Annotated in this window: 57 protein-coding genes and 1 pseudogene (2 of these 58 cut by a window edge); 28 read left to right on the top strand and 30 right to left on the bottom strand. The window is 62.9% G+C overall.

The features are described from left to right. Window positions 1-364: the 5' portion of a DUF5928 domain-containing protein gene (locus BLT50_RS13690; protein WP_090029274.1), read on the bottom strand. The gene continues 1214 nt to the left of window position 1, outside the view; only the first 364 of its 1578 coding nucleotides appear in the window; the start codon lies at window positions 362-364; its stop codon lies off the left edge, out of view. A gap of 147 nt (window positions 365-511) precedes the next feature. Here BLT50_RS13690 and BLT50_RS13685 point away from each other — a divergent pair, with 147 nt between their 5' ends. Then, window positions 512-1333 carry a sulfotransferase family protein gene (locus BLT50_RS13685; RefSeq protein WP_090029273.1) on the top strand — a complete coding sequence of 274 codons (822 nt, stop codon included), beginning with the start codon at window positions 512-514 and terminating at the stop codon, window positions 1331-1333. Window positions 1334-1377: 44 nt separating this feature from the next. Here BLT50_RS13685 and BLT50_RS13680 read toward each other — a convergent pair whose 3' ends face one another. From BLT50_RS13680 to BLT50_RS13670, 3 genes are all read right to left on the bottom strand, one after another. After that, window positions 1378-2952, bottom strand: a complete 1575-nt coding sequence (locus BLT50_RS13680; protein WP_090029272.1) for a gamma-glutamyltransferase family protein — start codon at window positions 2950-2952, stop codon at window positions 1378-1380. 235 nt (window positions 2953-3187) lie between these two features. After that, window positions 3188-3640, bottom strand: coding sequence for an ATP-binding protein (locus tag BLT50_RS13675; RefSeq protein ID WP_175491478.1), 453 nt, complete (start codon window positions 3638-3640; stop codon window positions 3188-3190). Window positions 3641-3653: 13 nt separating this feature from the next. After that, a complete protein-coding gene (locus BLT50_RS13670) occupies window positions 3654-3992 on the bottom strand; it encodes an STAS domain-containing protein (RefSeq protein ID WP_090029270.1) in 339 nt (112 codons plus the stop codon). 103 nt (window positions 3993-4095) lie between these two features. On the opposite strand from BLT50_RS13670, the gene BLT50_RS13665 reads away from it, so the two are divergent. Both BLT50_RS13665 and BLT50_RS13660 read left to right on the top strand, forming a co-directional pair. After that, a complete protein-coding gene (locus BLT50_RS13665) occupies window positions 4096-5268 on the top strand; it encodes a thiolase family protein (protein WP_090029269.1) in 1173 nt (390 codons plus the stop codon). Beyond that, window positions 5268-6305: an alpha/beta hydrolase gene (locus tag BLT50_RS13660; protein ID WP_090029268.1), complete on the top strand. Its 1038-nt coding sequence runs from the start codon at window positions 5268-5270 to the stop codon at window positions 6303-6305. The genes BLT50_RS13665 and BLT50_RS13660 overlap by 1 nt, the downstream gene beginning before the upstream one ends. Window positions 6306-6370: 65 nt before the next feature. On the opposite strand, the gene rpsU is transcribed toward BLT50_RS13660, so the two are convergent. Next, window positions 6371-6577, bottom strand: coding sequence for a 30S ribosomal protein S21 (gene rpsU / locus BLT50_RS13655; protein WP_090029267.1), 207 nt, complete (start codon window positions 6575-6577; stop codon window positions 6371-6373). 113 nt (window positions 6578-6690) lie between these two features. Here rpsU and BLT50_RS13650 point away from each other — a divergent pair, with 113 nt between their 5' ends. From BLT50_RS13650 to BLT50_RS13640, 3 genes are all read left to right on the top strand, one after another. Then, window positions 6691-7377 carry a COQ9 family protein gene (locus tag BLT50_RS13650; RefSeq protein WP_090029266.1) on the top strand — a complete coding sequence of 229 codons (687 nt, stop codon included), beginning with the start codon at window positions 6691-6693 and terminating at the stop codon, window positions 7375-7377. Between the two features lie 10 nt (window positions 7378-7387). After that, window positions 7388-8371 (top strand): NAD(P)H-quinone oxidoreductase, encoded by a 984-nt coding sequence (locus tag BLT50_RS13645; protein WP_090029265.1) that lies wholly within the window; start codon window positions 7388-7390, stop codon window positions 8369-8371. 193 nt (window positions 8372-8564) lie between these two features. Then, window positions 8565-8876 (top strand): H-NS histone family protein, encoded by a 312-nt coding sequence (locus BLT50_RS13640; protein ID WP_090029264.1) that lies wholly within the window; start codon window positions 8565-8567, stop codon window positions 8874-8876. Window positions 8877-8954: 78 nt separating this feature from the next. Here the strand turns inward: BLT50_RS13640 and BLT50_RS13635 are convergent, their stop codons facing one another. After that, complete coding sequence (locus BLT50_RS13635; RefSeq protein WP_090029263.1) at window positions 8955-9593, bottom strand: ribonuclease T2 family protein; 639 nt, start codon at window positions 9591-9593, stop codon at window positions 8955-8957. A gap of 124 nt (window positions 9594-9717) precedes the next feature. On the opposite strand from BLT50_RS13635, the gene BLT50_RS13630 reads away from it, so the two are divergent. After that, window positions 9718-10461 carry a DUF1013 domain-containing protein gene (locus BLT50_RS13630; RefSeq protein ID WP_090029262.1) on the top strand — a complete coding sequence of 248 codons (744 nt, stop codon included), beginning with the start codon at window positions 9718-9720 and terminating at the stop codon, window positions 10459-10461. Window positions 10462-10520: 59 nt separating this feature from the next. Here BLT50_RS13630 and BLT50_RS13625 read toward each other — a convergent pair whose 3' ends face one another. Beyond that, window positions 10521-11129, bottom strand: coding sequence for a DUF4386 domain-containing protein (locus tag BLT50_RS13625; protein ID WP_090029261.1), 609 nt, complete (start codon window positions 11127-11129; stop codon window positions 10521-10523). Between the two features lie 118 nt (window positions 11130-11247). Here BLT50_RS13625 and BLT50_RS13620 point away from each other — a divergent pair, with 118 nt between their 5' ends. Next, complete coding sequence (locus BLT50_RS13620; RefSeq protein WP_090029260.1) at window positions 11248-11826, top strand: LysE family translocator; 579 nt, start codon at window positions 11248-11250, stop codon at window positions 11824-11826. Window positions 11827-11834: 8 nt separating this feature from the next. Here the strand turns inward: BLT50_RS13620 and recR are convergent, their stop codons facing one another. From recR to BLT50_RS13600, 4 genes and pseudogenes are all read right to left on the bottom strand, one after another. Further along, on the bottom strand, window positions 11835-12428 hold the full coding sequence (gene recR / locus BLT50_RS13615; protein ID WP_090029259.1) for a recombination mediator RecR: 594 nt from the start codon (window positions 12426-12428) through the stop codon (window positions 11835-11837). Between the two features lie 74 nt (window positions 12429-12502). Next, window positions 12503-12847 carry a YbaB/EbfC family nucleoid-associated protein gene (locus BLT50_RS13610; RefSeq protein ID WP_090029258.1) on the bottom strand — a complete coding sequence of 115 codons (345 nt, stop codon included), beginning with the start codon at window positions 12845-12847 and terminating at the stop codon, window positions 12503-12505. A gap of 138 nt (window positions 12848-12985) precedes the next feature. Then, window positions 12986-14767: pseudogene (locus tag BLT50_RS13605) on the bottom strand (DNA polymerase III subunit gamma/tau); the annotation flags it as partial. Between the two features lie 63 nt (window positions 14768-14830). Further along, entirely contained in the window at window positions 14831-15745 is a 915-nt protein-coding gene (locus tag BLT50_RS13600) for an MBL fold metallo-hydrolase (protein WP_175491477.1), read from the bottom strand. A gap of 124 nt (window positions 15746-15869) precedes the next feature. On the opposite strand from BLT50_RS13600, the gene ypfJ reads away from it, so the two are divergent. The 4 genes from ypfJ to msrA all read left to right on the top strand — a co-directional run bounded on the left by ypfJ (window position 15870) and on the right by msrA (window position 18268). Next, window positions 15870-16709, top strand: coding sequence for a KPN_02809 family neutral zinc metallopeptidase (gene ypfJ, locus BLT50_RS13595; RefSeq protein WP_090029255.1), 840 nt, complete (start codon window positions 15870-15872; stop codon window positions 16707-16709). Between the two features lie 10 nt (window positions 16710-16719). Beyond that, window positions 16720-17226: a protein-tyrosine phosphatase family protein gene (locus tag BLT50_RS13590; RefSeq protein WP_090029254.1), complete on the top strand. Its 507-nt coding sequence runs from the start codon at window positions 16720-16722 to the stop codon at window positions 17224-17226. A gap of 86 nt (window positions 17227-17312) precedes the next feature. Further along, the gene (msrB, locus tag BLT50_RS13585) at window positions 17313-17759 is read left to right on the top strand and encodes a peptide-methionine (R)-S-oxide reductase MsrB (protein WP_090029253.1); all 447 of its coding nucleotides are present in this window, start codon (window positions 17313-17315) and stop codon (window positions 17757-17759) included. Further along, the gene (gene msrA / locus BLT50_RS13580; RefSeq protein WP_090029252.1) at window positions 17759-18268 is read left to right on the top strand and encodes a peptide-methionine (S)-S-oxide reductase MsrA; all 510 of its coding nucleotides are present in this window, start codon (window positions 17759-17761) and stop codon (window positions 18266-18268) included. Before msrB ends, msrA begins: the two co-directional genes overlap by 1 nt. 55 nt (window positions 18269-18323) lie before the next feature. Here the strand turns inward: msrA and BLT50_RS13575 are convergent, their stop codons facing one another. Then, entirely contained in the window at window positions 18324-18938 is a 615-nt protein-coding gene (locus tag BLT50_RS13575) for a response regulator transcription factor (RefSeq protein WP_090029251.1), read from the bottom strand. A gap of 418 nt (window positions 18939-19356) precedes the next feature. Here BLT50_RS13575 and BLT50_RS13570 point away from each other — a divergent pair, with 418 nt between their 5' ends. Together BLT50_RS13570 and aroQ are read left to right on the top strand one after the other, a co-directional pair. Continuing rightward, entirely contained in the window at window positions 19357-21942 is a 2586-nt protein-coding gene (locus BLT50_RS13570; protein WP_090029250.1) for a PAS domain-containing hybrid sensor histidine kinase/response regulator, read from the top strand. Between the two features lie 81 nt (window positions 21943-22023). Beyond that, on the top strand, window positions 22024-22461 hold the full coding sequence (aroQ, locus tag BLT50_RS13565; RefSeq protein WP_090029249.1) for a type II 3-dehydroquinate dehydratase: 438 nt from the start codon (window positions 22024-22026) through the stop codon (window positions 22459-22461). 10 nt (window positions 22462-22471) lie between these two features. Here the strand turns inward: aroQ and BLT50_RS13560 are convergent, their stop codons facing one another. The 3 genes from BLT50_RS13560 to pncA all read right to left on the bottom strand — a co-directional run bounded on the left by BLT50_RS13560 (window position 22472) and on the right by pncA (window position 26101). Beyond that, window positions 22472-24046, bottom strand: a complete 1575-nt coding sequence (locus BLT50_RS13560; protein ID WP_090029248.1) for a class I adenylate-forming enzyme family protein — start codon at window positions 24044-24046, stop codon at window positions 22472-22474. Window positions 24047-24136: 90 nt separating this feature from the next. Next, the gene (gene pncB, locus BLT50_RS13555) at window positions 24137-25429 is read right to left on the bottom strand and encodes a nicotinate phosphoribosyltransferase (protein ID WP_090029247.1); all 1293 of its coding nucleotides are present in this window, start codon (window positions 25427-25429) and stop codon (window positions 24137-24139) included. A gap of 72 nt (window positions 25430-25501) precedes the next feature. Beyond that, on the bottom strand, window positions 25502-26101 hold the full coding sequence (gene pncA / locus BLT50_RS13550) for a bifunctional nicotinamidase/pyrazinamidase (RefSeq protein ID WP_090029246.1): 600 nt from the start codon (window positions 26099-26101) through the stop codon (window positions 25502-25504). Between the two features lie 100 nt (window positions 26102-26201). Between pncA and trhO the strand changes: the two genes are divergently transcribed. The 8 genes from trhO (at window position 26202) to BLT50_RS13510 (ending at window position 34429) form a co-directional block, all read left to right on the top strand. After that, window positions 26202-27116, top strand: a complete 915-nt coding sequence (trhO, locus tag BLT50_RS13545) for an oxygen-dependent tRNA uridine(34) hydroxylase TrhO (RefSeq protein WP_090029245.1) — start codon at window positions 26202-26204, stop codon at window positions 27114-27116. A 145-nt stretch (window positions 27117-27261) separates the two neighbouring features. Next, window positions 27262-29124 (top strand): polysaccharide biosynthesis protein, encoded by a 1863-nt coding sequence (locus tag BLT50_RS13540; protein WP_090029244.1) that lies wholly within the window; start codon window positions 27262-27264, stop codon window positions 29122-29124. A 126-nt stretch (window positions 29125-29250) separates the two neighbouring features. Next, entirely contained in the window at window positions 29251-30576 is a 1326-nt protein-coding gene (locus BLT50_RS13535; protein WP_090029243.1) for a UDP-glucose dehydrogenase family protein, read from the top strand. Between the two features lie 67 nt (window positions 30577-30643). Further along, complete coding sequence (gene truB, locus BLT50_RS13530) at window positions 30644-31549, top strand: tRNA pseudouridine(55) synthase TruB (RefSeq protein ID WP_090029242.1); 906 nt, start codon at window positions 30644-30646, stop codon at window positions 31547-31549. 39 nt (window positions 31550-31588) lie between these two features. After that, complete coding sequence (locus BLT50_RS13525; RefSeq protein ID WP_090029241.1) at window positions 31589-32125, top strand: DUF1643 domain-containing protein; 537 nt, start codon at window positions 31589-31591, stop codon at window positions 32123-32125. After that, entirely contained in the window at window positions 32118-32393 is a 276-nt protein-coding gene (locus tag BLT50_RS13520) for a DUF5665 domain-containing protein (RefSeq protein WP_090029240.1), read from the top strand. The genes BLT50_RS13525 and BLT50_RS13520 overlap by 8 nt, the downstream gene beginning before the upstream one ends. Before the next feature lie 89 nt (window positions 32394-32482). Next, the gene (locus tag BLT50_RS13515) at window positions 32483-33415 is read left to right on the top strand and encodes a calcium-binding protein (protein WP_245723392.1); all 933 of its coding nucleotides are present in this window, start codon (window positions 32483-32485) and stop codon (window positions 33413-33415) included. 36 nt (window positions 33416-33451) lie between these two features. Continuing rightward, window positions 33452-34429: a 4Fe-4S dicluster domain-containing protein gene (locus BLT50_RS13510; RefSeq protein WP_090029238.1), complete on the top strand. Its 978-nt coding sequence runs from the start codon at window positions 33452-33454 to the stop codon at window positions 34427-34429. On the opposite strand, the gene BLT50_RS13505 is transcribed toward BLT50_RS13510, so the two are convergent. The 4 genes from BLT50_RS13505 to BLT50_RS13490 form a co-directional block, all read right to left on the bottom strand. Further along, a complete protein-coding gene (locus BLT50_RS13505) occupies window positions 34426-35031 on the bottom strand; it encodes a LolA family protein (RefSeq protein WP_090029237.1) in 606 nt (201 codons plus the stop codon). The two genes, BLT50_RS13510 and BLT50_RS13505, sit on opposite strands and share 4 nt — an antisense overlap. Window positions 35032-35111: 80 nt before the next feature. After that, a complete protein-coding gene (locus BLT50_RS13500) occupies window positions 35112-38012 on the bottom strand; it encodes a DNA translocase FtsK (protein WP_090029236.1) in 2901 nt (966 codons plus the stop codon). 27 nt (window positions 38013-38039) lie between these two features. Continuing rightward, complete coding sequence (locus tag BLT50_RS13495; RefSeq protein ID WP_090029235.1) at window positions 38040-39218, bottom strand: aminotransferase class I/II-fold pyridoxal phosphate-dependent enzyme; 1179 nt, start codon at window positions 39216-39218, stop codon at window positions 38040-38042. A 194-nt stretch (window positions 39219-39412) separates the two neighbouring features. Beyond that, window positions 39413-39940 (bottom strand): invasion associated locus B family protein, encoded by a 528-nt coding sequence (locus BLT50_RS13490; protein WP_090029234.1) that lies wholly within the window; start codon window positions 39938-39940, stop codon window positions 39413-39415. A 166-nt stretch (window positions 39941-40106) separates the two neighbouring features. On the opposite strand from BLT50_RS13490, the gene BLT50_RS13485 reads away from it, so the two are divergent. Then, window positions 40107-41105 carry an asparaginase gene (locus BLT50_RS13485; protein WP_090029233.1) on the top strand — a complete coding sequence of 333 codons (999 nt, stop codon included), beginning with the start codon at window positions 40107-40109 and terminating at the stop codon, window positions 41103-41105. A 13-nt stretch (window positions 41106-41118) separates the two neighbouring features. Here the strand turns inward: BLT50_RS13485 and serB are convergent, their stop codons facing one another. Then, complete coding sequence (serB, locus tag BLT50_RS13480) at window positions 41119-41991, bottom strand: phosphoserine phosphatase SerB (RefSeq protein WP_090029232.1); 873 nt, start codon at window positions 41989-41991, stop codon at window positions 41119-41121. Between the two features lie 231 nt (window positions 41992-42222). Between serB and BLT50_RS13475 the strand changes: the two genes are divergently transcribed. The 3 genes from BLT50_RS13475 to BLT50_RS13465 all read left to right on the top strand — a co-directional run bounded on the left by BLT50_RS13475 (window position 42223) and on the right by BLT50_RS13465 (window position 45892). Then, window positions 42223-43365: a phosphoserine transaminase gene (locus BLT50_RS13475; RefSeq protein WP_090029231.1), complete on the top strand. Its 1143-nt coding sequence runs from the start codon at window positions 42223-42225 to the stop codon at window positions 43363-43365. 88 nt (window positions 43366-43453) lie between these two features. Continuing rightward, window positions 43454-45052 (top strand): phosphoglycerate dehydrogenase, encoded by a 1599-nt coding sequence (gene serA / locus BLT50_RS13470; RefSeq protein WP_090029230.1) that lies wholly within the window; start codon window positions 43454-43456, stop codon window positions 45050-45052. 114 nt (window positions 45053-45166) lie between these two features. Further along, window positions 45167-45892, top strand: coding sequence for a metallophosphoesterase family protein (locus tag BLT50_RS13465; RefSeq protein ID WP_090029229.1), 726 nt, complete (start codon window positions 45167-45169; stop codon window positions 45890-45892). A gap of 15 nt (window positions 45893-45907) precedes the next feature. On the opposite strand, the gene BLT50_RS13460 is transcribed toward BLT50_RS13465, so the two are convergent. From BLT50_RS13460 to paaA, 5 genes are all read right to left on the bottom strand, one after another. Further along, window positions 45908-46948 carry a 2Fe-2S iron-sulfur cluster-binding protein gene (locus BLT50_RS13460; RefSeq protein ID WP_217629236.1) on the bottom strand — a complete coding sequence of 347 codons (1041 nt, stop codon included), beginning with the start codon at window positions 46946-46948 and terminating at the stop codon, window positions 45908-45910. An 11-nt stretch (window positions 46949-46959) separates the two neighbouring features. Next, window positions 46960-47451: a 1,2-phenylacetyl-CoA epoxidase subunit PaaD gene (gene paaD, locus BLT50_RS13455; RefSeq protein WP_245723391.1), complete on the bottom strand. Its 492-nt coding sequence runs from the start codon at window positions 47449-47451 to the stop codon at window positions 46960-46962. Then, on the bottom strand, window positions 47448-48197 hold the full coding sequence (gene paaC, locus BLT50_RS13450; RefSeq protein ID WP_090029226.1) for a 1,2-phenylacetyl-CoA epoxidase subunit PaaC: 750 nt from the start codon (window positions 48195-48197) through the stop codon (window positions 47448-47450). The genes paaD and paaC overlap by 4 nt, the downstream gene beginning before the upstream one ends. Beyond that, a complete protein-coding gene (gene paaB / locus BLT50_RS13445; protein ID WP_090029225.1) occupies window positions 48197-48481 on the bottom strand; it encodes a 1,2-phenylacetyl-CoA epoxidase subunit PaaB in 285 nt (94 codons plus the stop codon). The genes paaC and paaB overlap by 1 nt, the downstream gene beginning before the upstream one ends. Window positions 48482-48604: 123 nt before the next feature. Then, window positions 48605-49588 carry a 1,2-phenylacetyl-CoA epoxidase subunit PaaA gene (gene paaA / locus BLT50_RS13440; protein WP_090029224.1) on the bottom strand — a complete coding sequence of 328 codons (984 nt, stop codon included), beginning with the start codon at window positions 49586-49588 and terminating at the stop codon, window positions 48605-48607. A 108-nt stretch (window positions 49589-49696) separates the two neighbouring features. On the opposite strand from paaA, the gene BLT50_RS13435 reads away from it, so the two are divergent. Both BLT50_RS13435 and BLT50_RS13430 read left to right on the top strand, forming a co-directional pair. Continuing rightward, complete coding sequence (locus tag BLT50_RS13435) at window positions 49697-50551, top strand: SDR family oxidoreductase (protein ID WP_090029223.1); 855 nt, start codon at window positions 49697-49699, stop codon at window positions 50549-50551. Continuing rightward, a complete protein-coding gene (locus BLT50_RS13430) occupies window positions 50551-51144 on the top strand; it encodes an exopolysaccharide biosynthesis protein (protein ID WP_090029222.1) in 594 nt (197 codons plus the stop codon). The genes BLT50_RS13435 and BLT50_RS13430 overlap by 1 nt, the downstream gene beginning before the upstream one ends. A gap of 7 nt (window positions 51145-51151) precedes the next feature. On the opposite strand, the gene dxs is transcribed toward BLT50_RS13430, so the two are convergent. From dxs to BLT50_RS13405, 5 genes are all read right to left on the bottom strand, one after another. Beyond that, window positions 51152-53077, bottom strand: coding sequence for a 1-deoxy-D-xylulose-5-phosphate synthase (gene dxs / locus BLT50_RS13425; protein ID WP_090029221.1), 1926 nt, complete (start codon window positions 53075-53077; stop codon window positions 51152-51154). A gap of 25 nt (window positions 53078-53102) precedes the next feature. Then, window positions 53103-53969, bottom strand: coding sequence for a polyprenyl synthetase family protein (locus tag BLT50_RS13420; protein WP_425433964.1), 867 nt, complete (start codon window positions 53967-53969; stop codon window positions 53103-53105). 3 nt (window positions 53970-53972) lie between these two features. Continuing rightward, window positions 53973-54215 (bottom strand): exodeoxyribonuclease VII small subunit, encoded by a 243-nt coding sequence (locus tag BLT50_RS13415; protein ID WP_090029220.1) that lies wholly within the window; start codon window positions 54213-54215, stop codon window positions 53973-53975. Then, window positions 54212-55141, bottom strand: coding sequence for a histone deacetylase family protein (locus BLT50_RS13410; RefSeq protein WP_090029219.1), 930 nt, complete (start codon window positions 55139-55141; stop codon window positions 54212-54214). The genes BLT50_RS13415 and BLT50_RS13410 overlap by 4 nt, the downstream gene beginning before the upstream one ends. An 80-nt stretch (window positions 55142-55221) precedes the next feature. After that, a protein-coding gene (locus tag BLT50_RS13405) for a response regulator (RefSeq protein WP_090029218.1) crosses the window boundary here: on the bottom strand, window positions 55222-55751 show its 3' portion. The gene runs 184 nt beyond the window's last position; 530 of the gene's 714 nt are visible here — the last part of the coding sequence; the start codon falls outside the window, past its right edge; the stop codon is at window positions 55222-55224.

The following is a 55751-nucleotide window of genomic DNA, read 5'->3' as shown; positions in this document are numbered from 1 at the left end:
TATAGTCGCAATCTTCGCGATCAAGGAATTCATGGGTGTATTCGGCTGACTTGATCGCCATGCAGTCGCCGGAAAGCATGTAGAAATGCGTGGCGCGCGGGAACGCATCGACGGCCGTTTCCACCGCGTTCAACGTGGCCTGAACAAGGCTCCATTCGCCCCAGCCGCATTTGACCCGTTTGCGGGCGAACACGACGTTCGGGTTGTCCTTGAGCGCCGTGCGGATCTGATCGAAATATTCGGGCTTTGCGCTGGCGTCGAAATGGATCGCCATGTAGTCGCCCGCAGCCGTCAAACGCTCGGCCTGCTGAATGATCGCCTCGGGATCCTTGTGACACAACAATATGAAGGCGATCCGGGCCATGAGCGAGTTTGAAAGCCTCTGTTTACTGGGTCACAGTATCTAGATAAAGATGAATTGGCATTGAATAAACAGGCGAATTGGTATTTTTCAAATTGCAAGAACGCGTCATGGAAAAATGACGCAGTGCAAGGAGGCGCGTTAGGCAAGATGGGTTTTCCCGGTACATGGATGACGGAAAGCGAAAGCGTCGTCTATCGCGTGGTTCCCAAATGCGCCTGTTCGACCATCGGACAGATCATGTATTATTCGGATCATGGCGAATTCTTCGATGGTGACATTCACGATGCGACCAGCGGCATGCACAAGTGGGCGATCGAGCGCAGCCAGCCGCTGATCGAAACGAATGTGAAGGCGCACAAGTCCTATGCCTTCACATGCGTGCGAAACCCCTACACCCGCATCCTGAGTTCGTTCTTTGACAAGATCTGCGGCATTCAAAGGAACGGGAAACGCTATCGCGGGAACCTGGTGCCGCTTCTGATCCAGAAATACGGTATCGAAGTGGGCGACCCCGAGTCCGGGTTCGAGTTCGACCAGATCAAATCGTTCCGCCGTTTTCTGCTGTTTGCCCGCGATACGATCCGCTGGCGCAAACCGATGGAGCCCGACATTCACTGGTCGGCCATGTCCGGCCATGTCAGCACCTTCATCCTGAATGGCGGCACCTACGACAAGATTTTCTGGACCGAGAATTTCAACGAAGGGATGCAAGACGTTCTCAAGGCGATCAAGACGCCCAAGAAGGTCGATCTGAAAAAGATCCCGCGGTTCAACGAATCCGAAGGGCATGGCCCAAAACGCGCACATCCTGTCGAAGACTATTTCGACGACCTTTCAATGCACCTGGTGAAGGAAATCTATCACCGGGATTTCGAACTGTTCAAATACGATTTCGACGACCCTTCGAACAAGATGCCCATCGGCGAAATCGACCTGGACGAGGTGCATGCCAAACTGGGTGATGCCTGACGGACATTCAAAAGGCCCGCCGGATCGGCGGGCCTTTCCTATCGTCAGTAGCCCAAAGCGATGCCGTCCTTGCGCGGATCCGACCCACCTTCGAGAACGCCGTCTTCACGGATCAGGATGGCCTGGCCACCACCGATGGGGCCGTCCGGGATTTCAACCTTGTGACCCAAATCAGCAAGCGCGGCGCGCACGGCATTGCTGTAGCCGCGTTCCACCTTCATCGTTCCAGCATCGGAGAACGCGCGGGGCGCGTCGATGGCGGCCTGCGGATCCATCCCGAAATCGACCATGTTGGACACCACGCGCGCGTGACCGTTGGGCTGGTATGCACCGCCCATCACGCCGAACGGCATCAGTGTGCGACCCTGCCGCAACATCGCCGGGATGATCGTATGCATGGGCCGCTTGCCACCCGCCATTTCGTTGGGGTGACATTCTTGCAGCGTGAAACCGGCGCCGCGGTTCTGCAGCAGGATTCCGAACTTGTCCGACGCGATACCCGATCCGAACCCATGGAAGATCGAATAGATCAGGCTGACCGCCATGCGATCCCGGTCGACCACGGTGATGTAGATCGTGTCCTTGTGCACCGCTTCTGTCAGAGGCGCGGCCGCCGCCATCGCCTTTTTCGGATCGATCAGCGCGGCGAGCCTGGCCGCGGTTTCCGGTGCCAGCATGTAGTCCAGGCGCGTCGTGTAATCGGGATCGGCAAGGAACCGGTTGCGCGCGTCATAGGCCAGTTTGGCAGCCTCGGCCTCGAGATGCGCGCGCTCCGCCCCCATCGGATCGAGCGAGGCGATATCGAAATGCGACAGGATGTTCAGCATCAGGATCGCCGTTGCGCCCTGTCCGTTCGGCGGATGCTCGACCAGTTCGGCGCGCTTGTAGGCACCGCTGACCGGGGTGCTTTCGATCGGGGCGGCGGCGGCGAAATCCGAAAGCTCATGAACCCCGCCCAGCGCCTTTAGCGCGGCGACCATGTCTTCGGCCACTTCGCCTTCGTAGAACGCCTTTATGCCATCGCGGGCGACGCGGCGCAGCACTTCGGCCTGGCCGGGCGCACGAAAGATCTGGCCGGCCTTCGGAACCTTGCCATCGATCAGGTAGTGATCGCGCGCGCCGGGATGCAGGCATTTCGCGGCCTCCGGCCAGTCGAATGCCACGCGCGGGGCGACCGGGATACCTTCGTCGGCATAGCGGATGGTTGGCGCAAGAAGCGCGTCAAGGCCAAGCTTGCCCTCGGTTTCGGACAGATGGGCAAAGGCCGCCATCGCGGTGGGGATCGTGACCGCTTCGGGTCCGGTCAGGGGCACCGATGTCAGGCCCCGCGCCCGCAGGTCAGCGGCGCTGGCAGCGGCCGGCGCACGCCCCGAACCATTAAGCGCGCGCACGGCGTCGTCGCCCGGGCGAGTGTAAAGAACGAAACAATCGCCGCCGATACCGGTCATCTGCGGCTCGGCGATACCCAACAGAACTGCACCGGCAATCGCGGCATCCATGGCGTTGCCGCCATTGTTCAGAATGTCGATGGCAACCTTTGCCGCCAGCGGGTGCGACGTGGCACAGATACCGTTCGTGGCCAGTACCGGCGACCGGCCCGGGCTATGAAAATCGCGCATGATTGGCTGTCTCCTGTCCGTTGTGCCGTGGACACTAGGCCGGGCAGATGGGAAAGCCAATCGCGACATTTCGGATTTTTGGGAGATTTAAGAACCTCGACGCCGCGCACTGGGTGGGGGCTGTGAACGCGCGACGCCGAGGGAAGCTTATTGCAGCTACGAGAATCGTTATGCCGTTTGATTTTGTCGCCATTCCGATGGCATTGGGGCGATTTGGTGGCACGGCCCCAGGCGTTCAAGTCAACGCGAAAACGACTTTCAGCTCGTTCCACCGGGCCAGGCGGTTGTGATCCAACCCACTGGCAAGACTGCGGATCAAGTGCCAGCCAAACCCACCTTCAGGAAGGTCGCTGGGGTCGAAACCGTCCTTCCCGTCCCAAAGGATCAGGCTGGGAGGAAGCGGTACGCCCCGATCGCGAACGATGACGGAAAGCTGCGCGTTCTCGACGATTGCCCGCAGATATATGGGGCCACCATCGCCGTCGGGATACGCGTGTTCGGTGACGTTGTTCAGCACCTCGGCCAGGACAAGCTGGATCGTGTCGATCCGATCCTGTGGAAGCCCGAGCGGGGCGAGATAGTCCAGCAGCATGGACAGGGCTTCGCGCACCTTGATCGCGCTGGCGCGGAAATTGACAATCAGCGCGCCACCGCCATCGGCGGGCTGCGGGTTCGTCTGGCGGGTCATGACCATGTTGGTATCACCCTTCATGGCCGTTCAGCGCGGCCTCCGGCGCCGGGTGGATGGTGAAAACGCTGTCCATCCTTGTCAGGCGGAAAACCTGTTCGACCGCGGGAGACAGGCAAGCCAGGTGCAACCGCCTGTCCGACCCCAGGCTTTTCATGACGGCGACGATGGCGCCAAGCCCGCTGGAATCGATGAATTTCACTGCCTCAAGGTTCAGGATGACGTCCGCGGACGATTTCGCGCCGATATCACGCACAGCGTCCTTGAACGCGATGGCGATCGCCGCATCTATCCGCTGCTCTGAAATATCGACCACCAGGTATGGTCCGAGTTGTCTTGCCGAAAGCTCCATCCGCCGCGATCCGTTCGTTGGTAGAAATACTGCTCTTTCACGCAAGGCTAGACGGCATTCCTTACCATTCGGTATGCAGGAGCAAAGGATAAGGGAGTGAGCCATGAAAAACGTTGTGATCGCAGGGGCGTCACGTACGCCGATGGGTGGGTTCCAGGGTGTATTCGACGGTGTTTCAGCCGCTGATCTGGGTGGTGCGGCCATTCGCGCCGCGCTGACCGACGCCAGTGCAAAGACGGTGGACGAGGTTCTCATGGGCTGCGTCCTGCCCGCGGGCCAGGGCCAGGCGCCCGCCCGGCAGGCCGGTTTTGCCGGGGGCCTTGGCGAAGAGGTGCCCGCCACCACCCTGAACAAGATGTGCGGCTCGGGCATGAAGGCTGCCATGATGGCGTTCGACCAGATCGCCCTGGGCCATGCGGACACGATGATCGCGGGCGGGATGGAGTCCATGTCGAACGCCCCGTACATACTGCCCAAGATGCGGGGCGGCGCACGGATCGGTCACCAGGAGGTCAAGGACCACATGTTCCTGGACGGGCTGGAAGACGCCTATGACAAGGGCCGACTGATGGGCACATTCGCGGAAGATTGCGCCGAGGCGTTCCAGTTCACCCGCGAAGACCAGGATCAATACGCCATCGCATCGCTGGAAAACGCCCTGGACGCCGAACGCTCGGGCGCGTTTGACGGGGAAATCACGCCCTTCACCATCCACGCCCGCACGGGCGAGGAGATCATCACCAAGGACGAACAGCCCGCCAAGGCGCGCCCCGAAAAGATCCCGATGCTGAAACCCGCCTTCCGCAAGGACGGCACCGTGACGGCGGCGAACTCGTCCTCGATTTCCGATGGGGCGGCGGCACTTGTGCTGGCCAGCCAGGAAGCGGCCGACGCGCAGGGCCTGAACGTGCGCGCCCGCATCCTGGGCCATGCCAGTCACGCGCATGCCCCCAAGGATTTCCCGACGGCACCTGTGCCTGCCGCCAAAAAGCTGCTGGACCGGCTTGGCTGGAAAACAACGGATGTCGATCTGTGGGAAGTGAATGAGGCCTTTGCCGTCGTGCCCATGGCGTTCATGAAGGAAATGGGCCTGCCGCGTGACATCGTGAACGTCAACGGCGGCGCGTGCGCGCTTGGCCACCCGATCGGCGCATCGGGCGCGCGCATCATGGTGACCCTGCTGAACGCGCTGGAAAAGCGCGGCTTGAAACGGGGCATCGCGGCGATCTGCATCGGCGGGGGCGAAGGCACCGCAATCGCGATCGAGCGGGTTTGATGCACAAACTGCGTCTGGCCCTGGCGCTTGCCCGCGTTCTGATGCCCGATGGTATCAAGCGCGCGCTCTATTCCGGGCGGCTGCCGCAGGTCGACGGCCGCCGGATCGACGCCAGCGCCCAGGCGGTTTGCGATCTCGTCCAGCTCGTGCGGGCGCCGGGCGCCATGCCCAGCCTGCAGGAAAGCCGCGCACAGATCGAGATGATGGCGGCGAAATTCGACCGACCCACACCTGCGACCGTCCGCAAGGAGGACATCACCCTACCAGGCGCGGCAGGCCCGCAACCCGCCCGCGTCTACACACCGGCAGGCGTGGCCGACGATGCGCCTGCCCTGCTCTACCTGCATGGCGGCGGATGGGTTCAGGGCAGCATCGACAGCCATGATGGCTTGTGCGGCAAACTGGCCGACTGGGCGGGTATACGGGTGATTTCCTATGACTACCGCCTTGCCCCTGAACACAAGTTCCCCGCCGGAGCGGACGATGTCTTGGCCTGTTACCGGGCGCTTGTTTCCGGCGAAACGCCCGTGCGGATCGACGCATCACGGCTGGCCGTCGGCGGGGACAGTGCGGGCGCGAACCTGACGGCCGCACTGATGCACGATCTTGGTGCGGGCGGTATGCCACTGCCTGCGGCCCAATTGCTGATCTATCCGGCTGTCGACGCACGGCTTGAATCGCAGTCGATGCAATCCCTCAAGGACCAGCCGCTTTTGCCCGTGGTCAGAATTCACTGGTACCTCGATCAGTACCTGCCCGAAACGCAGGATCGCCTCGATCCACGAGTCTCGCCCTTGTTTTCGCCCTACCTCAAAGGGCAGCCGCCTGCCATGATCGTGGCGGCGGGCCACGATCCGCTGTGGGACGACGGGCAAACCTATGTCACGGCCCTGCGCGACGCCGGCGTTCCAGTCGAGATGGCCGAGTTCGAAGGGCAAGTGCATGCCTTCGCGTCGCTGACCAAGGTCATCCCGCAAGGCAACGACGCGCTGCGCCGGTCTGCGGCGTGGCTGCGCAAAACGCTGGGCGCCGCCTGACAAAGAAAAACCCCCGAAGCAACCGCCCGGGGGTCATCATTTTTCTGTCCGTCAGGACGAAGGGCTTAAAGCAGACCTTCGCGCTGCGCTTTCTTACGTGCCAGCTTGCGGGCGCGGCGAATCGCCTCGGCCTTTTCGCGTGCTTTCTTGACCGACGGTTTCTCGAAATGCTGCTTGAGCTTCATTTCGCGGAAAACGCCTTCACGCTGCAGCTTTTTCTTCAGGGCACGGAGCGCCTGATCGACGTTGTTGTCACGAACAGTAACCTGCATGTGGTTTTCACCACCTTTCTAAGTTTGAGTTGCAAGGAAATTGCAGGAAGTGGCCGTATAGCAAAGCGCGCCCTACTTGTCTAGGGTAACGCAAACAGCCGACGGAGACCCCGATGGACGACCAAAGCGTGAAAGATCAACTGCTTGATGCGGCCCTGATGCATGTTCCCTTTGACGGGTGGGGCCAAGCCACGTTCGACGCGGCGGTGACCGATGCGGGCATCGACCCGGCGCTGGCACGGGCGGTCTGCCCGCGCGGCGCTGTCGACCTGGCGTTGGCCTATCATCAGCGCGGCGACGACGAGATGGTGCGCCGCATCCACGACGAAGACCTGTCTGCAATGCGCTTTCGCGACAGGGTCGCCGCAGCGGTGCGGTTCCGCATCGAGGCCGCGGATGACAAAGAAATCGTGCGCAGGGGCACCACACTGTTCGCGCTGCCGCAATACGCAGGCGATGGGGCGCGGGCGATATGGGGCACGGCCGACCGCATCTGGACAACGCTGGGCGATCGTTCCGATGACGTGAACTGGTACACCAAGCGCACGATCCTGAGCGGGGTTTACAGCGCCACGGTACTTTACTGGCTTGGTGACGAAAGCGAAGGCAACCAGGCCACTTGGGAGTTCCTGGATCGCCGGATCGACAACGTGATGCAGTTTGAAAAGGTCAAGGGCAAGCTGCGCGAGAACCGGGCTTTCACAACCGTTTTCGCGGGGCCTCTTGCATTGCTGGACAAGATCAGGGCACCGATGCGGGTGCCGGATGACCTGCCGGGCCAATGGCCGGGCCAGCAATAGGGAGAGAGACATGACCGAAACGATGCGTGCCGTAGAAATATCCGAGCCCGGCGGACCCGAAGTTCTGAAAATCGCCGAACGCCCGCGACCGACACCCGGGCCGGGCCAGGTGGTCATCCGTGTGCATTGGGCTGGCGTGAACCGCCCGGACGCGCTGCAACGTGCCGGCAACTACGCACCGCCCCCCGGCGCAAGCGATTTGCCCGGGCTTGAGGCCTCGGGCGAAATTGCCGCCTTGGGCGAAGGCGTCCACGACTGGAAGGTGGGCGACAAGGTCTGCGCGCTGCTGCCAGGTGGCGGCTATGCCGAATACGTGGCGACCCCTGCGGCGCATTGCCTGCCCGTACCCGCCGGCATGGACATGCGCGAGGCAGCCTGCCTGCCCGAAACGTATTTCACCGTGTGGACCAACGTGTTCATGCGCGGCGCGCTGAAGGCCGGCGAACGCTTTCTGGTGCATGGCGGTGCGAGCGGCATCGGCACCACAGCCATCCAGCTGGCACGCGAATTCGGCGCCCGGGTGTTCGCCACGGTCAGCAACCAGGACAAAGCCGCCGCCTGTGCGGCATTGGGCGCGCATCGCACGATCATCTACAACGACGAGGATTTCGTCGAGGTGATGAAGGAAGAGGGCGGCGCGAACCTGATCCTCGACATGGTCGGCGGGCTGTATATCCCCCGCAACCTGCGCGCACTGGCCGATGATGGCCGGCTGGTACAGATCGCCTTTCTTCAGGGGCCCAAGGTCGAGGTCAATTTTGCCCAACTCATGACCCGGCGATTGACGATCACCGGCAGCACGCTCCGCCCGCAAAGCGATCTGGCCAAGGCCGAAATCGCCGAAGCGTTGCGCGAACATGTCTGGCCCCTGCTGGAAGCCGGCAAGGTCGGCCCGGTCATGGACAGCGAGTTCCCGCTTGAAAAGGCATCCGAGGCCCACGCACGCATGGAGCAGGGCAGCAATATCGGGAAGATTGTTCTTAAAGTAGCCTAATCGCTCAATAAAAATTCTAGCTATTGGAATTGGCCTTCGCGCTTAGACTGCGCGGAGGCTTTTTTCTATAAGTAATTCCAATTTAAATTGCGCGCACATTCTGTTAGGTTATTATGGTTAACGTTTAGTTAACTATCGTTCTTTTTGGTTCTGGGTTATTGGCAACGGTAAATTGCAATTAGTTGGAAAAAAGATGGCCAAAATCGATCTCGACACTCTGACACTGGACGAATTGAAATCCCTTCAAAAGCAGGTGTCCCGTGCAATCGAAAGCTACAAGGAAAGGCAGCGCCAAAAGGCACTGGCCGAACTTGAAGTAAAAGCACAGGAAATGGGTTTCACCCTGAATGACCTGCTTGGTGGAAAAAAGTCGAAGAAATCGGGTATTCCCAAATACCGCCATCCAGACGATCCGACGGTCACATGGACGGGCAAGGGCCGCCGCCCCGACTGGGTCAAAGAGGCGCTGTCCAAAGGCAAATCCCTGGACGATCTCCTGATCTGATCCGCCTCGGCGAAAAACGGTTCAAAACGCAGACGCCGCGGGAAATCAAACGGCGGCGCGATCGAGTTGGAACTTCAATCAGCGAATCGGATCAAACAGCGCATCGGTCATCTGGCAGTCGCGCACCACGTCCCGCCCGCAAGGCACGGGCCGCAGGTCGCGCGACAGGCAAAGGCGCGCCTCCTGGATACGGCCATCCTTGCAGGTGATTGTCAGCATGTCGGGCTCCCATCCCGGGTTCGCCTCAAGAAACGCTTGCTCGACCACGCGGGCGGGCAGCCTTACGGGTCTGTCGAGTTGCCGAAAAACGGCCGGCCGGTTCACCATTTCGAAGGCGCGGCGCGACAGGGCGTAATAATCCTCGGGCGAAAGGCCCGAACAGGAGCCATGCTTCTTCCACTGGTACCAGGCCAATCCGCTTGTGCCCATGATATCGGCCATCTCACCGGTCATGGCGCGCGTGGGCTGGGGAAAGCGCGCCCGGCAATTCGACGGCCAGCCGCGATGGTATTGCGGCCAGAGCCCATGCAGAACCCAACCGAAATCCTGCGACGCATCGCATTGCGGCGACTGGCGCGCATCGCCCTCGATTGCGCACCAGCTGGGCGACCAGCTCAGGGACAGAACGTAATAATCGAAATCGCCCGGTCGATCGTTCTCGGCCGCCAGCGGTCCGGCAATGCCAAGACAAAAGCACAGCAGGGCCAGAATACGCATTCACTCTTTCCTTATCCGATTTGCATCAGTATATAGGCGCCAAGTTCCCCCACAATGGAAACCCAGCCCGAACCGGGCAGCCGATTTCAGGCAGCGGGGAAGATTTGAGTTCAGGAGATCTGACATGAACAAACCGATCATGGCCAAAGCCACAGCCGTCTGGCTGGTCGACAACACCACGCTGACCTTCAAGCAGATCGCCGATTTCACCGGCATGCACGAGCTTGAGGTTCAGGGCATCGCCGACGGTGACGTGGCTGCGGGCGTCAAGGGGTTCGACCCGATCGCCAACAACCAGCTTGAACAGGCCGAGATCGACAAGGGCGAGGCAGATCCCCTTTATAAGCTGACGCTCAAGCACAACCCCGCCGCAGTCGGCGAGGAAAAGCGCCGTGGTCCGCGTTACACCCCACTGTCCAAGCGTCAGGACCGGCCCAACGCGATCCTGTGGCTTGTCAAATTCCACCCGGAACTGACCGACGGCCAGATTTCGAAACTGGTCGGCACGACGAAACCGACGATCCAGTCGATCCGCGAACGCACGCATTGGAACATCGCCAACATGCAGCCGATCGATCCGGTCGCGCTTGGCCTTTGCAAACAGTCCGAGCTTGACGCCGCCGTGCAAAAGGCCGCCGAAAAGCGCGCCAAGGAAGGCGAAACCATGGACGACGATGCACGCCGCAAGCTTCTGTCGACCGAGCAATCGCTCGAGATGGACGAATCGCCGCGCATGCCGACCGCCATCGAAGGACTGGAAACCTTCAGCCTCAAGGATGACGACGACAAGGAAGACGACATTCCTGACGCGGACAGCTTTTTCAACCTTCCCGGTGACAGCGACGACGACGAAGACGACGATCGCTGAACGCGCCGCGCACCAAGTCTCCGTTCAAGGCCCGGATCGCAAGATCCGGGCCTTTTTCATCAGCGCTGCGCCAGCAGGCCGCGCGCACCGAACAGCAGCCACAGGCAAAACGCGCTCTCGGCAATCAGCGGCAGCGCATACGCGAACGCAAACCCGTCTGCCGCAACAGGCGCAATCAGTCGCAGAACCGTTCCGGTGGCATAGACCAGCCCCGATGCCACGATGCCCCAACCCAGCAAACGCAGGCCAGCACGGATCAGCAGCGCGCCGGTCAGGACGCAATTCACCGCAAAAAACGCAAGCGACACATCGTAGGCAACGCTGTGCAAGGACAGCCAGCCCGCTGCCCCTTCGGGATCGAGGATCGCCGCCATGATCCATCCCAACCCGCCCGCGATACAGGCCGCCTGAACAAGGCGGAATGCGGTTGCCCCGACCGCCAGCCATTTTCCAAAGGGCCGCAGCAGTGCGAAAAGCAACACCGCCAGCCCGACATCGGCCAAAGCCATCACCAGGTCGGTCAGCATCGAAATACGCAACCCCTGGGCATCGAGGGCCACCAGCGCCGGGTCAGCCCGAAAAGGGGCACGAAACACCGCCTCCGAGGCCACACCGCACAGGATGATCAAAAGGTAAAGCATACCGGCAAACCGGGGGGATACGGGCATGACCGTCCCTTTCTTTCTGTCGCGCAGGGAGAGCCTAGCAGCTTTTTCACTAATGCGCATGGTTCGGGTCGTGCTCTTTCCGCCGGCGGTGCAGAATCGGTGAAAAAGGAACATCTCGATGACCCTGGCGCTGATCCTTTTCCTGTTTCCTCTCGCCTACAGTCCTGGACCGGGCAACATGATCTTTGCGGCCAATGGTGCCCGGTTCGGGCTTCGCGCGACGCTTCCGGCCACCGCCGGCTATCACCTTGCCACTTGGGGCGTGACCGCGGCCATCGGGTTGGGCCTTGGCGGCGCGATAGCCGCCGTTCCGGCACTGACAGGCGCCATGCGGATCGTAGGCGCGTCTTATGTTCTGTGGCTGGCGTTGCGCATGGCGATGGCGGGGCATGTGACGCAAGGGCCCGTCGCGCGTGTCCTTGGCTTCTGGGGTGGTGTCGTCCTGCTGGTCTTTAACCCCAAGGCCTATGTCATCATCGCGCTGATGTTCAGTCAGTTCCTGACCCGCCCCGCAGTTGCGGATGCGCTGTGGATCACGAGCGTCTTTACCCTCAACAACCTGCTGGCCTTTACGTTCTGGACGCTGGCAGGCGACATGCTGGCCCGTCAGTTCCGCAAGCCGACAGCAGCGCAGCGGCTGAACCTGGGGTTTGCCGCGCTGTTGGCAGGTGTGGCTATGTGGATGCTTCTGGCCTGAACCGGCGGTCAGATCGACTTGCGGGCATTAAGCGCCGCGGCAATCGTCCCATCGTCGAGATAGTCCAGCTCACCGCCGATCGGCACGCCCTGCGCCAGCGAGGTCAATGTCACACGCCCTTCAAGTTGATCGGCGATGTAATGCGCCGTCGTCTGACCGTCGACGGTGGCGTTCAGCGCCAGGATCACCTCGGTCACCTGCTCGGTTTCCACCCGGTCGATCAGGCGGGGAATGCGCAGTTGTTCCGGCCCGACCTGGTCGAGCGCGGACAGCGTGCCGCCCAGAACGTGATAACGCCCCTTGAAGGCGTGGCCGCGCTCCATCGCCCACAAATCCGCCACGTCTTCGACCACGCAGATCTGGCCGTTGGCACGTTTTTCGCTGGCGCAGATGTCACAGATATCGGTGGTCCCGACATTTCCGCAATTCAGGCATTCACGCGCCGTTGTCGCCACCTGGCCCATCAGGTCGGCCAATGGCTGCATCAACAGTGCGCGCTTGCGGATCAGGTGCAGAACAGCCCGCCGGGCCGAACGCGGGCCAAGCCCCGGCAGCTTGGCCATGGCGTCGATCAGCGCCTCGATATCGCGGGTTGAGTTCATGGCGTCGCGCCCCTGACCCGGACCAAAAGCGAGGGCCGGACCCTCGCGCCTGCCGGGATTTTCCAGAACCTGGATCAGAACGGAAGTTTCATGTCCTTGGGCAGACCAAGATCCTCGGTCAACTTGGACATTTCGGCCTGTGCGCGCTCCGCGGCCTTGGCCTGCGCATCCTTGATCGCGGCCAGGATCAGGTCTTCGACGACTTCCTTGTCGTCGCCGTTGAAGATCGACGGATCGATATCCAGGCCCTTCAGCTCACCCTTGGCGCTGCAGGTGGCCTTGACCAGACCGGCGCCAGCCTCGCCTTCGACCATCATGTTGGCCATTTCTTCCTGCAGCTCGGCCATGCGGGTCTGCATCTGCTGTGCTTTCTTCATCATCCCGGCCATGTCGCCGAGACCGCCCAAACCTTTCAGCATCTCATTTCTCCTGTCTGGAGCAGCGCAGGATGTGCGCCACGTTTTGTCTGAATATCGCAGTGACGGGGCGGATCGACAAGTAAGGCAAGGCAAAGAAACCGCGCGGTTCACAGTCAAAACCGCGCGGCCGGGGAAGGCTCAGTCTTCCTCGAAGGGATCCCACTCGTCTTCGACTTCGGCCAGGGCATCCGCCTGGGCCTCTGCCGCCTGTTCTTCCGGTGTGCGTATGGCGGTGATGCGGGCCGTCGGAAATTTTTCGAGAACGGCCTGCACCAGCGGATGCGCCTCGGCCTTTTTCTTCAGTTCCAGTTCGGCCGCATCGCGTTTTTCGGCGATGGTTTCGCCGCCGCCTTCGTTGACCAGCGTCACCGCCCAGCGGTTGCCCGTCCAGCGCTGGAGAGCGCTGCCAAGGCGCTGCGCCAGATCCTGCGGCGCTGCCTCGGCCGGCACGAATTCGATCCGTCCGGGGCGGAAATTGGCAAGCCTTACGCCCGTTTCCACTTCGACCAGAAGCTTGACGTCGCGATTGGCGCGGATCAGTTCGACCACATGGTCGAAGGTCGGATAGCGGGCGAGCGCCTGTTCGACATCTTGCACGACCGCCACGACCGGCGCACCGCCGCGGGCATGCGGCCCTGACCCGCCGTTATGCGTCGGTGCGGGTGCCCCGCGCGCATCGGTCGTCGCACTGCCGGAGCCCGCGGATGGTGCCGGACCGCCAGGCCCCGGCGCCGGCGGCGGCGGTGTGTCCTTGAGCTTGCGAACAAGCTCTTCCGGGCTGGGCAGTTCGGCGACATGGGTCAGCCTGATCACGGCCATTTCAGCGGCCATCATCGAATTGGGGGCTGCGGCCACCTCTTCCAGCGCCTTCAGCAGCATCTGCCACGTCCGGCTGAGAACACGCATTGGCAGAGATTCCGCCATCTGCTGTCCGCGGGCGCGTTCATCGGGGCTGACTGTGGGGTCTTCGGCTGCTTCCGGCGTGATCTTGACGACGGATATCCAGTGGGTGATTTCCGCAAGGTCACGCAGCACGGCCAGCGGGTCGGCACCATCGGCATATTGCGCACCGAGTTCGGAGATGGCGCCGGCGGCATCGCCTTTCATGATCATGTCGAACAAATCCATGACCCGTCCGCGATCCGCGAGACCAAGCATCGCCCGGACCTGTTCCGCCGTGGTTTCCCCGGCACCATGGGATATCGCCTGATCCAGCAGCGAGGTCGCATCCCGTGCCGAGCCTTCGGCGGCGCGCGTGATAAGCGCAAGCGCGTCCTCGGCGATCTCGGCGCCTTCGCTGGTTGCGATCTTGCGCAGCAGGCCCATCATGACTTCGGGTTCGATTCGGCGCAGGTCGAAACGCTGGCAACGCGACAGCACGGTCACGGGCACCTTGCGGATCTCGGTCGTCGCGAAGATGAATTTCACATGTGCGGGCGGCTCTTCCAGCGTCTTGAGCAGCGCGTTGAATGCGCTGGTCGACAGCATGTGAACCTCGTCGATGATGTAGATCTTGTAGCGCGCCGATGCGGCCCGGTAATGCACGCTGTCGATGATTTCGCGAATGTCGCCTACGCCTGTGCGGCTGGCAGCGTCCATTTCCATGACGTCGACATGGCGGCCTTCCATGATGGCCACGCAGTGTTCGCACTGCCCGCACGGGTCGGTGGTAGGGCCACCGTTGCCATCTGGGCCGATGCAGTTCATGCCCTTGGCGATGATCCGCGCCGTCGTGGTCTTACCGGTGCCGCGAATGCCGGTCATGATAAAGGCCTGCGCGATCCGGTCGGCTTCGAACGCGTTCTTCAGCGTGCGCACCATCGCATCCTGGCCAACGAGATCGGCAAAGGTTTCGGGCCGGTATTTCCGGGCCAGCACCTGATAGGGTTTTTGGGCTGTGTCGCTCATGCCTGCCTTCTGGTTCGCGGATTCGGGGCTTTTGCCAAACTAAGCGTCGCGCGGGGCAAGGTCCACTGTTAGCGCCTATTCCCATTCCATCTGGCTGAACACCTCCTGCGCGTTGCGCCGGGCAAGTTGGTCGAACTCGGACAGATATACGAAGGCGGATTGATCGACCTCGACCGATCCGATGATGTCGCCGCCTGCATCAATATACGCGGCGATCCTGTCGCGCAGGTTGGACAGGTAATCGCGCGTGTCTCGGGTGGCCGTGGCAAGGTCGGTCGCAGGCCCATGGCCCGGAACGACATGGGCCGGTTCCAGAGCGGCCATCGCATCGAAGGCATCGAGCCAATGTGCCGACGACGAAAACTCCATAACTCCCAGCACACGCCCGACATAAACGATATCCCCGGCAAAGACCGTGCCCGCCGCGCTGTGCCAGACAAAGCTGTCGCCCGGTGTATGGGCCGGCCCGGCATGCCGGATTTCCAGCGTCGTGCCACCAAGGGTAAGGGTGTAATCGCTGTCGAACGTTATGTCGGCATATGCCGGTTCGGTGCCCGCAAAAGCATCCCCCAGAAGCGTCGACAGCATTGTCTGCTGCATAGAGGCGCGGGCCTTCTGATCGTCCACGGCAGCCTGCGACGCAATGATTGTGGCACCCTTGGCCTTCCAATAGGCGTTGCCGATCCAGCGGTGGTCCTGCCCGCCCGTGTTGATGACATAGCGCACGGGCTGATCGGTGACCGATCGGACCGCGGATTCCAGGTCCGCCGCCCCGCGGGCGCTGCCACCGGCATCTATCAGGACGGCGCCTTCGTCCGTGACGACAAGGCCGAACGTGGCATTGTTACCCAGGTTTTCCGGGCTGCGCTGCCCGAATGGGCCGACGATGGCATAGGCGTCGGGCGCGATCTCGGTCACCGACAGTACCGGTTCGGCGCGCAGACCCGCCGCCGTTATCATCGTCAGGGTCAGGGCAAGGATCAGGCGCATTTCAAACCTCGGAGCAATTGCGGACGTCAGCCTTTTCGATGACAGGGCCGGGCGCATCCATCAAGCTTGCTTTTCGACGCAGGGCGCGGCACCCTTTTCCGCGTTGCCAGTATGGGGGGATACGATGCGTTTGAAAGGTGTACGCGGCAGCCGCAACATCGAGGACCGCCGCCGTTCCGGCGGTGCCACGCGGGCCGGCGGCATAGGCGGTATCGGCCTGCTGGTCATTCTTGCCCTGGGCTATTTCGCCGGGATCGACGTCACCCCGCTGTTGCAAGGGCAGGCACCGGTCACCCAATCAGCCCCGCGCGAGCTGACCGCCGAGGAACAGCGCGCGGCCGAGTTTTCCTCGCGCGTTCTGGCCACCACCGAAGAGGTCTGGGGGCAGGTGTTTCCCGCCCAGTTGGGGCGCGATTACACGCCGCCCATCCTGGTGCTGTATTCCGGGATCACGCAATCGCCCTGCGGCAATGCCAGCGGCGCGACCGGGCCGTTTTACTGCCCCGCCGACCGCAAGGCGTATCTGGATACCGAGTTCTTTGCCACACTGTCACAACGCCTGGGTGCGCGCGGCGATTTCGCTGCGGCCTATGTCATCGCCCATGAGATCGCCCACCACGTCCAGAACGAACTGGGCATTCTGGGGCAGGTGAACGAGCGGCGGCAAGCCGTTGGCCAGACGCAAGCCAACGCGCTGACCGTCCGGCTGGAGTTGCAGGCCGATTGCCTCTCGGGCGTCTGGGCGCGCGCGGTCGACGGATTGTTGGAGCCGGGCGACATCGAAGAGGCCCTGAACGCCGCGCGGATGATCGGTGACGACCTGCTGCAGAAACGTGCGGGCCGCGTGCCGCAGCCGCATACCTTTACACACGGCACCAGCGCGCAGCGCGCGCGCTGGTTCGCGCGGGGATATGAAAACGGCGATCTCAGGCAGTGCGACACCTTCGGTGCAGAAAGGCTCTGACGTGAGCCAGATGGTGATCCATGCCCTGCCCGTCGCAGGCGGGATTCTGGCCATTTGCCCGTTGCCGGGGCGCGGCGGCAGCTATGCCGAGGATATCGAGCACCTGCACGAGTGGCGCCCTTCGCTGGTGGTATCGCTGGCCACCCAGCCGGAACTGGTGGCCGAAGGCGCCGAAACCCTGGGCCAGGACATGCAGGACAGGGGGAGCCGCTGGGTGCATCTGCCCATTCCCGATTTCGGCGTGCCCGACGCGGCCACGGCGCGCAAATGGGACGACACCAGCCAGATTGCGCTTGCGGCGCTGCGCGGGGGCGGGCGGGTTCTGGTGCATTGCATGGGCGGCTGCGGACGATCCGGCATGATCGCCCTGCGGCTGATGATCGAAGCGGGCGAGGCCCCTGCCCGCGCGCTGGACCGGCTGCGCCATGTGCGCCCCTGCGCGATCGAAACGGACGCGCAAATGGAGTGGGCGATCAAGGTCCGGCCGCCGGAATTCATCCATCGGGGCGGACGGTAAAACCTTCGTCATTCAGGTGCGAAACGGGTTTGAATTCCGCCTATTCACACCATTTACTGTATTGCGAACAGGATCGGAGGGCCGGAATGACCAAGTACCACAGATCACCTGATGCCATCGCCGCTTTATCGCCCGAGGAATTCTGGGTGACTCAGGAAAACGGAACCGAACGGCCAGGGACCGGCAAGTACCTTGGCAACAAAGAGCCCGGCATCTATGTCGATATCGTTTCGGGCGAACCGCTTTTCGCATCGGCCGCAAAGTATGAGTCCGGCTGCGGATGGCCGAGTTTCGTCAAACCGATCGAACCTGAAAATGTCGTCGAACTGACCGACACCAGCCACGGCATGGTGCGCGTCGAAGTGCGTTCAAAGCATGGGGACAGCCACCTGGGCCATGTGTTCCCCGATGGACCGCGCGACCGTGGCGGTTTGCGGTATTGCATCAACTCGGCCAGCCTGCGGTTCATCCATCGCGACGACATGGAAGCCGAGGGCTATGGCGCATACATCGAACAAGTGGAGGATATCTGATGGCTGAAGAACGCGCAGTACTGGCGGGCGGCTGCTTCTGGGGCATGCAGGATTTGATCCGCAAGATGCCCGGAGTGTTGCGAACCCGCGTCGGTTACACCGGCGGGGACGTGCCGAACGCGACCTACCGCAATCACGGCACGCATGCCGAAGGGATCGAAATCATCTTTGACCCGTCGCGCATCAGCTACCGCCGCATTCTGGAGTATTTCTTTCAGATTCATGACCCGACAACCATCAATCGCCAGGGCAACGACGTCGGGATGAGCTATCGCTCGGCCATATACTTCGTGGACGAGGATCAGAAACAGGTTGCCTTGGAAACGATCCGCGACGTTGAAGCCAGCGGTCTATGGCCGGGCAAGGTCGTTACCGAAGTGGAGCCGGTTGGCGATTTCTGGGAGGCCGAGCCCGAGCACCAGGATTATCTGGAACGGTTTCCGAACGGGTATACCTGCCATTTCCCGCGCCTCGATTGGGTATTGCCCAAGCGCAACGCCGCCGAATGAAAATGCGCCGCGCAATGCGCGGCGCAAAAAGCGTTTTCCGGGGAAGGGTGACGTATCAGAAAAGCCCGGCATCGCGCGCAAGCAGCGCGGCCTGCGTCCGGTTCGATGCGCCGATCTTGCGGTAAAGGGTTTTCATGTGCAGCTTGACCGTTGGTTCCTGCACGTCGAGATCGCGGGCGATTTCCTTGTTCGACTTGCCTTGTGTCAGCCCTTCCAGAACCTGAAGCTCGCGGCGTGACAGCTTTTCCGCCATTTCGTTCTGCGGGGTTTCTTCATCTGCGGTCATGAAATCGAGCGGCGCGTATTGTTCGCCCATCGCCATGAACTTGACCGCGTTGATCAGCGACTTGGCCGAAAGCGTCTTGGGCAAGAAGCCGGCGGCCCCTGCCGCGAGCGCCTTTTCCGCAATGGATTTCGTTGCGACGCCCGACATCAGCGCGACGCTGACATGGGGGTACGCTTTCATGACCAACTCCATGCCGGCGAGGCCGTTCATGCCGGGCATGTTGAAATCGAGCAGAACGAGGTCGAAACGGTCATCCTTTTTCAGGATGTCCTGCGCCTCGGAAAGATCGCGGGCACAAATGGTTTCGATATCGCCCTGCGACTCAAGGAACATGACCAGCGTGTCACGCAACAGGTCGTGGTCGTCCGCGATGAGAATTTTCATCCTAGTTGTCCTCTGGCGTGGTACCGGCCTATGACCCCGCCGCTGTCTGCTATTTGTTTCTTTTCCTGCCATACGGCCCATTCCGGGCCGATCTCTCCACTATCCATATTGGCTAACGGTCATGGCAAAGTTGTGGCGATTGTTTGTAATTTTCAGCGCACATATCCGATGGATCAGCCCCGCCTATCCGTTGGGATATGTGACTAGCCCGATGACAGACTCGGCGGATTGCCCCGGTCGCGTTTATTCTGGCCTTCGGTATCCCGGTTAAGGTGAAAACAGCCCGAATGACGCGTGTCGCCCGGACGTAAAACGACCGCCAGCGCACCCTGCCGTTCCCTCCGGCAGGCTGCATCGGCGGACGGGCATAAGCGGACACAAGCCGCAGACAACACCCAGAGGCTATACAGGCAATACGATGTTCAGAAAGCAGATCGAGTCGGAACCCACGGACAACAAGCAGCGCACAAAGCACCTTGCGGTGGGGGTTGGCCTGGCCTTTGCGATCATCGCGGCGATCGGCCTTTCGCTGGATGTGGACCGTCGACTGGAAATGCTGAACGCACAGGTCGGGGAAACCACCGCCTTATGGACGGCCTCGCGCGCCGAGCTCGACCTGGCCATTCTGTCAGAGGCGGATCAGGCGGCGCCCGCGCAATCCGTCGATATCCTGCGCAGCCGGGTAACCGAGTTCCGCGATGGTATCGCCATGCTCGAGGATCAGTTGGCGGCGGAAACCTTGCAGGACGATCCCAGGTTCGCGCCCGCGATGGCAGAGCTTTCGGCTTTTGCCGACGATCTCGCCAACAGCGCGGCGCAGACCGATGCTGAACTGGTGGCCGGTCTGCCAGCCCTGGCTGATCGTGCCCGGACCCTTCTTCCCATCATGTCCGAACTGTCGACAGCGGCAAGAATAGTGTTCGCCCAGCGGGCCGAGTTCGAACGGCAGGCCATGGCCGGCACGCTTTACCGGATGGCGGCAACGGCCGTCAGCCTGGTTCTGATCCTGTCGATCTTTGCGATGGTCCTGATGCGGCTTTCGCGCCGTGCGCAGGCGCAGGCAGCACAGCAGCGCGATACCGCAACCCGCTTGCAGCGCATCTTTGAAACGTCGCTCGACGCGGTTCTCGTGTTCGACAGCAAGGGCCGCATTTCCGCGTTCAACGGGGCCGCCGAAAACATGTTCGGCTATGATGCCGAAGAGGCGCTTGGCGCAGAGATCGCCGAACTGGTGGTGCCCGAGTACCGCAAGGCCGCGTTCTATCGGGAGCTTGAGGCCTATGCCGGCACCGGCGCATCGGGCATCGTGGGGGCGGGACGGCTGGAAATGGAAGCGCGCCGCAAGTCGGGGGCGCTTTTCCCGGTCGAGCTTTCGGTTGACCGCGTCGCAGACCGGGATGGGCCGGTTTTCGTGGCATTCGTGCGGGACATCACCGAGCGCCGCGAAACCGAAGCGTCGCTGGTCGAGGCCCGCGACAAGGCACTTGCCGGCGAGCGCGCGAAAGCCGAGTTCCTGGCAGTGATGAGCCATGAAATGCGCACACCTCTGAACGGGTTGCTGGGCACGCTCAGCCTGCTGCGCGACACGCGGCTCGATGCGCAGCAAAAAACGTATGTGAACAACATGTCCGCATCCGGTCAGTTGCTGATGCATCACGTCAATGACGTTCTGGAGATTTCCAAGTTCGAGGCGGGCAAGATCCTGATCGCGAATACCGCGTTCAATCCCGATTCCCTGCTTCATGAACTGATCGAAGGGCAACGCAGCGTGGCCGAGGCGAACAGCAACCAGCTTGGCTATGAATGGTTGTCCGACCCGGTTCCCGCGATGAACGGTGACCCGGTGCGCCTGCGCCAGGTTCTGCTGAACCTGATCAGCAACGCGATCAAGTTCACGCGAAACGGATCGGTTTCGCTGGAATGCGAGGTGCTGGAAATCGGCGATGGCGAGGCGCTGGAATTCCGCGTGGTCGATACCGGGATCGGCATTCCCGAAGCCGAGCTGGACAGGATTTTCGGGGATTTCGAAACCCTGGACAGCACCTATGGCCGGCGCGCCGAGGGCACGGGCCTGGGGCTGGGCATTTCACGCCGCCTGACCGAGGCGATGGGTGGGCAGATCGGCGTGGACAGCATCGAAGGCGAAGGCAGCATCTTCTGGATACGTCTGCCGCTGGAACGGGCCGAATTGCACGATGCCGACGAAACGACCGCCAGCTACACGCATATAAACCGCGCGCTTGACGTACTTATCGTCGAAGACAACCAGATCAACCGTGTCGTCCTGCGCGACATGCTGCTGGCCGAGGGTCACAACGTCACCGAGGCGATGAACGGCGAAGAAGGTGTCAGGATTGCCGAGATGCGGCGGTTCGACATCATCCTGATGGATATCTCGATGCCGATTATGGACGGGGTTCAGGCCACCCGGATGATCAGGGATGGCGATGGACCGTCGCACGAGACGCCGATCCTGGCCGTGACGGCGCATGCCCTGCCCGACGAAATCCGCGCCTTTGGTGCGGCTGGAATGAACGATACCGTCGGCAAACCGATCGAACGCAACGACCTGTTGGCAAAGCTGGCCAGCTACTGCGGGACCGAACCGCCGGAATCGCCGCTTGCCATGGTCGATGCCGAACCGCAGGGGCCGGCCGCGAAGATCGGTGCCGTCGATGACCAGCGCCTGCGCGAACTCATGCAGGATCTGGGCGCTGATGCGACCGGCCAGCTGCTTGACCGGTTCATTCGCGAAACCGACGCGACACTCGAAGAAATCGGGGACAGCGAAACCCGGCCGGTGGACGACCTTGTGCCGCGCCTTCACAAGATCGCCGGTTCGGCCGCCGTTCTGGGCGCTGCCAGCCTGCATTCCCGTTTGGGTCAGCTCGAGGCGTTGGGGAAATCGGGCGAAGAGGCCCCGTTCCGCGAGGGGCTGGCGGATCTTGCCCCGATCTGGGCCCAGACGCGCGCGGAAATGGTCGACATGGTTGGCCGCGCCTGACCCCTCGACAGGACATGCACAAATCCCGATACTGCGCCAAAGCCCCGTCAGCGGGCGAAACAGCTATGGGGCATGTGCAGCATGAGCCGGAATATCCTGATCCTCAACGGACCGAACCTGAACCTGTTGGGCACGCGGGAGCCCGACATCTACGGGGCACAGACGCTCAGGGATGTCGAGAACGCCTGTGTCGGCCTTGCCCGCGAGCTGTCATTGAGCATCGATTTCCGGCAAAGCAACGATGAAGGCGAACTGGTCACCTGGATTCAGCAGGCGCGTGGCCACACCGATGGGATCGTGATCAATCCTGCCGCCTACACGCATACGTCGGTGGCGATCCTCGATGCGTTGAACATGTATGATGGCACCGTGATCGAAGTGCATATCTCGAACATCCACAAGCGCGAAGAGTTCCGGCATCATTCCTACGTGTCCGGCCGTGCCGACGGGGTGATCGCGGGCTGCGGCACGAACGGCTACCTGCTGGCCCTACGCCAGATAGCGCATCGCCTGGGATAACCGGGCGGCGTCAGATCTTGCGCCCGGTGGCCTCCCAATAAGGGATGCGGAGTTCGCGTTTCAGGATCTTGCCAATCGGGCTGCGGGGCAGCTCGTCGCGGATTTCCACGGCTGACAGTCGGTGGCTTTTGCCCAGGCGCGTGTTCGCCGCCTTGCAGATGTCATCCGCGCCGCGTGTCGCCCCCGCGCGCAGCACGACAAGGCCCAGCGGGGTTTCGCCCCATTCATCCGACGGAACACCGATCACGGCCGCGTCCGTCACGTCCGGGTCGGACAGCAGCACGAGTTCGAGATCGTTGGCATAGATGTTCAGCCCGCCGGAAATGATCATGTCCTTCTTGCGGTCCGACAGGACAAGAAAGCCGTCCTTGTCGAAACTGCCCATGTCACCCGAGCGGAAGAACTGCGTGCCGTCCGCATCGGTCCAGATGTAATCGGCGGTCAGGTCATCGCGCCCGAAATAGCCCGACATCATCGTGGGCGAGCGGCCGACGATTTCACCCACCTCGCCCTGCGGCAGGGGCTTGCCGTCGTCACCGATGATGCGGATTTCGGAAAACTCGGCTGGCGAGCCGACAGTATGCAGCTTGTCCGGTTGCTCATCTGCCACCAGAACGGTGACACCGCCGCCCTCGGTCAGGCCGTAGTATTCGATCAGCTTGCCGGGAAAGCGGGCCAGGACATCGGCCTTCACATCCGCGCGCAACGGGGCCGAGGTGGAAAACTTGCGCCGCATCGACGTCAGGTCGAAGCTGTCGAAATCCGGCACATCCATGATGCGCTTGTACTGCACCGGGACCAGCATCGTGTGTGTGATGCGTTCGGCCTGCACGATCTCAAGGTACCCCCGCGCGTCGAACTTGGGCATCAGGTGCACCGTGCCGCCGCCGACCATTGCCGGCAGAAAGCACACGATCGTCGTGTTCGAGTAAAGCGGCGTCGATATCAGCGTGCGCGCATCGTCATCGGTATAGCCGTTGGGTTCGACCCGCGACATCTGGGCCGCGCGCATCCAGTGATTGTGCAGGATGCCCTTGGGTGTACCCGTCGTTCCCGAGGAATAGATCAGGTTGCACGGATCGTCCAACGTGACCGGAATGGCCGGATCGCCGGCGTCGGCCTGCGCAAGCATGTCTTCATAGCGGGGCAGATCCGCGTCGAAATCCATCGCCACGGTTCGCGCGGGGATGGCTTGCAGGAAAGGCGCGGCAAGATCGCGGTACTGATCGGCCAGGAAAAATACCTTGGCCCCGCAATCGATCAGCATCTTTTCCAGCGCCTCGGACGCGGCAAGCGTGGACAAGGGCGTGATGATGGCACCGGCACGCAGGGTGCCGATGAACACTTCGGCATATTCGACCGAATTGGGCGCCAGCATCGCGACGCGATCACCCTTTTGCACACCCATGCCGATCAACGCGTTGGCGACACTGTTCACCCGTTCGTCGAACTCGGCCCAGGTGCGGCGCGTATCGCCGCATACCACCGCCTCGCGCCCCGGATTGCGCGCCGCGCTGGCGCGGATCATGTCGTTGACGGTTTCACGGGGCGGATTGTCGGGCGTGGGCGGCGTGATGCGGATCATGGATGCGTGAACCTCCTCCTGTTCGGGGGGAGATTCACCACGCTTTGACCCGATTGCAAGAGGGTGGGATTTATTTCCGCCAGTCGGAAATCAAACCACCACCTCCATCCGTTCCTGCTTGCCCACGCCGAACACGCGCTTGTAGCGCGCGATCTGGTCCTCGGGGCCCATCGCCTTTTCGGGGTTGTCCGACAGTTTCACCGTGGGCCGGCCATTGGCCGACACCGCCTTGCACACCAGCGAGAACGGCGCCAGCGCGTCGCCTTCGGTCAGGCCGCGGAAATCGTTGGTCAGCAGGGTTCCCCAGCCAAAGGACACCCGAACGCGGCCGGCGAAATGCGCCTGCAGCTCGGCGATCTTGTCCACGTCCAGCCCGTCGGAGAAGATCACCAGCTTTTTCGTCGGATCCTCGCCGCGATCCTTCCACCATTTGATGGCGGTCTCGGCGCCCTTGGCAGGATCGCCGCTGTCGATGCGCATGCCGGTCCAGCCGGCAAGCCAGTCGGGTGCGCGATCCAGGAACCCTTCGGTGCCATAAGTATCGGGGAGGATGATCCGCAGGTTGCCGGAATGCTCTTCGTGCCAGTCGGCCAGCACCTGATAGGGCGCCTGGGCCAGTTCTTCGTCGCTGTCGGCCAGCGCGGCATAAACCATGGGCAGTTCATGCGCGTTCGTGCCGATCGCCTCAAGGTCGCGGTTCTTGGCAATCAGGCAGTTCGAGGTGCCCACGAACTTTTCGCCCAAGCCTTCGTGCAGGGCGCGCACACACCAATCCTGCCACAGGAAGGAGTGGCGGCGGCGCGTGCCGAAATCGGCCAGGCGCAGGCCGTCGATCTGGCGCAGCGCCTCGACCTTTTCCCACAGCTTGGTCATGCCGCGGGCATATAGAACCTGCAGTTCGAACCGTTTCATGTCATGCAGCACGGCACGGCCGCGCAGCTCCATCAGAACGGCCAGGGCGGGAATTTCCCACAGCATCACTTCGGGCCAGGATCCTTCGAATGTCAGCTCGTACTGCCCGTCGTGCTTTTCCAGGTGATAGGGCGGCAATTGCAGGTTCTCGAACCACTCCATGAAATCGGGGCGGAACATCTGGCGCTTGCCGTAGAACGTATTGCCGCGCAGCCAGGTGCTTTCGCCGCGCGTCAGCCGGAGCGAACGGATATGATCCAGCTGCTCGCGCAGCTCGCCTTCGTCGATGATCTCGGCCAGGCGAATGTTTTTCGTCCGGTTGATCAGACTGAAGGTGACTTGCGTGTCGGGCTTGTTGCGAAAGACCGACTGGCACATCAGCAATTTGTAGAAATCGGTGTCGATCAGCGACCGGACGATCGGGTCGATCTTCCACTTGTGGTTCCAGACGCGGGTGGCGATGTCGACCATGGCGGCCTCCGGGCAATTCGGTTGGGTCTGGTTAAAGCATCAAACCCGGCGGTTGCAAGCAGTGGCGCGTATTCAAGCCAGGGCAACGCCGGCTTGCCGCATCCCTTCCAGCGCCGCGTCCAGCGACCCTTCGAGGTCGATACCCCGGCACAGATCCCGCCGTACGGTCACGTCAAAGCCAAGCTTGACGGCATCGAGGGCCGAGAAGTTCACGCAGAAATCGGTGGCCAGCCCGACCATCACCAACCGGCTGATGCCACGCGTGCGCAGATATCCTTCGAGTCCGGTCGGCGTCTTGTGATCGTTCTCGAAGAAGGCGGAATAGCTGTCGATGTTGCGGTTGTATCCCTTGCGGATGATCATGTCGGCCCGGTTGGCCTGCAACGCGGGATGAAACTCGGCGCCGCGCGTCCCCTGAACGCAGTGATCGGGCCACAATACCTGTGGTCCATAGGGCATCTGCGTCATCTCCATCGGCGCCTTGCCGGGATGCTGCGACGCGAAAGAGCTGTGATCCGCAGGGTGCCAGTCCTGGGTCAGGATCACAGCGCCGACTGCGTCCATCGCCGCATTGATGCCGGGAACGATCTGGTCGCCGCCTGCCACGGCCAACGCCCCGCCGGGGCAGAAATCGTTCTGCACGTCGATCACGATCAGTGCGGTCTGGGTCATCGGCTTTCTCCATATGGCGCGGGACAGGGGTAAGTCCGTGCCCTGCCCGCGTCAATCCTGACGCTTGCGGGCAAGTGTCTATGGGCGTAAATCGCCGCTCATGTATATCATAGCCGCGCTCTATCACTTTACCCGTTTCGATGACCCCGTCGCCCTGCGCGGGCCGCTCTTGGCGCTGATGCAGGCCAAGGGTGTGACCGGTACGCTGCTGCTGGCGCGCGAGGGGATCAACGGCACCATCGCCGGCGACCGTGCAGGTATCGACGCGGTGCTGGCACATGTGCGCGCCTTGCCCGGTTGCAGCGATCTCGAATGGAAGGAAAGCACGGCCAGCGAACAGCCCTTTGCGCGCACCAAGGTCAAGCTCAAGCGCGAGATCGTGACGATGGGCCAACCGGATGTCGATCCGCGTGCCAGTGTCGGCCATTACGTTGACCCGAAGGATTGGAACGACCTGATCCGCAGCGATGATGTCGTGGTGATAGACACCCGCAACGATTACGAGGTCGCCATCGGCACGTTCGAAGGCGCGGTCGATCCGCAAACCGACAGTTTCCGCGATTTCCCCGCATGGTGGGAAGAAAACAAGGACCGGTTCCACAACAAGCGTATCGCGATGTTCTGCACCGGGGGTATCCGCTGCGAGAAATCGACGAACTACCTACTGGGGCAAGGCGTGCCCGAAGTTTATCACCTGAAGGGCGGCATCCTGAAATACCTCGAAGAGGTGCCCGCCGATGACAGCACCTGGCAGGGCGCATGTTTTGTCTTTGACGGGCGTGTTTCCGTCGAACATGGCCTGAAAGAGGGGCCGCACCTTTTGTGCCACGCCTGCCGCCGCCCGATATTGCCGGAAGACCGCAATCGCCCGGAATACGAACACGGGGTTAGCTGCCACCTTTGCGTCGACGAGACAACGGCAGAGGACAAGGCCAGGTTCCGCGAACGCCAGCACCAAATCGAGCTGGCGCGGAAACGCGGCGAAAAGCATCTTGGCGGGCTCTCACCAGTCTGAAACCCTGCGGACAGCAAGGTTTTCTCCCGGCGTTTACGATCTGTTAACTACTTTCGGTCCACTCCGGTTTCCGGGCGTGCCGGTGACCTGTCTGGGGCTTCTCCGCCATCCCGATTGGTGATCAATCGTCAGGCGGGGGCGTGGGATGGTTCTGTACAAGGTCGTGACCTCGCTATCGCGGGTTCAGAAACAACTGGTTTTCCTGCTGCTCGACGTCACGATGGTTCCCTTGGCCTTGGTTCTGGCCATCGGTCTGGGCGGCTCGCCCGGCTCTTTCGAAGACCTCGCTTGGCTGTCGGTCATGTTGTCCGGGATCGCGGCATGCGCCAGCATGGCCACCGGACTGCCCCGTATCAAGCTGAACGCATATGAAAGCAGGGGCATCTTTCGGACGGCCGTCTTCGCCACCGCAACGGGCCTTGGCGGAGTGCTGGTCAGTCGGGTTTCGGGCGATCCGGTCGCGCCGCGCGTCTTTGTGGCCTTTGTCATGGCGTACCTGATCCTCGCCGTGTCCTGGCGCATGATCTTGCGGCACGTCCTGATCGCCATCTACCGCAAGGGTCAGGACCGTTTGCGCGTGATCGTCTACGGCGCCGGACGGACGGGGCAGCAATTGGCGGCGGCCCTGCATACGGACGACCCCATCGACATCGTGACCTTCGTGGATGACAACCCGGCCCTTCAGGGGCTTGTCGTCGCGGGGCTGAAAGTTCTGACACCGGACGAGATGATGTTCCTTCTTTCAAGGCAACGGATCGACAGGGTCGTCCTGGCCATGCCCTCGACCTCGGCAAGCGCGCAATTGCGGATTGCCGCGCGGCTCCGCCCAACAGGAATCGAAGTGCATTCCCTGCCCTCTTTCACCGACTTGATAAGCGGCGGCGGCGCAAACCTTCTTGAGGTCGCACAGCCGGTCGAAGCGTTGCTTGGGCGCGCGCATCTGGGGGCGGAATTGCCTCATACCTCGGAAAGCTACGCGGGGCAGACGATCCTCGTTACCGGGGCGGGCGGGTCTATCGGAGGAGAGCTTTGCCGGCAGCTTTTGACCTGCGCGCCGCGACGGCTGATCCTTTTGGATCATTGTGAACTGGCGCTTTACACCATCCACCGGGAACTGCAGGCAGACCCCCGGAATGTCGACATCGTGCCGGTTCTCGGATCGGTCACGGACGAAAGGCTGGTTGCGCATGTCCTGCGGACACACGATGCCCAGGTGATCCTGCACGCGGCCGCCTACAAGCATGTGCCCCTTGTCGAAGAGAACGAGATCGCCGGGCTGTCGAACAACGTCTTTGGCACAAGGGTGATGGCGAACGCGGCCCTTCGCGCAGGCGTCGGGCGTTTCATTCTGGTTTCTTCGGACAAGGCGGTGCGGCCGTGCAACGTTATGGGCGCATCCAAGCGTCTGGCTGAGATGGTCGTCCAGGATCTGTCGACGCGCGCGGCACATACCCGGTTTGCCATGGTCCGCTTTGGCAATGTGCTGGGTTCTTCGGGGTCGGTCATTCCCCTCTTTCGCGAACAGATCGCAAAGGGCGGGCCGATCACGCTGACGCATGAACAGGTCAGCCGCTACTTCATGACAAAATGCGAAGCCGCGCGGCTTGTCCTTCTTGCGGGGTCATATGCGCGGGGCGGCGATCTTTTCGTGCTCGACATGGGAACACCCGTTCCCATCCGTACGCTCGCCCGGCAGATGATCGAAGGGGCCGGGCTATCGGTGCGCGACGCGGATCGCCCCGATGGCGACATTGAGATCCGAATAACCGGGCTGCGCCCCGGCGAGAAACTCCACGAAGAGTTGCTTATCTCGGCGGACATGCTGCCAACGCCGCATCCAAAGATCCTGCGCGTTCAGGAAAACGTGCTTTCGGAAATCCAGGTCGCCAATGCCCTGCGGACCCTGCAGGATGCGATCGATGCCCACGACGCCGCCGCGGCGCGAAAGGCGCTGGCCCGCTGGGTCGAGAAACCGGCAGCCGCGGCGCAAGTTGCCATCCGGGCCTGACACCCGGCGGCATTTTCGGCACGAATAGGCTGATATTCGAGAACGGGCTTGCAGGTGCGATTGACACATGGGCCCATACTGGCGACAACGCCGCCGGAACAAGTCCAGAGTGGTGGGGACGGGCGTATGAAAATCGCAATGATCGGGACAGGGTATGTCGGGCTTGTCTCGGGGGTATGTTTTTCCGACTTTGGTCACGAAGTCGTTTGCGTTGACAAGGATCCCGGCAAGATCGGGCGCCTGGAGCGCGGCGAAGTCCCGATTTACGAACCAGGCCTCGACCAGTTGATGCTCAAGAACGTCGAAGCGGGCAGGCTGTCCTTCACCATGGATCTGGAAAAGGCGGTTCAGGGGGCGGATGCGGTGTTCATCGCGGTTGGCACGCCCACGCGGCGCGGTGACGGGCATGCGGACCTGACCTATGTGATGGCCGCTGCCGAAGAGATCGCGAAGGTCGCCCGGGATTATGTCGTGGTGGTAACCAAATCCACGGTCCCTGTCGGCACGAACCGCCAGGTCAAGCAGACGATCCGAAAGGCCAACCCGGATCTGGATTTCGATGTTGCGTCGAACCCGGAATTCCTGCGCGAGGGTGCCGCGATCGAGGACTTCATGAAACCCGACCGCGTGGTCGTGGGCGTTCAGAACGACCGCGCAGCCGAGGTCATGGCGGAAATCTACCGCCCGCTTTACCTGCGCGATTTTCCTATCGTGACGACCGACCTGGAGTCGGCCGAAATGATCAAATACGCGGCCAATGCCTTTCTTGCGACCAAGATCACCTTCATCAACGAAATCGCCGCGCTGTGCGAACGCGTCGGCGGCGACGTGAAAGAGGTGGCGCGCGGCATCGGCCTGGATGGCCGGATCGGCAACAAGTTCCTGCATGCCGGGCCGGGTTATGGCGGGTCGTGCTTTCCGAAAGACACCAAGGCGCTGGCGCGTATCGGGCAGGACCACGCCGTTCCAATGCAGATCACCGAGACCGTCATCAAGGTCAACGAAGAGATCAAGCGCCGCATGATCGACAAACTGCTCGACCTTTGCGGCGGTTCTTTCAACGGCAAGACGATCGCTGTCCTCGGCGTCACGTTCAAGCCGAACACAGATGACATGCGTGATGCGCCCAGCCTGACCATCGTGCCCGCGCTGGTCGGCGGCGGCGCGAAGGTGCGCGTGGTCGACCCGCAAGGCCGGCACGAGGGCGAGGCGCTTCTGCCAGGCGCGCACTGGATGGACGATGCCTACAAGGCGGCCAAGAACGCGGACCTGCTGGTTCTGCTGACGGAATGGAACGAATTCCGTGCGCTCGACCTCAAGAAACTGGCGAAACGGATGGCCGCCCCGCGCATGGCGGATTTGCGCAACGTCTACGCCCCGAAAGACGCAAAGCGCGCGGGTTTCGAAGCCTATGAATCGATCGGGCGGGCGCCCATGCTCAAGGAAGACTGAGCAGGTTTGACAGCGCCTGCGGCTTGGGCTACCCCGCCGCTTTCTGACACATCAGGGGCAAGGTTGCATGGGACGCAGGAAAAAGGGCCGCGATATTTCCGGCTGGCTGGTTGTGGACAAGCCCGCTGGCCTGACCTCGACCGCCGTCGTCAACAAGGTCCGCTGGGCATTCGACGCCAACAAGGCGGGCCATGCCGGAACGCTCGACCCCGAGGCTACCGGCGTTCTGGCCGTGGCCCTGGGCGAGGCGACCAAGACCGTACCCTTCGTCACAGATGCCATGAAGGCGTATGAATTCACCGTCCGCCTGGGCCAGGCCACAAATACCGACGATGCCGAAGGCGAAGTGATCGCCGAAAGCGATATCCGCCCCAGCGATGACGAAATCAAGCAGGCCCTTGGCGGGTTCCTCGGCGAGATCATGCAGGTTCCTCCAAAGTTCTCGGCGGTCAAGATCGACGGGCAACGCGCCTACAAGCTGGCCCGAGAGGGCGAAGAGGTCGAAATTGCCGCCCGCCCGCTGTGGGTCGAGGAACTCGTTCTGGTGGACCGCCCCGACCCGGACCACGTCACGCTGGAAATGACCTGCGGCAAAGGTGGCTATGTGCGCGCCATTGCCCGCGACCTTGGCGAGGTTCTGGGATGCCATGGCCACGTCACGCAATTGCGCCGTATCTGGTCGGGCCCTTTCGACGTCGAAGAGGCCGTGACCCTGGCGCAGGTCGAAGAACTGGCGCGCCAGCCGGAACTGGACGAACTGCTGCTGCCGCTCGAGGTCGGTCTGGCGGACCTGCCCCAGGTGATCTGCACCGATCAGGGCGCCGCACGGCTGCGCAACGGCAACCCCGGCATGGTGATCGCCAGCGACGTGGACTATGGCGAGGAATGCTGGGCCTCGTACGAGGGGCAAGCCGTCGCAGTCGGCCGATTCAAGGCGGGTGAGCTGCACCCGAGCCGCGTGTTCCGGTTGTGACCCCTTGCAACGTGACCAGCAGAACGGCACAAATCCTGCATGATCACGCGTGAATTCCAAAAGGGCGACGCCCATTCGACGGCCGTCTATTCGGATTGCGAACGCTACCGCTATCTTCTGACGCGGGTATGGGAGCCCGCCGGGCGGCGCGCGCTGTTTATCATGCTGAACCCGTCTACCGCGACCGAGGTGCAGAACGACCCGACCGTCGAACGCTGCGAGCGCCGGGCCCGCGCGCTGGGATTCGGGGCCTTTCGCGTGACCAACATCTTTGCCTGGCGCGACACCGACCCGAAAAAGATGCGCGCCGCGGCCGATCCCGTTGGCCCTGCAAACGACGCCGCGATTGCGGATAGCTGCCCCTGGGCCGACCAGATCATCGCCGCTTGGGGGGCGCATGGGGCGCACAGGGATCGCGGCGCACAGGTCGAGGCCCTTTTGCGCGGCACGGGGCGCGCCGTGCATCACCTGGGTCTGACGCAGGCGGGACACCCGAAACACCCGCTTTACATCGCCTATACCCAGCAGCCCGAACCCTGGCTGCCGGGCCGCGAAGAAAGGACACTGGATGGCTGACGGGCATTCCGACCTGAAAGATTCGATCGACCGCCTGTCGAAAGAGGTGGCGCTGATGAATTCGCACAGCTTCGTGCGCCTGCACGACAAGCCGCTGAAGATGCTGATGTTCCAGTTTTTCCGCGGCCTTGCGTTTGGCCTGGGGTCGGTCGTGGGCGCCACGATGCTGGTTTCGTTGCTGGCCTGGTGGTTGTCGCAATTCGAATTCCTGCCGATCGTGGGCGAATGGGCGCGCCAGATCGCCGACGAGATCGGCCAAAGCCGTTAACCACAGCATTGGATTGGGTTTGACCCGACCTCCCCCATTCATGGCAAACTGTGCGATGGGTGTGAGTGTGTCGGGGTTTGACGATGTTGATGCTTGCCAGTCTTTTTGGCCTCATGATGGCCGGGGCCGCCGTTGTCGCCGTAATGCCGGAAGACGGCGAGCCGGCTGACGATGTCGATGCGCCGGATACGCCGGGGTCGGAAACCGGAAACGATTTGACCTCCCTCGCTGGCACCGGGGACATGTTCGCATTGTCGGACGGCGATCAAACCATCGCGGGAAGCGCGGGCAACGACGTTCTGTCCGGCGGCAATGGCGTCGATGAAATGGGCGGTGGTGCCGGCGACGACAGCCTCGATGCCGGGGCCGGAGATGACGATCTGCACGGGCATTCCGGCGATGACACTCTTTCGGGTGGCGCAGGTGACGACACTTTGCAGGGCGATACCGGCAACGATGACCTTCTTGGCGGGTCCGGGTCAGATACCTTGTTTGGTGCCGCCGATGACGATTTCCTGTCGGGCGGTGAGGGCGATGACAGCCTTGCCGGCGGCGGCGGCGCGGACACCCTCGCCGGCAATGCTGGAAACGATACGCTGCATGGCGGGTTGGGCGATGACATTCTTGATGGCGGCGCGGATGAGGACACGCTTTTCGGGGGCTGGGGCCACGACACCCTGACCGGCCGCGGGGACGATGCCACCGATTTCCTGAACGGCGGTGGCGGCAATGATATCATCGAAGCGGGCGATGCCGATCATGTGGACACCGGCGAAGGCGCCGATACCGTGGTGGTCGGCGACTGGATCTCAGAGCCTGTCACACTCCATGATTTCGACCCGACTGAGGATCAGATCGTCGTGGTCTATGACGCGTCGGCAGGTATCGAACCAACCCTGGGTCTGGCAAACGACCCTGAAATTCCCGGCAGTGTCGCCCTGACACTGGATGGCGTTCCGATCGCGACCTTCGCGGCAGATTCCGGTGTGACCCTGCAACATGTAGCCTTGCTCGCGGCCTGATCTTGCCAGCCCGGAAATGCCGGCTAAGCTGGGATCATGCCGCGCAAATCGCCACACCGCCCGTTCACCCCCGATCCCGCGCAGATGGCGCTGGCACCGGAAGTGTCCGGCAACACGATAAACGGATTGGGCGAAACCGCGCCGCGCCGCCCCCGCATGGTATATTGGGCGCCTGATCCCGATACCATTCCGCATGGCCGCATGCAGCGGTGGTTCTACAGCGTGCGACCCGATCACCCTGCGCTGGTTGCAGCCAGGGCCGCGCGGCAAGAGATACTCGACACACCGATGGCCGACGTCGCAGCCGCGCGTGTCGACCATGCGCCCGGCGGTTGGACGGCGGCGCTCGACCGGTTCGTGGCGGATGGCACTTGCGAAATGACCGGCGTGGCCGAAATGCAGCCGGGCTGGGTGTTCGAAGGATACGAGATACCGCAATCCCGCGTGATCGTTCTGGGCGTGCAGCACGATTACGATGCAATCGCCAAAGCCCCGGAACCGGATGCCGGGGGCGAGGTCGTCCGGCAATACGGACGCGCCGCAGGCGCCGCCAAAACCGTGGCCAACTGGCTGCGCGGCCAAGGCTGGGAGGCCGAACCCGTGACCGGCCCCATGACCGGGGCGCTTGCGCTGATACCGCCGGCGCTGGCCTGCGGGTTTGGAGAGCTGGGCAAGCACGGCAGCATCATCAACCCGGAAATGGGCGCGTCTTTCCGATTGTCTGCGGTTCTGACCGATGCACCATTCGCCCCAACCCCGCCGCGTGACTTCGGAATAGACGCGTTCTGCGCCGCGTGCCGTGTGTGCGAAGATGCCTGTCCGCCACAAGCCCTCTCGCCGGAAAAGCAGACCGTGCGGGGGGTTTCGAAATGGTATGTCGATTTCGACCGCTGCCTGCCCTTTTTCAATGAAACGCATGGCTGCGCGATCTGCATCGCCCAATGCCCTTGGTCACGCCCCGGTGTCGGATTGAACCTTGCGGAAAAGCTGGCCCGCCGCGCGGCGCGGGATTAGCGGCCGCCGCGGCTTTCGGCCTCGCGCTGGATGTCGAACTGGCGATTGCTGATCGCGCCGCCAATCGTCATTTCGCCCAGCACAACGGTGGTCGTGCCACCGGCGCCGTCGTTTATCCGCCACTGACGCAACTCGGTCGGGTTGGCCGTGAACACAAGCTGGATGTTGCCGTATTCGGGATTGTCGGGGTCTTGCGCCGTCACCGTCGTGGTGGTGCCGTCCGAGTCGTGCCCGACCACCATACGGGCACGGGTCAGATCGACGTCACGCGCGAGAATGATCGACAGCGGCGTCTGGTTCAGGGGGTAGACATCCGGTCCCGTGTTCGACTGCGCATCGAAAACCGCGACGCTGCCAGCCCCCGCCAATACCAACGCCGGGTTCGGTGGCGCGTATTCGAACCGGACACGGCCCGGACGCTTGATATAGATCGTGCCAGTGTCGATCGTGCCGTCGTCGTTGATCTGCGTAAACGCGCCCTGCGCCGTCTGAAGGTCGTTCAGATAGCGCGAGATTTCCGCCAGCGACAGCTTTTCGGCTGCGGCTGGCAGGGACGTGGCGAGTGTCAGGGCCACGGCAAGAACGGAACGTAAAACCATCATGCACCCAAAATATGCCTTGGCAGGCCAGCGCGCCAGATGCGGCCCGTCACGTTACCGCGACGGGTCCGTCATCCGGCAACTTATTGCTCGGGCACCAGGATTTCGCGCTTGCCCACGTGGTTTGCGGCGCTCACGATGCCTTCGTCTTCCATCTGCTCGACCAAGCGCGCAGCCTTGTTATAGCCGATGCCCAGCTTGCGCTGGATATACGAGGTCGAGCATTTGCGATCCTTGATCGCAATCGCCACCGCCTGATCGTAAAGCGCATCCTCGCCCGTAGTGTTTCCACCGGTGTTCAGGCCAAGCACGGCGTCGATATTGTCGGCCTTGTCATCATCCGGGCCTTCCACGACGCCACCGATATATTCGGGCGGGCCATAGGATTTCAGGTGGTTGACGATCTCTTCGACCTCTTCATCCGAGACAAAGGGCGCATGGCAGCGGGTGATCTTGGCGCCACCCGCCATGTAGAGCATGTCGCCCTGGCCCAAAAGCTGCTCGGCACCCTGCTCGCCCAGGATGGTGCGGCTGTCGATCTTGGATGTCACCTGGAACGAAATCCGCGTCGGGAAGTTCGCCTTGATCGTGCCGGTGATCACGTCCACCGACGGCCGCTGCGTGGCCATGATCAGGTGAATGCCGGACGCACGCGCCATCTGCGCCAGACGCTGAATGCAGGCTTCGATTTCCTTGCCCGCAACCATCATCAGGTCGGCCATCTCGTCGACGATGACGACGATATAGGGCATCTTTTCGGGTGCGAACTCTTCGGTTTCGAACACGGGTTCGCCGGTTTCATCGTCGAACCCGGTCTGCACCGTACGGCTGAACATCTCGCCCTTGGCCAAGGCGTCGGCCACGCGGCTGTTGAAGCCGTCGATGTTGCGCACGCCCATCTTGGACATCTTGCGATACCGTTCTTCCATTTCACCCACGACCCATTTCAAGGCAACGACCGCCTTTTTCGGGTCGGTGACAACGGGCGACAGAAGGTGCGGGATGCCGTCATAGACGGACAGTTCCAGCATCTTCGGGTCGATCATGATCAGCCGGCATTCCTCGGGGGTGAGCTTGTAAAGCAGCGACAGGATCATGGTATTGATCGCCACCGATTTACCCGACCCGGTGGTGCCCGCGATCAGCAGGTGGGGCATCTTGGCCAGGTTCGCGACGACAGGGTCGCCGCCGATATCCTTGCCCAGCGCCAGGGGCAGCTTGTGCTTGCCGTCGCCATAATCACGGCTCGACAGGACTTCGCGGAAATTCACCATCTCGCGATAGTCGTTCGGCAGTTCGATCCCGATCACGCTGCGGCCCGGAACGGTCGATACGCGGGCGGACAGCGCCGACATCGACCGCGCGATATCGTCGGCCAGGCCGATCACGCGGCTGGCCTTGAGGCCGGGGGCCGGCTCCAGTTCGTACATGGTCACGACGGGACCGGGGCGAACGCTGACGATCTCGCCCTTGACGCCATAATCGTCCAGGACCGTTTCCAGCATCCGCGCGTTCTCTTCCAGGGCTTCGTCGCTCAGTTGCTGGCGCTGCACCGTTTCCGGGCTGGCCAGCAGGTTCAGCGGCGGCAGTTCATAGGCGACCGAGGCCCGGTCTTCCAGCGGGAGTGCCGGCTGCGCCTCGGCACGCGCACGCGACGAGGGTTGGACCGGTTTACGCGCGGGGTGCTGAACGACCTTTCGCGGCTCGGCCGTCGGGATCACCGGCTGGGCAAACTGCTCTTCCTGCAAAGGCAGGTATCCGTCATCACCGTCGTCGTCTTCAAAGATGTTTTCAGGTGCCGGCGGTACCGAAAGAGCCGGCTGCGCGGCATGCGCGGCGGTCAACGGCGGCTCGGGCGGCAGCCCGCCAACCGCGGGGCGCGCGGTGTTCAATAGCAAGGGGTCGGGGCCACGGCCGCGCCCCTTGGTCAGCGGCGCCACGCCCGGCGCAATGATCGCCGCACCGCCGCGGGCACGGCTTTTGATGACATCCGCGATCTTTGCACGGATACGATCGTCGCCCGGCATATCGGGGTCGCCCGCAACGGGATCGGGGGTTACGAGTTCAGGTTCGGGCATAGGCTCTGGCCGGCGGATGAGGCTCGGCATACGGGCGAAAAGGCCGCCACGTACCGGCTCGTCGTCGTCCTCGATCAGGTCATGCCCGGCAGAGACCGGAGGTTCGGCACGGCGCACCCGGTGCATCATCGGCGGGGCGACGGCCTGTTGTGCGGCCGCGTATTCCGCCGCTTCCTGTGCCGCCAGTTCTCGTTCGGCGCGGCGCTCGGCGGCGCGGGCCTGCATGCTCCGCGCGGCCTGCACGGCCCCGCCGGCACCACGACCCAAAAGGGTCATCAGACCGGCATAGGCCACGACCAGGCCAACGATCAGAAAGCGTGCGATGCGGCGCAGCTCGGGCATGGTGAAGCCCAGAACAAACGCTCCAAGCACCAGCATGGACGCACCCAGAAGCAGCGAAATGACCTTGAGGCCAAAAGAGGCGCCAACGGGTAGAATGCCCAGAAGCGTGCCAAGAACGGTGTCCCCGAACAGGCCGCCCAGCCCAAAGGAATGGGTTTGCGCCCATTCCGCCCCCGGCGTCAGGGACGCGGCATAAAGCGACAGCACGGCAACCCAGATCGGCGCAAAGATCAACCGGCCAACTGCGCGCTCTGCACCGCTATGCAACACCAGCCGCAAGCCCCAGGCCCCCAGAACGATCGGCAGGCCCCAGGCGGCCCATCCGACGATCATGAACAGCGGCGCGGCAATCGAGGCACCGAAGCGGCCAAGCCAGTTCTGAACCGGCTGATCCGTGGCCGACAGGAACGACGGATCTTCGGGGTGGTAGCTGATGACCATCGCGGCGGCGGCGGCGGCCAGAACCATAAGGCCGATACCCAACAATTCCTTGCCGCGCTTTTCGATTGCCTCGGCCATGTCGCTGTCGAACAGCGGATCACGCCCCCGTGTCTGATATGCCATGCCTCGCCTCGTCCTCGTTTCTTTTCGTTACCTGTAGATGCAATCGCGCAGGGCGATCAGCCCTTCGCGCATCTCTTCCAGGGGGGCCACCATCGCGACCCGGATATAACCCTGGCCCGGATTGCCCTGTGCCGTCTCGCGGCTCAGGTAGGCGCCGGGCAGCACCCGAACGCCGGTTTCCGTCCAGGCCTTCAATGCGGCGGCTTCGCCGTCCTCGACCGGCAGCCACAGGAAAAACCCGGCCTCGGGGCCCTGGTAGCTGTTGACGCCGGCAAAAATCTGGTCCGCGACCGCGTACTTTTCGCCGTAAAGCGCGCGGTTTTCCTGCACATGCGCTTCGTCGGCCCAGACGGCCTCGGACACGCGTTGAAGCGGCAGCGGCAGAGGTGCACCGGAATAAGCGCGCAGCTGCTTCATCCGCTTGATGCTTTCTTCTCCACCCGCGACAAAGCCGGATCGCAGCCCCGGCAGGTTGGACCGCTTCGACAACGAATGGAACACCACCACGCGATCGGGCGACACGCCCATTTCGCCCGCGACCTCAAGCGCACCGACAGGCGGTTCACCACGGTAGATTTCGCTGTAACATTCGTCGGCGAAGACCTGGAAATCGTATTTTTCGGCCAGCCCGATCAGATCGGTCCAGTAAGCGCGGCTTGCAACGGCGCCCTGCGGGTTTGCAGGCGAACAGATATAGGCGGCCGCGACCCTGTTCAGCAGGTCGGCCGGCAACGACATGTAATCGGGCAGATACCCTGTTTCGCGGGTCGCCGGCACAAAGACGGGTTCCGCCTGCACCGAAATCGCCCCGATCATGTAGACCTGGTAAAAGGGGTTCGGCATCAGGATGGCCGGTTTCGCCCCGTTCTTGACCTCGGGGATCAGCGCCATGCAGGCGTTGTACAGCCCCTCGCGCGTCCCGTTCAGCGCCATCACCTGCGTTTCCGGGTCCATCGTCACGCCATAGCGACGGTGCAGCCAGTCGGTAATCGCGCCGCGCAGTTCCGGCGTGCCTTCGTTGGGCGGGTATTGCCCGAAACCCGACATTTCGCGTGCGATGATGTCGGAAATCCACGCGGGGAACGGGTGCTTGGGTTCACCGATTGTCATATGACGCACCGGGCCGCCCGCAGGATGCGGGTCAAGCAGCGCGCGCAGGCGCGGGAACGCATAGGCCGGTAGGTTCGAGAACCGCTCGGGAAACATATTCGACTGCCTCAAGGTGCGGGGTCTTTTCGCCCCGATTTGCCACCAAGCTACAGAATGCGGTGCGACGCGTCCAGAAAAAGCAACGCATGATCCGGGTGTTGTGGCTTTTCAGACAACCCTGGCCCGCACAATGAAAAGGGCGCCCGGGTGACCCGGACGCCCCTGATACGATTGTTTGCCAGGCACGCGCCTTACTGGCAGCGTTTTTCGGCCTCTTCCAGAGCTGCGGTAAAGCCCAGGAGCGAGAAAGTGTCCTTGGTGGTCGTCCCGCGCGAAGACCGCGCCGTCAATACGGCGCTTGCCCCGCGCTTCAACGCGGTGATGATCTTGGCGTCATCCGCGGCAGATGCCGGCCAGGCCCATTCGCCTTCGGTGAACAGTTCGAACTCGGTTCCGTCGACATTCAGGTTCACCGTCGATCCGCTTGCAAAGGGATAGCCCCCGGTGAACCCAAGTTGACCCTGCACCCCGGCCGCCGGGCGATAGAACGCCATGAACAGGATTTCACCCCGTCGCACCGCCACCACGCGCCCATCGCGGGTATTGACCGTTTCCTTGGGCGAGGAAACCGCCCAGCATTCCTTTGGGTCGGTGTCTTCGAACACACTCCAATCGGTTTTTGCGGCAACCTGGTTGTCGCTCGTGTCTTGCGCCCAGGCATGCGTACCCGCCAGCACCATAGTGGCGCAGGCCAGCGTTTTCGCAATCCGTGATACCATGTGACCAGCCTCCAGCTGTTCGTTAGCCTCAATTCATTCGATGCCGCTTGTTTTCGCTTTGCTCATACGGCACCAATCCGTCTCGACATTGCGACATTAACGTAGGATCCGCCACCGGCGAAAGGGCCATTGGCGAATTTTCGCACAGATTTGAAGGGCAAAGATCATGACAAACCCCGTTCCAATGGCCGAGATCTGGCGTGGCCCGATTCTGGAAAGCGTGCATCTGGGTCATGCGGTGATCTGTGACGACACAGGCCAGATCGTCGAGGCATGGGGAGACCCGCAGGCGATTGTCCTGCCGCGGTCGTCTTCCAAGATGATCCAGGCCCTGCCCCTGTTGACCAGCGGTGCCGCCAAGGCCGCCGGTTTGGGCGGCGAACATCTTGCGCTGGCCTGCGCGTCACACAACGCTGCAGCGATCCATATCGACCGTGTGCAGGCCTGGCTGGATCACATCGGCAAGGCCGACGACGATTTCCGCTGCGGCCCGCAGGAACCCCGTGACATCGAAATCCGCGATGCCATGATCCGCGAGGGCCGGGCGCCCTGCCGCATCCACAACAATTGTTCTGGCAAGCACGCCGGCTTTCTGACTCTGTCCGACCACTTGGGCGCTGGCCCGGACTATGTCGACCCCGATCACCCGGTGCAAATGGCCTGCAAGACGGCCTTTGAAGATGTCACCGGCGAGGAAAGCCCCGGATTCGGCATCGACGGCTGCTCAGCCCCCAATTTCGCGACCTCGCTGCATGGCATGGCGCGCGCAATGGCTTTTTTCGCGGCCGCGCGGGACGGCGCCGGAACACAACAGACGGCGGCAGCCGCGCTGGTGCAGGCCATGGTGACCTACCCCGAGCTTGTCGCAGGCGAAGGCCGCGCATGCACCGAACTGATGCGCGCCATGGACGGGCGTGTGGCCCTGAAAACCGGGGCCGAAGCGTTCTTTATAGCAATCATCCCCGAACGTAAGCTGGGTGTCGCGCTGAAGATCACCGATGGCGGGACGCGGGGCGCGGAATGCGCCATTGCCGCAATCCTGGTCCGGCTGGGCCTTCTCGATGCCAATCATCCCGCGGCACGGAAATTCCTGAATGCCCCGATCCGCAACTTCGCCGGGCTGGAGACCGGTTCGATCCGGCCAGCGGCGGCATTCGCGGCCTGAACCGCGGCGCGGATCAGACCGCCGCGAATTCCGCGCGCGCGTAGCCTTGCAGGAACAACAGCGCCGTTAGATCGCCGTGGTTCACGCGCAGATCACATTCCGCCGCTACGGCAGGTTTGGCATGCAGCGCCACGCCCGCCCCTGCACGATGCAGCATGCCAAGATCGTTGGCCCCGTCGCCCACGGCGATCACATCCGCATCGGACAGGCCCAGCCTTGCGGTCACCTGTTCCAACGCGTCGACCTTGGCCTGACGGCCCAGGATCGGCCGGGCGACATCGCCGGTCAGCTTGCCGTTCTCGACCAGCAGCGTGTTGGCACGGTTCTCGTCAAAGCCAAGCTCGGCCGCCACCTTTGCCGTGAACGCGGTGAACCCGCCCGATACCAGAACCGTGTGCGCCCCATGCGCCTTCATCGTGGCCAGCAGGGCCGCGCCGCCCGGCATATAGGTGATGCGCGTGTTCAGAACATGATCGATCACACCGGCATCCAGCCCCTTCAGCAGGGCCACGCGTTCGGTCAGTGCGCCTTCAAAATCCAGCTCACCGTTCATTGCGCGGGCGGTGATATCCTTGACGCGGTCGCCCACCCCGGCTTCGTCGGCAAGCTCGTCGATGCATTCCTGCTGGATCATCGTGCTGTCCATATCGGCCAGCAGCATCTTCTTGCGCCGGCCCTCGCTGTGCTGGATGACAAGGTCCACGCCCAGTTCCTGCACATCGGCCCACACATCCCAGCGGTTGGCCGGAATAGCGGCCAGCGGGAATTCCGCCGCTTCGTCCGGGGACAGCCACTGCGCATCACCGCCGCCCCAGGCATTGCGCAGGCTTTCGACAAGTGCCGGGTCGAGCGTGCCGGGCCGGGCGATCAGGGTGCAGGTGAACATGGGTCCGTGCCTTTGGTGCGAAAAACGTCCCGCGCTCTATAACGCCAAGCCGCATCCGACCGCCAGACACCCTCGGGCAGTTTCCTATCGGAACGCGATATGTCGCAATTTAGCGATTAACCGCCGCGGCTGCGTCATTTCTGCGCTTGTCAGCCGCATCGCTCCCCCGTATGTGCGTCCGTGGGACACCCCTCCCCAACGAGGGGCGCTTATCTGGAAGGGTAGCACATCATGGCTATGACCAAACCGGCAACGCGGCCGGCTAACCCGCGTTTTTCTTCTGGCCCCTGCGCCAAAATCCCCACATTCGATCTGACAAAGCTGTCCGATGCCGCATTGGGCCGGTCGCACCGCGCCGCGGTGGGCAAGGCCAAGCTCAAGGACGCGATCGAAGGCACGCGTGAACTGCTGGGTATCCCCGCAGATTACCGTATCGGGATCGTGCCGGCATCCGACACCGGCGCCGTCGAAATGGCGATGTGGTCGCTCTTGGGCGCACGCAAGGCCACCATGCTGGCATGGGAAAGCTTTGGCGCAGGCTGGGTGACGGACGTCGTCAAGCAGCTGAAGATCGACGCCGAGGTCAAGACCGCCGATTACGGCGATATCGTCGACCTGTCCACGGTCGACTGGAACACAGATGTCGTGTTCACCTGGAACGGCACCACTTCGGGCGTGCGCGTGCCGAACGGCGATGCGATCCCCGCCGACCGCGACGGTCTGACCATCTGCGATGCGACCAGCGCCGCTTTCGCCCAGGATCTGCCCTGGGACAAGCTGGATGTCACGACCTTCAGCTGGCAGAAGGTGCTGGGCGGCGAAGCGGCCCATGGCATGCTGATCCTCAGCCCGCGGGCGGTCGAACGGCTGGAAAGCTACACGCCCGCCTGGCCGCTGCCCAAGATCTTCCGCATGACCAAGGGCGGCAAGCTGATCGAAGGGATCTTTGTCGGCGAAACGATCAACACGCCTTCGATGCTGGCAGTCGAAGATTACCTTGTCGCGCTCGACTGGGCGCGTTCGGTCGGCGGGTTCAAGGGCCTGATGGCCCGCGCGGATGCCAACGCCAAGGCGATCTGGGATTTCTGCGAAGCCCGCGACTGGATCGACAACCTGGCAAACGATCCGGCCACACGGTCGAACACCAGCGTCTGCCTGAAATTCACCGATGACCGCATCAAGGATGGTGCAGCCTTCGCCAAGGCCGTGGCAAAGCGGCTCGAAACCGAAGGCGTTGCTCTCGATGTGGGCGCCTATCGCGATGCTCCGGCAGGCCTGCGCATCTGGTGCGGCGGCACCGTGGAAACCAGTGACGTCGAGGCGATGCTGCCTTGGCTCGACTGGGCGTTCCACGAAGAAATCGCCGCTCAATAACATTCCCTCGTCAGGGCTGCGGCCGGTCATCGCAACGACGACGCGCAGTACCTGACGCCCCCTGACATAGCTTCAAAGGACCAAAAATATGGCTCCCAAAGTTCTCATCTCCGACAAGCTGTCCGATGCCGCCGTCCAGATTTTCCGCGATCGCGGGATCGATGTGGATTTCATGCCCGAGGTCGGCAAGGACAAGGAAAAACTGGCCGAGATCATCGGCGATTACGATGGCCTCGCCATCCGTTCGGCCACCAAGGTGACGCCGACGATCCTGGAAAACGCCCACAAGCTGAAGGTGATCGGCCGCGCCGGGATCGGCACCGACAACATCGACAAGGAAGCAGCGTCGAAAAAGGGTGTGATCGTGATGAACACGCCCTTCGGCAACATGATCACCACTGCTGAACATGCCATCGCGATGATGTTCGCCGTGGCCCGCCAAATCCCCGAGGCCAGCGCTTCGACCCACGCGGGCAAGTGGGAAAAGTCGAAATTCATGGGTGTCGAACTGACCGGCAAGACGCTGGGCGTGATCGGCGCGGGCAACATCGGCGGCATCGTGTGCGACCGTGCGCGCGGCCTGAAAATGAAGGTCGTGGCCTATGACCCGTTCCTGAGCGTCGAAAAGGCCGAAAAGATGGGTGTCGAAAAGGTCGAAGACCTCGATGACCTGCTCAAGCGCGCGGATTTCATCACGCTGCACGTGCCGCTGACCGACCAGACCCGCAATATCCTGAGCCGCGAGAACCTGGAAAAGACCAAAAAGGGCGTGCGCATCATCAACTGCGCACGCGGCGGCCTTGTCGACGAAGAGGCGCTAGCCGATCTTCTGAAATCCGGCCATGTCGCCGGTGCGGCCTTCGATGTGTTCAGCGTCGAACCGGCCACCGAAAACCCGCTGTTCAACCTGCCCAACGTGGTCTGCACCCCGCACCTGGGCGCCGCCACCACCGAAGCGCAGGAAAACGTCGCCCTGCAAGTGGCCGAACAGATGGCCAACTACCTGCTGGACGGCGCGGTCGAAAACGCGCTCAACATGCCGTCGATGACCGCCGAAGAGGCCAAGGTCATGGGCCCCTGGGTTTCGCTTGCCGGCCATCTTGGCAGCTTTGTCGGCCAGATGACGGACGAACCGATCAAGGCAATCAACATCCTGTATGACGGTGTTGTTGCCTCGATGAACCTCGAGGCGCTGAACTGCTCGGTCGTGTCCGGCATCATGAAAAAGGTGAACCCTGACGTGAACATGGTTTCCGCGCCGGTCATCGCCAAGGAACGCGGGATCAAGATCAGCACCACGAACCAGGACAAGTCCGGCGCGTTCGAAGGCTATATCAAGGTCACCGTCGTCACCGACAAGCGCGAGCGTTCCGTGGCGGGCACGGTGTTCTCGGACGGCAAGCCGCGCTTCATCCAGATCAAGGGCATCAATATCGACGCCGAGGTGGGCAGCCACATGCTCTATACCACGAACGAGGACGTGCCCGGTATCATCGGTGCCCTGGGTCAGACGATGGGCGCGAACGGCGTGAACATCGCGAACTTTACCCTGGGCCGTGCCGCGGCCGGGGGCGAGGCGATCGCGCTGCTCTATCTCGACGCGCAACCTCCGGCGAACGTGCTGGAAGATCTGGGCAAGACCGGCCTGTTCCAGCAGATCAAGCCGTTGGTATTCGACGTCGCCTGATACCGCGAACCAGGACAGAAACAAGGGGCGCCATTCCAGCCGGGGTGGCGCCCTTTTTCATGCCGGTGTGCATCGGCCTTTTGCCCGGCACCGATTTCCGCTAAGCCGCAGGACATGACAGACCCCATCTATGCAATCGGCGACATCCACGGCCAGCTTTCCAAGCTGGAAGACGCGCTTGCGCTGATCGAGGCCGATGGCGGCGCCGGCGCCCCGGTCGTGTTCCTGGGCGATTACGTCGACCGCGGCCCGAATAGCCGCGGCGTCATCGATCTGTTGTCGAAAGGACAGGCCGAAGGCCGCAACTGGACCTTCCTGAAAGGCAATCACGACCGAATGATGGAATGGTACCTGGAAAACCCACCCAGGCACGACCCCTACATGCTGGTCGGCTATCACTGGATGCACGACCGGATCGGCGGGCGCGAAACTGTCGCCTCCTACGGCGTGAAAAAGGTCGAAGGCCGCCGCATGTTCGATCTGGCCGACGAAATCCGCGCGCAGGTTCCCACGTCACATGCGCAATTCCTGCGCGACCTGAAACTGTCACACCATGTGGGCGATCTGTTCTTTGCCCATGCCGGTATCCGTCCGGGCGTGGCGCTCGATGCGCAATCGGAAACCGACCTTCTGTGGATCAGGCAGGAGTTTCACGACGACAGCCGTGATCACGGCGCACTTATCGTGCACGGTCACACGCCGGTCGACTATGCGCAGCACTATGGAAACCGCGTGAACCTGGACAGCGGCGCGGGCTATGGGCGCAAGGTCACCGCCGCCCTGTTTCTGGGCGACGACGTATTCGAGCTGACAAGGAAAGGCCGGGTCAGACTTGTCTGACCCGGACAGGCGTCATCAGGCAGCGTCGAAGTCCAGAACCAGCTTTTCGCTCGTGGGACGCGTCTGGCAGGCCAGCGTGAAACCCGCTTCCAGCTCCCACGGCTCCAGCGAATAGTTCACCGCCATCTCGGCGCTGCCCTCGGACACCTTGCATCGGCAGGTGCAACACATGCCGCCCTTGCAAGAATAGGGCAGTTCCAGCCCCTGCCGTGCCGCGGCATCCAGAACCGTGTCGTCCTCGGCCGTGACTGTGAATTGCCGGCGTGCCCCGTCAAGGATGACCTCGACCATCGCACCCGCTTCGGCGGCAGCTTCGGCCGCAGCGGATTTCGGGGCGCGCGGCGCTTCGCCGTCCTGGTAGAAGCGTTCGAAATGGATACGATCCCGCGCGATGCCCTGCCCTTCCAGCGTGGCGGTCACGTCGTCGATCATGTCGCCCGGCCCGCACAGGAAAATCCCGTCCGCGCCCGTCAGATCAACCGCACCCGCGCGGCCCAGCGCGGCCACCTTTTCGCCGGTGATCCGCCCGTTCAGCAGATCGACATCCTGCGGTTCGCGGCTCAGAATATGGACCAGGGTGAAGCGGTCGACATAGCGGTCCTTCAATGCTTCCAACTGGTCGCGGAACATGATCGACCCGAAATTGCGGTTGCCATAGATCAGCGTGACCCGCGCGCCGCGCGACAGCGCCTCGCCGGCAATCGACACCATCGGCGTGATCCCCGAACCCGCCGCGATCAGAACGATATCCGTTTCACCATGGGTTACGAACCGACCCTCGGGCGGCATCACCTGGATGCGATCGCCCGACTTCAGCCCCTGGCAGAATGTCGAAAACAGCCCGCCGTCGACCTTCTTGACGCCCACCGTCAATGGCTGTCCGGGCAGCGACGCGATCGAATAGGACCGACGCACGTCCTCACCCTGCACATCGGCGCGCAGGGTCAGGTATTGACCCGGCTGCCAGTCGAACCCGGCGTCGGGTGTGTCAAAGGTGATCGAAACGGCGTCGGGCGTTTCCTGCCTTACGGCGCGAATGGTCAGTTCGTGGAACATCGGTGTCCCCCTCAGATGCATTTGAAATAGTCGAAAGGTTCACGGCAGCTCAGGCAGCGATACTGCGCCTTGCAGGCCGTCGATCCAAACTCGGACAGGCGCTCGGTCTCGCGGCTGCCGCAGCGCGGGCACGTCACTTCGGGCGCACCGAAAAGCGTTGCCTTGCCGCCGCTTTCCTCGGGCGGAGCGATGCCATACTCGCGCAGCTTCTCGCGGCCTTCCGCGGTGATCCAGTCGGTGGTCCAGGGCGGTGTCAGCACACGTTCGATCCGGGCGTCGAAACCCGCATCGCGCAACGCCGCCTCGATCGCCAGTTCAATCGCCAGCGTGGCCGGACAGCCCGAATAGGTCGGCGTGACACCCGCCACGGCGACACCGTCTTCGACCCTGACCCAGCGCAAGATACCAAGATCGGCCACCGTCACGCAGGGCACCTCCGGGTCGGGCACCGAGGCCGCCGCCTCCCATGCCGCCTCACCAGTTCCCTGCCAGCAAACGCTCACCACGTCGCTCCGGGATGGGCGCGATAGACCGATTGCATCTCGGCCAGCAGATGGCCAAGCCCCTCGCCGTGCAGTCCCTTGCGTCCGCCGGTCTGGGGATACGGCACCTCGGGTGCCTCCAGGAATGCTTCGGCGAACACCTGGCCGATCACCTCGTCCCAGGCCGCGCGCAAATCTGCGCGCACCGGAAGAACGCCTGCCCTCTCGGCCTCGGCCGCGGCGGGCGAACTTTCGAACAGCTCGTCGGTGTAGATATGCAGCGCCGCCACCGCATCGCGCATCCGCGCGGCGCTTTCCTCGGTGCCGTCGCCCAGGCGAATGACCCACTCCCCGGCATGGCGGATGTGATAGGCCATTTCCTTTTCGGCCTTGCCCGCCACACCGCGCACCGTCTCGTCATTCGTCATTTCCAGCGTCTTCAGCCAGTAGGGCCGCATGAACGCCGCGAAATACAGCGACCGCAGCATCGTATGCGCGAAATCCTCGTTCGGCCGCTCGACCAGCAGGCAGTTGCGATACTCGCGCTCGCCCCGCAGATAGGCCAGATCGTCCTCGGACTGACCCTTGCCTTCCAGCTTGCCGGCATGATCGTACAGGGTGCGCGACGTGCCGATCAGGTCCAGCGCCATGTTCGGCATCGCAAGGTCTTCTTCCAGCATCGGCGCATGGCCGCACCATTCGCTGATGCGATGGCCCAGCACCAGGTGGTCATCCGCCAGTTCCAGGATCGCCTCGAAGATCGCCATCACATATGCCCCACTTCTTCGGGGATCTCGTAAAACGTCGGATGCCGATAGATCTTGTCGGCGGTCGGCTCGAAATTCTCGCCGGCCTGGTCGGGGTCGCTCGCCACGATATCGGCCGAACGCACGACCCAGATCGACGTGCCTTCGCCGCGCCGCGTATAGACATCGCGCGCCGCCTGCACCGCCATCACCTCGTCGGCTGCGTGGATCGAGCCGACATGCTTGTGGCTCAGCCCGTTGCGGGGCCGGATGAAAACTTCCCAAAGAGGCGTCGTTTGCGTCATGGCCTCATCCCTTCATCTTGCTGAAAATACTTCCGGGGGTCCGGGGGCAGAGCCCCCGATCTGCGGGACGGTGGGCGGGGCGATGCGGCCATGGCCGCGAGCGTCGCCCCGCCCGTCCCCGTATTACTCTGCCGCCATTTTCCGGGTGCGGCGCTTTTCGGCATGGGCCAGCGCGGCCTCGCGCACCCAGGCGCCGTTGTCCCATGCCGCCTTGCGGTCCTTGATGCGGTCGCGCGCCATCGGGCCGTGGCCCTTGACCACGCGCCAGAACTCGTCCCAGTCGATCCGCCCGTGATCGTAGCCCTGTTTTTCCTCGTTCCATTTCAGGTCCGGGTCAGGGATCGTCAGGCCCAGGTATTCCGCCTGCGGCACGGTGGCGTCGATGAATTTCTGGCGCAACTCGTCATTGCTGAACCGCTTGATCTTCCACGCCATGCTCTGGTCCGAATGCTGGCTATCCGCATCGTGCGGGCCGAACATCATGATGGACGGCCACCACCAACGGTTCAGCGCGTCCTGCGCCATCGCCTTCTGCTCGGGCGTGCCCTGCGCCAGGGTCATCACGATCTCATAGCCCTGACGCTGGTGGAACGACTCTTCCTTGCAGACCCGGATCATCGCGCGGGCATAGGGGCCGAAAGAACAGCGGCAAAGCGGGATCTGGTTCATGATCGCGGCGCCGTCGACCAGCCAGCCGATGATGCCGATATCGGCCCAGGTCAGCGTCGGGTAGTTGAAGATCGACGAATACTTTGCCTTGCCGGAATGCAGCTCTTCGGTCATCTGCTCGCGGCTGACACCCAGTGTCTCGGCTGCCGAATAAAGATAGAGACCGTGCCCGCCTTCATCCTGCACCTTCGCCAGCAGCGCGGCCTTGCGGCGCAGGCTGGGCGCGCGGGTGATCCAGTTGCCTTCGGGCAGCATGCCGACGATCTCGGAATGGGCGTGCTGGCCGATCTGGCGAACCAGCGTGCGGCGATACCCTTCGGGCATCGCATCGGTGGGTTCGATCTTTTCCTCGGCGTCGATGCGCTTTTGAAAGGCATCGAGAAATTCCTGCGTTTCCGTGGTGCTACCATCGGCACCAATCAGACCCTGGCTATACATGGCTGGCCTCCTGCTGTTCGCTGAACATGTTATAAGTTACAAAACCGTCTTCTCAAAGAGATTTTTGTAACACTTGTCAGGATGGCACGCCTAACCCATTTATCAGGAATGGAAAAAATCCTTCTCTCCTTTGGTCACGGTTTCGTGGCGCAAGCCCTTGCGCGTCGGCTGATCGCTGACGGCTGGACGGTCTACGGAACAACTCGAAACCCCAGCAAAGTCAGCGATTTACGGTCGGACTCCGTCAAACCGCTGGTATGGGGCAAGGATGATATCGGCGCTGTAATCAGCCGCGCGACTCACATCCTGTCCTCGGTGGCGCCCGACGAACAGGGCGACCCTGTGCTGGCCGCTTTCGGCGGCGAAATCACCCGTGCGGCCCCGAATTTCGCCTGGGCGGGCTACCTGTCCACCACGGGCGTCTATGGTGATCATGGCGGCGGCTGGGTCGACGAGTCGACGCCCCTCACGCCGACCACACGGCGAGGGACGCGTCGCGTCGATGCCGAAAACGCTTGGCGCGCGATCCCCGGCCTGCCGCTGCATGTCTTCCGCCTTGCGGGCATCTACGGACCGGGCCGCAGCGCCTTCGATCGCTTGCGCGACGGCACCGCCCGCCGGATCATCAAGCCGGGCCAGGTGTTTTCCCGCACCCATGTCGATGACATCGCACAGGTTCTGGCCGCATCGATCTCACGTCCGAATCCCGGCGCCGCCTACAACGTCTGCGACGATGACCCGGCCCCGCCCCAGGATGTGATCGAAGAGGCCGCAAAGCTGATCGGCGTCCCGGTGCCGCCGGAGGTGCCTTTCGAACAGGCCGATCTCGGGCCGATGGCGCAAAGCTTCTATTCCGAATCCAAACGTGTTTCGAACGACCGCATCAAGGATGAGCTTGGCGTGACACTGCTGTACCCCACCTACCGCGAGGGGTTGCGCGCCATCCTCGAAGCCGAAACCTGATGCCCGCTGCCGGTCCCGACAACCTGCATGCGCTGCTCGAGGCGATGCGCCCGGACGACCGGGCCGCCCATGTTTCACTGCGCGAAATCATTGGCCATGTGGGCGACAGGTCGTTCACGACCATGATCCTGCTGACCGGGCTGGTTCTCGTGTCGCCGTTATCCGCGATTCCGGGGATGCCGACCACCGGAGCGCTGATCATTCTCGCCGTTGCGACCCAGTACCTGCTGGGCCGCAATCACCTTTGGCTGCCCGGCGTCCTGCTGGATCGCCGGATCGGCCGGGACAAGCTGGATGGCGCCATAGACTTCCTGCACAAACCGCTGGGCTGGATCGACCGCCGCACGAAACGCCGCCTGTCCTTTCTGACGCACCGCCCGCTGAAATGGATCGTAATGCTGACCATCATGGCGACCGTGCTGCCCTGGCCGATCCTCGAACCGCTGCCCATGGTCACCTCAATCGGCGCGACGGCGGTCTCGCTCCTGGCCATCGGCCTGGTCACGCGCGACGGGCTGTTCATCGTGTTGGGTTACGCCTTCATCGCCGCTCTCGGCACGGCGCTCTACGAGGTGTGGGATACGATCTGGTAACCGCGTCCTAGGCCCGCTTGCCCATCACCTCGACGCCAAGTGTCTCCAATACCTTGGCTTCGATGTCGGCGGCATTCAGCCCGGCCACTGCGTACATGTCGGCAGGGCTGGCCTGATCAATGAATATGTCGGGCAGCACCATCGAGCGGAATTTCAGACCGTGGTCGAACACCTGTTCCTCGGCCAGCAATTGCGCGACATGGCTGCCGAACCCGCCTACCGCGCCTTCCTCGATGGTGATCAGCGCCTCGTGATCGGCCACGAGTTGCAGGATCAGGTCGCGGTCCAGCGGCTTGGCGAAACGCGCGTCGGCCACAGTGGGCGATACGCCGCGCGCCTCGAGCGCCTCGCAGGCCTTCATCACCTCGCCCAGACGCGTGCCGAAGGACAGGATCGCAACGCGGCTGCCTTCGCGGATCATCCGGCCACGCCCGATTTCCAGAACCTCGCCGCGCTCGGGCATGGTCACGCCTGACCCTTCGCCACGCGGATAGCGGAACGCGATCGGCCCTTCGTCATGCGCGGCGGCCGTGGCGATCATATGCTTCAGTTCAGCCTCGTCCGCCGCGGCCATCACCACGAACCCCGGAAGGTTCGAAAGATAGGCGATATCGTAGCTGCCGGCATGGGTCGCGCCATCCGCGCCCACCAGCCCAGCGCGGTCGATTGCGAACCGCACCGGCAGGCGCTGGATCGCCACGTCATGCACCACCTGGTCATACCCGCGCTGCAGGAACGTCGAATACATCGCACAGAACGGCCGCATGCCCCCAGCCGCCAACGCGGCGGCAAAGGTCACGCCATGCTGTTCGGCGATCCCCACATCGAACACCCGGCTTGGGTAGCGTTCCGCCATCAGGTCCAGCCCCGTGCCCCCCGGCATCGCGGCGGTAACGGCGCAGATGCGCGAATCCTCGGCCGCCATATCGGTCAGCGTGCGCCCGAAGACCGAGGTATAACTTGGCGCGTTGGACGGCGCCTTTTTCTGTTCGCCCGTCACCACGTCGAATTTCGCCGTGGCATGACCCTTGTCGTCGGCGCGTTCGGCCGGGGCGTACCCCTTGCCCTTTTTCGTCAGAACATGGATCAGCATCGGCCCGGTGGCCCGCGCCTTGACGGTGCGCAGCACAGGCAGCAACTGGTCCATGTCATGCCCGTCGATCGGGCCGACATAGGAAAAGCCCAGCGCCTCGAACATCGTGCCGCCGACCGCCATGCCCTTGAGCATGTCCTTGGCGCGCTTGGCGCCCTCGCGGAACGGTTCGGGCAACAGGCTGACCGCGCCCTTCGCCGCGGCCTTGAATTCCTGGAACGGCTCGCCCGCATACAGGCGCGACAGGTAAGACGACAGCGCACCGACAGGTGGCGCAATGCTCATTTCGTTGTCGTTCAGTATGACGAACACGCGCTTGTTCAGGTGGCCGGCATTGTTCATCGCCTCAAAGGCCATGCCCGCGCTCATCGCGCCGTCACCGATCACCGCGATTGCATCACCCAGCCCGGTTTCGATCGACCCGCCCAGATCGCGCGCCACGGCAAAACCCAGCGCCGCGCTGATCGAGGTCGAACTGTGCGCCGCCCCGAACGGATCGTAGGGAGATTCCGACCGCTTGGTGAAACCCGACAAACCGCCTTTTTGGCGCAGGGTGCGGATACGGTCGCGCCGGCCGGTCAGAATCTTGTGCGGATAGGATTGATGCGACACGTCCCAGATCAGCTTGTCGCGGGGGGTGTCGAACACGCTGTGCAACGCGACCGTCAATTCGATCACGCCAAGACCCGCACCCAGATGCCCGCCGGTTTCGCTGACCGCCGAAATCGTTTCGGCGCGCAGCTCGTCCGCGACCTGGCGCAGCTGCGCATCCGACAACCGTTTCAGGTCGGCAGGCGCGTGGATCGTGTCCAACAGCGGGGTTTGCGGTCTGTCACTCATCTTGGCACCCCTCCCGGGGGTTGGCTCAGCTTTCGCGCGCAATAACGAAGCGCGCGGCCTGCCGCAAGGTTTCAGCCTCTTCACCGTATCCAGATAGGGCGTCGCACGCCTCGGTCACCAGGTCGGCGGCACGTCGTTTGGCCGCATCGAGCCCCAGAAGCGAAACAAAGGTCGCCTTGCCTGCCGCAGCATCCTTGCCAACGGCCTTGCCCAGCTTGTCGGCGTCGCCCTCGACGTCCAGCACGTCATCGGCGATCTGAAAGGCCAGCCCGATACAATCGCCATAGGTTTTCATCGGCTGCTGATCGGCACGTGCCATCAATGGCCCGGCACAGGCCGACCACGTGATCAGGGCCCCGGTTTTTCCTGCCTGCAATGCAGTGATCTGTTCCAGCGTCAGCGGCGACTCGGCGGTTTCGGCGGCGATGTCCAACGCCTGCCCCAAAACCATGCCCCCCGCCCCGCTGGCGCGCGCGAGGCTCAACACCAGGTCGGCGCGCACGGCCCCATCGGGATGGCCGCGGGCATCGCTCACCAGTTCAAAGGCGAGGGTCTGCAGCGCATCCCCGGCCAGAACGGCGGTTGCGTAATCCCACTGCTTGTGAACGGTTGGCATGCCGCGCCGTTCGTCGTCGTCGTCCATGCAGGGCAGATCGTCATGCACCAGGCTGTAGGCGTGCAGCGCCTCGATCGCGGCGGCGGGCCAGATCGCGTGCCCGGGCACAATCCCATGCAACCGCGCCCCTTCCGCCACGAACAGCGCGCGCAGGCGCTTGCCGCCCCGGCTGGCATAGGCCATCGCATCGGCCACCACGCCGCCATATTGACCGATCGCAGCATCCAGATGCGCCTGCACCCGGTCCGCCACGTCCTGGCGCGCCCGGTCGAGCAAGGCTTACATCCCCTCGACCGGGGTCGTGCCCGTCGGATTGCCGTCGCCGTCCAGCGTGATCGCCGCGACCTTTTCCTCGGCTTCCTTCAGCTTGGTCTCGCAGCGCTTCTTCAGCTCGGCCCCGCGCTCATAGAGCGTGATGGACTCCTCCAGCGGAACGTCGCCGCGTTCCAGCTTGCCCACGACCTCTTCCAGCGCGCGCATCGCCTCTTCGAAACTCATTTCGGCTACGGGTTTGTCTGTCATGCGCCCTTCTCCTTCAGAACCGTGACATGGGCGGCCACGCTGGCCGCCAACGCCTCTACGTCATAGCCGCCTTCCAGCGCCGATACCACACGGCGCCCGCAATGTTTCTCGGCCAGGTCGCACAGGTTTTCCGTCAGCCAGACGAAATCCTCGACCTCCCAGTTCAGGTTGGCCAGCGGGTCGGCGCGATGCGCGTCGAACCCCGCCGAGATCAGCAGCAGTTCGGGCGCATAAGCGTCGATACGCGGGAAGACATGTTCGTCATAAACCGCGCGCATTTCCGCCCCGCCTGTCGTCGGCGCAAGCGGCAGGTTCACGATCTGGCCATGCGCACCTTTTTCTTTCGGCGCCCCCGTGCCCGGCCAAAGCGGCATCTGGTGGCTGGAAAAGAACAGCGCGCGCGCCTCGTCCCACAGCAGGTCTTGTGTGCCGTTGCCGTGATGCACGTCGAAATCCACCACCGCCACGCGCGTCAGGCCATGCACCTCCATCGCATGTTTCGCGGCCAGCGCGACGTTGCCGAACAGGCAAAACCCCATATGCGTGCTGCGCTCGGCATGGTGGCCAGGCGGGCGCGTCGCGACAAAGGCGTTGGTGACCTCTCCCGCCATCACCGCGTCGACGGCAGCGATCGCACCACCGACGGCGCGCCGCGCCGCCGCCACCGAACCGTTCGACATGTGAGTGTCGGAATCCAACGTCACGAAACCGCTTTCCGGTTCGGACGAATCGATCTTGTCGAGATAGGATTGCGGATGCCCGCGCAGGATCAACTCGTCCCCGCCAAGCGGCGCCTCGCGCCGGTCCAGTCCTGTCATGTCCGCCAGCGCCGCACGGATATGTTCCAGCCGCGCAACCCGCTCGGGGTGCCCATCCGGGGTCACATGGCCCAGGCAATCGTCATGCCAGTAAAGCGCGGTTCCCATCTTGTTCCCTTGTCTTCATCTTGCTGAAAATACTCTCGCCGAAGGCAGACCGTGCCACGGGCGATGCCGACGAACAAGGATCAATCCGGCGCCAGCATATAGCCCGCGCCGCGCACCGTCTGGAGGTAGCGCGGCTGTTTCGGATCCTGTTCGATCTTGCGGCGCAACCGCGTGATCTGCACGTCGACCGCGCGTTCCTGCGCCTGCCCGCCACCGGCGGCCCCGCCCCGGCCCAGATCCTCGACCAGCTTGGTGCGGCTGATCGGTTCACCCGGCTGCGCGGCAAAGATCCGCATCAGCTGGCTTTCCGTGGCGGTCAGCCGTACTGGGTCTTGCCCATGCCACAGCTCGCCCCGCTCGATGTCATAGCGGATCGATCCCAGATGCAGAACTTTCGGCACCGTGCTGTCGGGTTCCGGTTCCGGCATCCGCCGCAGGATCGCGTTGATCCGCAACAGCAACTCACGCGGCTCGAAAGGCTTGGGCAGGTAATCGTCCGCCCCGGCCTCCAGCCCGGTAATCCTGTCCTGCGTTTCGCCCTTGGCGGTCAGCAAAAGGATCGGCGTCGCCGCGGTTTCGCGGATCGCCCGCGTCAGGCTGATCCCGTCCT

It is taken from the genome of Lutimaribacter saemankumensis (assembly GCF_900100005.1).
Classification (GTDB): domain Bacteria; phylum Pseudomonadota; class Alphaproteobacteria; order Rhodobacterales; family Rhodobacteraceae; genus Lutimaribacter; species Lutimaribacter saemankumensis.
The sequence above is the reverse complement of the archived record's forward strand: the minus strand, read 5'-3'. Positions and strand labels throughout refer to the sequence as shown.

Coding starts and splice junctions, on each gene's coding strand:
- BLT50_RS13475 (WP_090029231.1), top strand. CDS start 42,223: ATGGCTATGACCAAACCGGCAACGCGGCCGGCTAACCCGCGTTTTTCT.
- ypfJ (WP_090029255.1), top strand. CDS start 15,870: ATGCGTTTGAAAGGTGTACGCGGCAGCCGCAACATCGAGGACCGCCGC.
- BLT50_RS13660 (WP_090029268.1), top strand. CDS start 5,268: ATGCACAAACTGCGTCTGGCCCTGGCGCTTGCCCGCGTTCTGATGCCC.
- BLT50_RS13415 (WP_090029220.1), bottom strand. CDS start 54,215: ATGACAGACAAACCCGTAGCCGAAATGAGTTTCGAAGAGGCGATGCGC.
- paaA (WP_090029224.1), bottom strand. CDS start 49,588: ATGTATAGCCAGGGTCTGATTGGTGCCGATGGTAGCACCACGGAAACG.
- dxs (WP_090029221.1), bottom strand. CDS start 53,077: ATGAGTGACAGACCGCAAACCCCGCTGTTGGACACGATCCACGCGCCT.
- BLT50_RS13610 (WP_090029258.1), bottom strand. CDS start 12,847: ATGCTGAAAGGTTTGGGCGGTCTCGGCGACATGGCCGGGATGATGAAG.
- paaB (WP_090029225.1), bottom strand. CDS start 48,481: ATGACGCAAACGACGCCTCTTTGGGAAGTTTTCATCCGGCCCCGCAAC.
- BLT50_RS13600 (WP_175491477.1), bottom strand. CDS start 15,745: ATGCGCCTGATCCTTGCCCTGACCCTGACGATGATAACGGCGGCGGGT.
- BLT50_RS13430 (WP_090029222.1), top strand. CDS start 50,551: ATGCCCGCTGCCGGTCCCGACAACCTGCATGCGCTGCTCGAGGCGATG.
- BLT50_RS13515 (WP_245723392.1), top strand. CDS start 32,483: ATGCTTGCCAGTCTTTTTGGCCTCATGATGGCCGGGGCCGCCGTTGTC.
- recR (WP_090029259.1), bottom strand. CDS start 12,428: ATGAACTCAACCCGCGATATCGAGGCGCTGATCGACGCCATGGCCAAG.
- BLT50_RS13495 (WP_090029235.1), bottom strand. CDS start 39,218: ATGTTTCCCGAGCGGTTCTCGAACCTACCGGCCTATGCGTTCCCGCGC.
- pncA (WP_090029246.1), bottom strand. CDS start 26,101: ATGACCCAGACCGCACTGATCGTGATCGACGTGCAGAACGATTTCTGC.
- BLT50_RS13620 (WP_090029260.1), top strand. CDS start 11,248: ATGACCCTGGCGCTGATCCTTTTCCTGTTTCCTCTCGCCTACAGTCCT.
- serB (WP_090029232.1), bottom strand. CDS start 41,991: ATGTTCACCTGCACCCTGATCGCCCGGCCCGGCACGCTCGACCCGGCA.
- BLT50_RS13570 (WP_090029250.1), top strand. CDS start 19,357: ATGTTCAGAAAGCAGATCGAGTCGGAACCCACGGACAACAAGCAGCGC.
- BLT50_RS13560 (WP_090029248.1), bottom strand. CDS start 24,046: ATGATCCGCATCACGCCGCCCACGCCCGACAATCCGCCCCGTGAAACC.
- BLT50_RS13680 (WP_090029272.1), bottom strand. CDS start 2,952: ATGCGCGATTTTCATAGCCCGGGCCGGTCGCCGGTACTGGCCACGAAC.
- BLT50_RS13670 (WP_090029270.1), bottom strand. CDS start 3,992: ATGGAGCTTTCGGCAAGACAACTCGGACCATACCTGGTGGTCGATATT.
- BLT50_RS13575 (WP_090029251.1), bottom strand. CDS start 18,938: ATGAAAATTCTCATCGCGGACGACCACGACCTGTTGCGTGACACGCTG.
- BLT50_RS13645 (WP_090029265.1), top strand. CDS start 7,388: ATGACCGAAACGATGCGTGCCGTAGAAATATCCGAGCCCGGCGGACCC.
- BLT50_RS13505 (WP_090029237.1), bottom strand. CDS start 35,031: ATGATGGTTTTACGTTCCGTTCTTGCCGTGGCCCTGACACTCGCCACG.
- BLT50_RS13685 (WP_090029273.1), top strand. CDS start 512: ATGGGTTTTCCCGGTACATGGATGACGGAAAGCGAAAGCGTCGTCTAT.
- truB (WP_090029242.1), top strand. CDS start 30,644: ATGGGACGCAGGAAAAAGGGCCGCGATATTTCCGGCTGGCTGGTTGTG.
- BLT50_RS13465 (WP_090029229.1), top strand. CDS start 45,167: ATGACAGACCCCATCTATGCAATCGGCGACATCCACGGCCAGCTTTCC.
- BLT50_RS13490 (WP_090029234.1), bottom strand. CDS start 39,940: ATGGTATCACGGATTGCGAAAACGCTGGCCTGCGCCACTATGGTGCTG.
- BLT50_RS13460 (WP_217629236.1), bottom strand. CDS start 46,948: ATGTTCCACGAACTGACCATTCGCGCCGTAAGGCAGGAAACGCCCGAC.
- BLT50_RS13540 (WP_090029244.1), top strand. CDS start 27,262: ATGGTTCTGTACAAGGTCGTGACCTCGCTATCGCGGGTTCAGAAACAA.
- msrA (WP_090029252.1), top strand. CDS start 17,759: ATGGCTGAAGAACGCGCAGTACTGGCGGGCGGCTGCTTCTGGGGCATG.
- BLT50_RS13590 (WP_090029254.1), top strand. CDS start 16,720: ATGGTGATCCATGCCCTGCCCGTCGCAGGCGGGATTCTGGCCATTTGC.
- BLT50_RS13510 (WP_090029238.1), top strand. CDS start 33,452: ATGCCGCGCAAATCGCCACACCGCCCGTTCACCCCCGATCCCGCGCAG.
- BLT50_RS13630 (WP_090029262.1), top strand. CDS start 9,718: ATGAACAAACCGATCATGGCCAAAGCCACAGCCGTCTGGCTGGTCGAC.
- BLT50_RS13650 (WP_090029266.1), top strand. CDS start 6,691: ATGGACGACCAAAGCGTGAAAGATCAACTGCTTGATGCGGCCCTGATG.
- BLT50_RS13410 (WP_090029219.1), bottom strand. CDS start 55,141: ATGGGAACCGCGCTTTACTGGCATGACGATTGCCTGGGCCATGTGACC.
- pncB (WP_090029247.1), bottom strand. CDS start 25,429: ATGGTCGACATCGCCACCCGCGTCTGGAACCACAAGTGGAAGATCGAC.
- BLT50_RS13500 (WP_090029236.1), bottom strand. CDS start 38,012: ATGGCATATCAGACACGGGGGCGTGATCCGCTGTTCGACAGCGACATG.
- BLT50_RS13665 (WP_090029269.1), top strand. CDS start 4,096: ATGAAAAACGTTGTGATCGCAGGGGCGTCACGTACGCCGATGGGTGGG.
- msrB (WP_090029253.1), top strand. CDS start 17,313: ATGACCAAGTACCACAGATCACCTGATGCCATCGCCGCTTTATCGCCC.
- BLT50_RS13635 (WP_090029263.1), bottom strand. CDS start 9,593: ATGCGTATTCTGGCCCTGCTGTGCTTTTGTCTTGGCATTGCCGGACCG.
- rpsU (WP_090029267.1), bottom strand. CDS start 6,577: ATGCAGGTTACTGTTCGTGACAACAACGTCGATCAGGCGCTCCGTGCC.
- BLT50_RS13640 (WP_090029264.1), top strand. CDS start 8,565: ATGGCCAAAATCGATCTCGACACTCTGACACTGGACGAATTGAAATCC.
- paaC (WP_090029226.1), bottom strand. CDS start 48,197: ATGGCGATCTTCGAGGCGATCCTGGAACTGGCGGATGACCACCTGGTG.
- BLT50_RS13525 (WP_090029241.1), top strand. CDS start 31,589: ATGATCACGCGTGAATTCCAAAAGGGCGACGCCCATTCGACGGCCGTC.
- trhO (WP_090029245.1), top strand. CDS start 26,202: ATGTATATCATAGCCGCGCTCTATCACTTTACCCGTTTCGATGACCCC.
- BLT50_RS13535 (WP_090029243.1), top strand. CDS start 29,251: ATGAAAATCGCAATGATCGGGACAGGGTATGTCGGGCTTGTCTCGGGG.
- serA (WP_090029230.1), top strand. CDS start 43,454: ATGGCTCCCAAAGTTCTCATCTCCGACAAGCTGTCCGATGCCGCCGTC.
- BLT50_RS13485 (WP_090029233.1), top strand. CDS start 40,107: ATGACAAACCCCGTTCCAATGGCCGAGATCTGGCGTGGCCCGATTCTG.
- BLT50_RS13435 (WP_090029223.1), top strand. CDS start 49,697: ATGGAAAAAATCCTTCTCTCCTTTGGTCACGGTTTCGTGGCGCAAGCC.
- BLT50_RS13625 (WP_090029261.1), bottom strand. CDS start 11,129: ATGCCCGTATCCCCCCGGTTTGCCGGTATGCTTTACCTTTTGATCATC.
- BLT50_RS13520 (WP_090029240.1), top strand. CDS start 32,118: ATGGCTGACGGGCATTCCGACCTGAAAGATTCGATCGACCGCCTGTCG.
- aroQ (WP_090029249.1), top strand. CDS start 22,024: ATGAGCCGGAATATCCTGATCCTCAACGGACCGAACCTGAACCTGTTG.
- BLT50_RS13675 (WP_175491478.1), bottom strand. CDS start 3,640: ATGACCCGCCAGACGAACCCGCAGCCCGCCGATGGCGGTGGCGCGCTG.